The 55,496-nt window shown below is 67.2% G+C and carries 58 protein-coding genes (2 of these 58 only partly in view); 36 read left to right on the plus strand and 22 right to left on the minus strand.

Annotated elements, in window-relative coordinates:
* The 5 genes from ABZX86_RS32655 to ABZX86_RS32675 all read left to right on the plus strand — a co-directional run.
* Positions 1 to 278, plus strand: the final stretch of a protein-coding gene (locus ABZX86_RS32655) for a hexose kinase (protein ID WP_355129085.1). The gene continues 670 nt to the left of window position 1, outside the view; the window shows 278 of its 948 coding nt (coding positions 671-948); its start codon lies beyond the left edge, outside the window; the stop codon is at positions 276 to 278.
* A 98-nt stretch (positions 279 to 376) separates the two neighbouring features.
* Positions 377 to 784 (plus strand): hypothetical protein, encoded by a 408-nt coding sequence (locus tag ABZX86_RS32660; RefSeq protein WP_355129087.1) that lies wholly within the window; start codon positions 377 to 379, stop codon positions 782 to 784.
* Positions 785 to 883: 99 nt separating this feature from the next.
* Positions 884 to 1,711, plus strand: a complete 828-nt coding sequence (locus ABZX86_RS32665; protein WP_355129089.1) for an ABC transporter ATP-binding protein — start codon at positions 884 to 886, stop codon at positions 1,709 to 1,711.
* The gene (locus ABZX86_RS32670; RefSeq protein ID WP_355129091.1) at positions 1,708 to 2,520 is read left to right on the plus strand and encodes an ABC transporter permease subunit; all 813 of its coding nucleotides are present in this window, start codon (positions 1,708 to 1,710) and stop codon (positions 2,518 to 2,520) included. The genes ABZX86_RS32665 and ABZX86_RS32670 overlap by 4 nt, the downstream gene beginning before the upstream one ends.
* 14 nt (positions 2,521 to 2,534) lie before the next feature.
* A complete protein-coding gene (locus tag ABZX86_RS32675) occupies positions 2,535 to 3,347 on the plus strand; it encodes an ABC transporter permease subunit (RefSeq protein ID WP_355129093.1) in 813 nt (270 codons plus the stop codon).
* A gap of 7 nt (positions 3,348 to 3,354) precedes the next feature.
* Here the strand turns inward: ABZX86_RS32675 and ABZX86_RS32680 are convergent, their stop codons facing one another.
* Positions 3,355 to 3,720: a DUF4345 family protein gene (locus ABZX86_RS32680; protein ID WP_355129095.1), complete on the minus strand. Its 366-nt coding sequence runs from the start codon at positions 3,718 to 3,720 to the stop codon at positions 3,355 to 3,357.
* A gap of 61 nt (positions 3,721 to 3,781) precedes the next feature.
* Between ABZX86_RS32680 and ABZX86_RS32685 the strand changes: the two genes are divergently transcribed.
* A complete protein-coding gene (locus ABZX86_RS32685; protein WP_355129097.1) occupies positions 3,782 to 4,390 on the plus strand; it encodes a helix-turn-helix domain-containing protein in 609 nt (202 codons plus the stop codon).
* A gap of 43 nt (positions 4,391 to 4,433) precedes the next feature.
* Positions 4,434 to 5,534 (plus strand): ABC transporter substrate-binding protein, encoded by a 1,101-nt coding sequence (locus tag ABZX86_RS32690; protein ID WP_355129364.1) that lies wholly within the window; start codon positions 4,434 to 4,436, stop codon positions 5,532 to 5,534.
* A 1-nt stretch (position 5,535) separates the two neighbouring features.
* Here the strand turns inward: ABZX86_RS32690 and ABZX86_RS32695 are convergent, their stop codons facing one another.
* On the minus strand, positions 5,536 to 6,564 hold the full coding sequence (locus ABZX86_RS32695) for an XdhC family protein (protein WP_355129099.1): 1,029 nt from the start codon (positions 6,562 to 6,564) through the stop codon (positions 5,536 to 5,538).
* 513 nt (positions 6,565 to 7,077) lie between these two features.
* Here ABZX86_RS32695 and uraD point away from each other — a divergent pair.
* Both uraD and uraH read left to right on the plus strand, forming a co-directional pair.
* On the plus strand, positions 7,078 to 7,587 hold the full coding sequence (gene uraD, locus ABZX86_RS32700; protein ID WP_355129101.1) for a 2-oxo-4-hydroxy-4-carboxy-5-ureidoimidazoline decarboxylase: 510 nt from the start codon (positions 7,078 to 7,080) through the stop codon (positions 7,585 to 7,587).
* Positions 7,584 to 7,904 (plus strand): hydroxyisourate hydrolase, encoded by a 321-nt coding sequence (gene uraH / locus ABZX86_RS32705; RefSeq protein ID WP_355129103.1) that lies wholly within the window; start codon positions 7,584 to 7,586, stop codon positions 7,902 to 7,904. The genes uraD and uraH overlap by 4 nt, the downstream gene beginning before the upstream one ends.
* A gap of 86 nt (positions 7,905 to 7,990) precedes the next feature.
* Here uraH and ABZX86_RS32710 read toward each other — a convergent pair whose 3' ends face one another.
* Complete coding sequence (locus ABZX86_RS32710) at positions 7,991 to 8,467, minus strand: DUF1772 domain-containing protein (RefSeq protein WP_355129105.1); 477 nt, start codon at positions 8,465 to 8,467, stop codon at positions 7,991 to 7,993.
* Between the two features lie 110 nt (positions 8,468 to 8,577).
* Entirely contained in the window at positions 8,578 to 9,723 is a 1,146-nt protein-coding gene (locus tag ABZX86_RS32715; protein ID WP_355129107.1) for a lipase family protein, read from the minus strand.
* Positions 9,724 to 10,178: 455 nt separating this feature from the next.
* On the opposite strand from ABZX86_RS32715, the gene aceA reads away from it, so the two are divergent.
* The 5 genes from aceA to ABZX86_RS32740 all read left to right on the plus strand — a co-directional run bounded on the left by aceA (position 10,179) and on the right by ABZX86_RS32740 (position 15,941).
* A complete protein-coding gene (gene aceA / locus ABZX86_RS32720) occupies positions 10,179 to 11,468 on the plus strand; it encodes an isocitrate lyase (protein ID WP_327142503.1) in 1,290 nt (429 codons plus the stop codon).
* A 395-nt stretch (positions 11,469 to 11,863) separates the two neighbouring features.
* Positions 11,864 to 12,736 (plus strand): 3-hydroxybutyryl-CoA dehydrogenase, encoded by an 873-nt coding sequence (locus tag ABZX86_RS32725; RefSeq protein ID WP_327142502.1) that lies wholly within the window; start codon positions 11,864 to 11,866, stop codon positions 12,734 to 12,736.
* Positions 12,737 to 13,003: 267 nt separating this feature from the next.
* A complete protein-coding gene (metE, locus tag ABZX86_RS32730) occupies positions 13,004 to 15,322 on the plus strand; it encodes a 5-methyltetrahydropteroyltriglutamate--homocysteine S-methyltransferase (RefSeq protein ID WP_355129109.1) in 2,319 nt (772 codons plus the stop codon).
* Between the two features lie 205 nt (positions 15,323 to 15,527).
* On the plus strand, positions 15,528 to 15,656 hold the full coding sequence (locus ABZX86_RS32735; protein WP_327142500.1) for a hypothetical protein: 129 nt from the start codon (positions 15,528 to 15,530) through the stop codon (positions 15,654 to 15,656).
* Positions 15,657 to 15,728: 72 nt separating this feature from the next.
* On the plus strand, positions 15,729 to 15,941 hold the full coding sequence (locus ABZX86_RS32740; RefSeq protein ID WP_355129111.1) for an antitoxin: 213 nt from the start codon (positions 15,729 to 15,731) through the stop codon (positions 15,939 to 15,941).
* A gap of 27 nt (positions 15,942 to 15,968) precedes the next feature.
* On the opposite strand, the gene ABZX86_RS32745 is transcribed toward ABZX86_RS32740, so the two are convergent.
* Both ABZX86_RS32745 and ABZX86_RS32750 read right to left on the minus strand, forming a co-directional pair.
* A complete protein-coding gene (locus ABZX86_RS32745; RefSeq protein ID WP_355129113.1) occupies positions 15,969 to 17,066 on the minus strand; it encodes an AI-2E family transporter in 1,098 nt (365 codons plus the stop codon).
* Positions 17,067 to 17,145: 79 nt separating this feature from the next.
* On the minus strand, positions 17,146 to 18,198 hold the full coding sequence (locus ABZX86_RS32750) for an NAD(P)-dependent alcohol dehydrogenase (protein ID WP_355129115.1): 1,053 nt from the start codon (positions 18,196 to 18,198) through the stop codon (positions 17,146 to 17,148).
* 107 nt (positions 18,199 to 18,305) lie between these two features.
* Between ABZX86_RS32750 and ABZX86_RS32755 the strand changes: the two genes are divergently transcribed.
* The gene (locus ABZX86_RS32755; protein WP_355129117.1) at positions 18,306 to 19,037 is read left to right on the plus strand and encodes a ZIP family metal transporter; all 732 of its coding nucleotides are present in this window, start codon (positions 18,306 to 18,308) and stop codon (positions 19,035 to 19,037) included.
* Positions 19,038 to 19,179: 142 nt separating this feature from the next.
* Positions 19,180 to 20,298: a trypsin-like peptidase domain-containing protein gene (locus ABZX86_RS32760; RefSeq protein WP_355129119.1), complete on the plus strand. Its 1,119-nt coding sequence runs from the start codon at positions 19,180 to 19,182 to the stop codon at positions 20,296 to 20,298.
* Between the two features lie 15 nt (positions 20,299 to 20,313).
* Here ABZX86_RS32760 and ABZX86_RS32765 read toward each other — a convergent pair whose 3' ends face one another.
* The 4 genes from ABZX86_RS32765 to ABZX86_RS32780 all read right to left on the minus strand — a co-directional run bounded on the left by ABZX86_RS32765 (position 20,314) and on the right by ABZX86_RS32780 (position 23,388).
* Positions 20,314 to 20,883: a vitamin K epoxide reductase family protein gene (locus ABZX86_RS32765; protein WP_355129121.1), complete on the minus strand. Its 570-nt coding sequence runs from the start codon at positions 20,881 to 20,883 to the stop codon at positions 20,314 to 20,316.
* Entirely contained in the window at positions 20,880 to 21,659 is a 780-nt protein-coding gene (locus ABZX86_RS32770) for a thioredoxin domain-containing protein (protein ID WP_327142494.1), read from the minus strand. The genes ABZX86_RS32765 and ABZX86_RS32770 overlap by 4 nt, the downstream gene beginning before the upstream one ends.
* A 130-nt stretch (positions 21,660 to 21,789) precedes the next feature.
* Complete coding sequence (locus ABZX86_RS32775) at positions 21,790 to 22,641, minus strand: polyphosphate kinase 2 family protein (protein ID WP_327142493.1); 852 nt, start codon at positions 22,639 to 22,641, stop codon at positions 21,790 to 21,792.
* A gap of 81 nt (positions 22,642 to 22,722) precedes the next feature.
* Positions 22,723 to 23,388, minus strand: coding sequence for an ESX secretion-associated protein EspG (locus ABZX86_RS32780; protein ID WP_355129366.1), 666 nt, complete (start codon positions 23,386 to 23,388; stop codon positions 22,723 to 22,725).
* 221 nt (positions 23,389 to 23,609) lie between these two features.
* Here ABZX86_RS32780 and ABZX86_RS32785 point away from each other — a divergent pair, with 221 nt between their 5' ends.
* On the plus strand, positions 23,610 to 25,091 hold the full coding sequence (locus ABZX86_RS32785; protein WP_355129124.1) for a hypothetical protein: 1,482 nt from the start codon (positions 23,610 to 23,612) through the stop codon (positions 25,089 to 25,091).
* A gap of 238 nt (positions 25,092 to 25,329) precedes the next feature.
* On the opposite strand, the gene ABZX86_RS32790 is transcribed toward ABZX86_RS32785, so the two are convergent.
* The 3 genes from ABZX86_RS32790 to ABZX86_RS32800 all read right to left on the minus strand — a co-directional run bounded on the left by ABZX86_RS32790 (position 25,330) and on the right by ABZX86_RS32800 (position 28,832).
* Positions 25,330 to 26,571 carry a saccharopine dehydrogenase NADP-binding domain-containing protein gene (locus ABZX86_RS32790; protein WP_355129125.1) on the minus strand — a complete coding sequence of 414 codons (1,242 nt, stop codon included), beginning with the start codon at positions 26,569 to 26,571 and terminating at the stop codon, positions 25,330 to 25,332.
* Positions 26,572 to 26,592: 21 nt separating this feature from the next.
* Positions 26,593 to 28,026: an AarF/ABC1/UbiB kinase family protein gene (locus ABZX86_RS32795; RefSeq protein ID WP_355129127.1), complete on the minus strand. Its 1,434-nt coding sequence runs from the start codon at positions 28,024 to 28,026 to the stop codon at positions 26,593 to 26,595.
* 140 nt (positions 28,027 to 28,166) lie between these two features.
* A complete protein-coding gene (locus ABZX86_RS32800; protein ID WP_327142489.1) occupies positions 28,167 to 28,832 on the minus strand; it encodes a TetR/AcrR family transcriptional regulator in 666 nt (221 codons plus the stop codon).
* Between the two features lie 323 nt (positions 28,833 to 29,155).
* Here ABZX86_RS32800 and ABZX86_RS32805 point away from each other — a divergent pair, with 323 nt between their 5' ends.
* From ABZX86_RS32805 to ABZX86_RS32830, 6 genes are all read left to right on the plus strand, one after another.
* Positions 29,156 to 30,373 carry a DUF445 family protein gene (locus ABZX86_RS32805; RefSeq protein ID WP_355129368.1) on the plus strand — a complete coding sequence of 406 codons (1,218 nt, stop codon included), beginning with the start codon at positions 29,156 to 29,158 and terminating at the stop codon, positions 30,371 to 30,373.
* A gap of 78 nt (positions 30,374 to 30,451) precedes the next feature.
* Complete coding sequence (locus ABZX86_RS32810) at positions 30,452 to 31,003, plus strand: helix-turn-helix transcriptional regulator (protein ID WP_355129129.1); 552 nt, start codon at positions 30,452 to 30,454, stop codon at positions 31,001 to 31,003.
* Positions 31,000 to 31,656 carry a heparin-binding hemagglutinin gene (locus ABZX86_RS32815; protein ID WP_355129131.1) on the plus strand — a complete coding sequence of 219 codons (657 nt, stop codon included), beginning with the start codon at positions 31,000 to 31,002 and terminating at the stop codon, positions 31,654 to 31,656. The genes ABZX86_RS32810 and ABZX86_RS32815 overlap by 4 nt, the downstream gene beginning before the upstream one ends.
* Before the next feature lie 169 nt (positions 31,657 to 31,825).
* A complete protein-coding gene (locus ABZX86_RS32820; protein WP_327146764.1) occupies positions 31,826 to 32,110 on the plus strand; it encodes a DUF2516 family protein in 285 nt (94 codons plus the stop codon).
* A gap of 178 nt (positions 32,111 to 32,288) precedes the next feature.
* A complete protein-coding gene (locus ABZX86_RS32825; protein WP_355129133.1) occupies positions 32,289 to 33,311 on the plus strand; it encodes an alpha/beta fold hydrolase in 1,023 nt (340 codons plus the stop codon).
* A 204-nt stretch (positions 33,312 to 33,515) separates the two neighbouring features.
* Positions 33,516 to 34,514, plus strand: coding sequence for an alpha/beta hydrolase (locus ABZX86_RS32830; RefSeq protein ID WP_355129135.1), 999 nt, complete (start codon positions 33,516 to 33,518; stop codon positions 34,512 to 34,514).
* An 82-nt stretch (positions 34,515 to 34,596) separates the two neighbouring features.
* On the opposite strand, the gene purU is transcribed toward ABZX86_RS32830, so the two are convergent.
* A complete protein-coding gene (gene purU, locus ABZX86_RS32835) occupies positions 34,597 to 35,487 on the minus strand; it encodes a formyltetrahydrofolate deformylase (protein WP_355129370.1) in 891 nt (296 codons plus the stop codon).
* 51 nt (positions 35,488 to 35,538) lie between these two features.
* On the minus strand, positions 35,539 to 36,093 hold the full coding sequence (locus tag ABZX86_RS32840) for an N-acetyltransferase (RefSeq protein WP_355129137.1): 555 nt from the start codon (positions 36,091 to 36,093) through the stop codon (positions 35,539 to 35,541).
* 72 nt (positions 36,094 to 36,165) lie between these two features.
* Between ABZX86_RS32840 and deoC the strand changes: the two genes are divergently transcribed.
* Positions 36,166 to 36,825 carry a deoxyribose-phosphate aldolase gene (gene deoC / locus ABZX86_RS32845; protein WP_355129139.1) on the plus strand — a complete coding sequence of 220 codons (660 nt, stop codon included), beginning with the start codon at positions 36,166 to 36,168 and terminating at the stop codon, positions 36,823 to 36,825.
* 12 nt (positions 36,826 to 36,837) lie between these two features.
* Here deoC and ABZX86_RS32850 read toward each other — a convergent pair whose 3' ends face one another.
* Positions 36,838 to 38,070 (minus strand): LmeA family phospholipid-binding protein, encoded by a 1,233-nt coding sequence (locus ABZX86_RS32850; protein WP_355129141.1) that lies wholly within the window; start codon positions 38,068 to 38,070, stop codon positions 36,838 to 36,840.
* A 112-nt stretch (positions 38,071 to 38,182) separates the two neighbouring features.
* Here ABZX86_RS32850 and ABZX86_RS32855 point away from each other — a divergent pair, with 112 nt between their 5' ends.
* Entirely contained in the window at positions 38,183 to 38,785 is a 603-nt protein-coding gene (locus ABZX86_RS32855) for a type IV toxin-antitoxin system AbiEi family antitoxin domain-containing protein (RefSeq protein ID WP_327142480.1), read from the plus strand.
* 87 nt (positions 38,786 to 38,872) lie between these two features.
* Positions 38,873 to 40,429, plus strand: a complete 1,557-nt coding sequence (locus tag ABZX86_RS32860; protein ID WP_355129143.1) for a hypothetical protein — start codon at positions 38,873 to 38,875, stop codon at positions 40,427 to 40,429.
* Here the strand turns inward: ABZX86_RS32860 and ABZX86_RS32865 are convergent, their stop codons facing one another.
* The 3 genes from ABZX86_RS32865 to ABZX86_RS32875 are packed head-to-tail and all read right to left on the minus strand — an operon-like array spanning position 40,430 to position 42,244.
* Complete coding sequence (locus ABZX86_RS32865; RefSeq protein ID WP_355129372.1) at positions 40,430 to 41,242, minus strand: class I SAM-dependent methyltransferase; 813 nt, start codon at positions 41,240 to 41,242, stop codon at positions 40,430 to 40,432.
* A complete protein-coding gene (locus tag ABZX86_RS32870) occupies positions 41,212 to 41,727 on the minus strand; it encodes a DUF2505 domain-containing protein (protein WP_355129145.1) in 516 nt (171 codons plus the stop codon). The genes ABZX86_RS32865 and ABZX86_RS32870 overlap by 31 nt, the downstream gene beginning before the upstream one ends.
* A gap of 31 nt (positions 41,728 to 41,758) precedes the next feature.
* On the minus strand, positions 41,759 to 42,244 hold the full coding sequence (locus tag ABZX86_RS32875) for a DUF2505 domain-containing protein (protein ID WP_355129147.1): 486 nt from the start codon (positions 42,242 to 42,244) through the stop codon (positions 41,759 to 41,761).
* 92 nt (positions 42,245 to 42,336) lie between these two features.
* Here ABZX86_RS32875 and ABZX86_RS32880 point away from each other — a divergent pair, with 92 nt between their 5' ends.
* From ABZX86_RS32880 to ABZX86_RS32890, 3 genes are all read left to right on the plus strand, one after another.
* Complete coding sequence (locus ABZX86_RS32880; RefSeq protein ID WP_355129374.1) at positions 42,337 to 43,380, plus strand: UDP-N-acetylmuramate dehydrogenase; 1,044 nt, start codon at positions 42,337 to 42,339, stop codon at positions 43,378 to 43,380.
* A 105-nt stretch (positions 43,381 to 43,485) separates the two neighbouring features.
* Positions 43,486 to 44,709: an Ig-like domain-containing protein gene (locus ABZX86_RS32885; protein WP_355129376.1), complete on the plus strand. Its 1,224-nt coding sequence runs from the start codon at positions 43,486 to 43,488 to the stop codon at positions 44,707 to 44,709.
* A 224-nt stretch (positions 44,710 to 44,933) separates the two neighbouring features.
* Positions 44,934 to 46,460, plus strand: coding sequence for a hypothetical protein (locus ABZX86_RS32890; protein WP_355129149.1), 1,527 nt, complete (start codon positions 44,934 to 44,936; stop codon positions 46,458 to 46,460).
* Here the strand turns inward: ABZX86_RS32890 and ABZX86_RS32895 are convergent.
* Both ABZX86_RS32895 and ABZX86_RS32900 read right to left on the minus strand, forming a co-directional pair.
* Complete coding sequence (locus tag ABZX86_RS32895; protein ID WP_355129151.1) at positions 46,453 to 47,985, minus strand: class I adenylate-forming enzyme family protein; 1,533 nt, start codon at positions 47,983 to 47,985, stop codon at positions 46,453 to 46,455. The two genes, ABZX86_RS32890 and ABZX86_RS32895, sit on opposite strands and share 8 nt — an antisense overlap.
* Positions 47,982 to 48,734, minus strand: a complete 753-nt coding sequence (locus ABZX86_RS32900; protein WP_355129153.1) for a glycosyltransferase family 2 protein — start codon at positions 48,732 to 48,734, stop codon at positions 47,982 to 47,984. The genes ABZX86_RS32895 and ABZX86_RS32900 overlap by 4 nt, the downstream gene beginning before the upstream one ends.
* 117 nt (positions 48,735 to 48,851) lie before the next feature.
* Between ABZX86_RS32900 and ABZX86_RS32905 the strand changes: the two genes are divergently transcribed.
* On the plus strand, positions 48,852 to 50,072 hold the full coding sequence (locus ABZX86_RS32905) for a cytochrome P450 (protein WP_355129155.1): 1,221 nt from the start codon (positions 48,852 to 48,854) through the stop codon (positions 50,070 to 50,072).
* Between the two features lie 111 nt (positions 50,073 to 50,183).
* Here ABZX86_RS32905 and ABZX86_RS32910 read toward each other — a convergent pair whose 3' ends face one another.
* Positions 50,184 to 50,918, minus strand: a complete 735-nt coding sequence (locus ABZX86_RS32910) for an SDR family NAD(P)-dependent oxidoreductase (protein ID WP_355129157.1) — start codon at positions 50,916 to 50,918, stop codon at positions 50,184 to 50,186.
* A 127-nt stretch (positions 50,919 to 51,045) separates the two neighbouring features.
* Here ABZX86_RS32910 and ABZX86_RS32915 point away from each other — a divergent pair, with 127 nt between their 5' ends.
* From ABZX86_RS32915 to ABZX86_RS32940, 6 genes are all read left to right on the plus strand, one after another.
* Positions 51,046 to 51,870 (plus strand): alpha/beta hydrolase, encoded by an 825-nt coding sequence (locus ABZX86_RS32915; RefSeq protein WP_355129159.1) that lies wholly within the window; start codon positions 51,046 to 51,048, stop codon positions 51,868 to 51,870.
* Positions 51,871 to 51,951: 81 nt separating this feature from the next.
* Positions 51,952 to 53,322 carry a D-inositol-3-phosphate glycosyltransferase gene (mshA, locus tag ABZX86_RS32920; RefSeq protein ID WP_355129161.1) on the plus strand — a complete coding sequence of 457 codons (1,371 nt, stop codon included), beginning with the start codon at positions 51,952 to 51,954 and terminating at the stop codon, positions 53,320 to 53,322.
* Positions 53,319 to 53,849: a YbjN domain-containing protein gene (locus ABZX86_RS32925; protein WP_355129163.1), complete on the plus strand. Its 531-nt coding sequence runs from the start codon at positions 53,319 to 53,321 to the stop codon at positions 53,847 to 53,849. The genes mshA and ABZX86_RS32925 overlap by 4 nt, the downstream gene beginning before the upstream one ends.
* A 77-nt stretch (positions 53,850 to 53,926) precedes the next feature.
* The gene (locus ABZX86_RS32930) at positions 53,927 to 54,811 is read left to right on the plus strand and encodes an ROK family protein (RefSeq protein WP_355129165.1); all 885 of its coding nucleotides are present in this window, start codon (positions 53,927 to 53,929) and stop codon (positions 54,809 to 54,811) included.
* A gap of 61 nt (positions 54,812 to 54,872) precedes the next feature.
* On the plus strand, positions 54,873 to 55,052 hold the full coding sequence (locus ABZX86_RS32935; RefSeq protein ID WP_355129167.1) for a hypothetical protein: 180 nt from the start codon (positions 54,873 to 54,875) through the stop codon (positions 55,050 to 55,052).
* Positions 55,053 to 55,107: 55 nt separating this feature from the next.
* On the plus strand, positions 55,108 to 55,496 hold the 5' portion of the coding sequence (locus ABZX86_RS32940; protein WP_355129169.1) for a phosphoglyceromutase. It continues 349 nt past the right edge of the window; the window shows 389 of its 738 coding nt (coding positions 1-389); the start codon lies at positions 55,108 to 55,110; the stop codon falls past the right edge of the window.

Here is a 55,496-nt window from a genome sequence, read left to right on the forward strand (position 1 = left end):
TGATCGCCGTGACCGCCGGCCGGGCGTGGTCCGCCGCGCTACCGAAAGCGCTTGCGGGCAATCCCACCGGCGCGGGGGATGCCGCTGTCGCGGCGGTCATCTCCGGCCTGTCCGCCAATCCGGCTCCGCACTGGCCGACCCTTCTCATCGATGCGGTCGCCACCTCCGCGGCGGCCGTTGTCATTCCGGTCGCGGGTGAGATCGACCGTGTGCTCCGGGATCGCCTGACTCCAACTGTCCGGGTGACCGAACTCGAACCCGTTGCCGCCCGGCCGTAGTGACGCCCGCGTAGCCGCCCGTTTTGTCGGAAATGACTGACCTGTAGCGGCGGCGTGGTTTCGGGGGAGGCGGCGGATGACGGGGTAAATTCGGTGGGATGTCGGACCTCCGAATGCCGCCCGATCAGGGGCCGGACCTGGATGAGACATACCGAATGCCGCGGGCGGTGCGCGCGGCACAGGTGATCGCGGTCGGGATGGCCGTGGTGGGGATTCTGTGTGCCGCATCGTCCGGATGGTTGCTGGGCGCCCGGTCCGCGATGGAGACGGCCGTACCGTTCCTGCCCAGCTGGCTGCTCGGGCTGGTGGCCTTGACCTTCCAGTCCGTCGGGCAGTCGGTGCGGATCGGGGCGATTCTGCTGGCCGTGCTGGAAATGTTCTGGACGGTGCCGTCCATTACCGAGGGACATCCGCCGGGGCCGCTCGGGCCGATCAGTGCGCTCGCGGTGATCGTGCTGCTCTTTCGCCGGGAAGCCCGGGACTGGTTCGAACCCGCCGCCTGGTGAAGGTTCGGTAATCGAGTTCGGCCATCGGCCGTAACAGGTTGGTCATCTCGTCGCCCGATTCGCAATGTCTGCGCAATTCCCGGCCTTTACCGTGGCCCTATGAGTTCGGAAGCCGGCCCAGTGAGTTCGGACGTTGCCGCCGGAGGAACAGGCATTCATATCAGCGGTCTGAGCAAGACCTTCCGGTCCGGGCGGCGCAGCGTCGCCGCGCTGGACGCGGTGGATCTGCATACCGCGCAGGGGGCGTTCCTGTCGCTGCTCGGCCCGTCCGGATGCGGGAAATCCACCATCCTGCGCATTCTGGCCGGACTCGACACCCCGAGCGCCGGCACCGCCCGCATCAATGGCGAGACCCCGGCCGAGCTGCGGCGGCGGCACGAATTCGGTATCGCCTTCCAGGATTCGGCGCTCCTGCCCTGGCGCAGTGTGGAATCCAATATCAAGCTGCCGCTGCAGGTCGCGGGGCTGCCCGCGGATCCGGAGCTGATCGCGGACCTGGTCGCGCTGGTCGGCCTCGAAGGCTTCGAGAAGGCCAAGCCCGCACAGCTGTCCGGCGGTATGCGGCAACGGGTTTCGATCGCGCGCGCCCTGGTGGTGAAGCCCAGCATCCTGCTGCTGGATGAACCCTTCGGCGCACTCGACGATATGACGCGCCAGCGGCTGAACCTGGAACTGCTGCGCATCTGGACCGAAAAGCCCGCCACCACACTGATGGTCACGCACGGCATTGCCGAGGCTGTCTTCCTTTCCGATGTGGTGGCGGTGATGAGCCCGCGACCCGGCCGCGTGGTCGAGATGGTCGATATCGACCTCCCGCGCCCGCGCACGCCCGAGATGATGCGCACCCCCGAATTCCACAAGCTCTGCGATTACCTCTCCGAACTGCTGTTCGGTCGCACCGGGCACGGCGGGGTGGTGGCGGAATGACCGGCGTGGCAACGGAAGTCGAGACGGCGCGCGACTGGGCCGCGCTTCGCGCCCGCATACCCTCGACCGGACTCGGAGGCTTGGCGGGGATCGTCGCGCTGCTTGCGGTCTGGGCGCTGCTGGCGGCCATGAAGGTGGCGAACGGCACGATCCCGGGACCGTGGCTGGTGCTGCACACCATGTACAGCGACGGCTGGGCGCTGTACGGGCCCAACTTCCGGGTCACGGCACAGGGTGCGCTGCAGGGGTTCGTGTGGGGCAATGCGCTCGCGATCGTGCTGGCGCTGCTGGTCGTGCTGATTCCGCCGATCGAAATGCTGGTCACCCAGCTGGCCATCCTCAGCTACTGCACGCCTCTGCTGGCGCTCGGGCCGATCATTCTCGTGGTTTTCGGCGGGCGCACCCCGACGGTGTTCCTGGCCGCCATGTACTGCTTCTTCCCCACCATGGTCGGTGCGGTGACCGGGCTGCGCTCGGCCGACAGCACCAGTCTCGATCTGGTGCGCGCGTACGGCGGCGGGCGCTGGCAGCGCATGCGGCAGGTGCAGCTCATCTCGGCGCTGCCGAATACCCTGGCGGCCTTGAAGATCGCCGCGCCGTCCGCGGTGCTCGGCGCGATCATCGGCGAATATCTGGGCGGGGTGGACAGCGGGATCGGGGTGGCCCTGACCGCCGCGCAGACCTCCTACAATGTGCCGCGCACCTGGGGTATGGCCCTGGCCGCCGCCGCACTCGCCGGACTCGGCTACGCCGTGGTGGCCCTGGTGGCGCGGCTGGCGCTGCCGTGGACCCGAGCCGAGGCGCAATGAGAAACGAGCAGGCCATGAAGACACTGAAGGCCCTGCAGGTACTGCGGCCCATCGGGAAATTCCTGCTGCCACTGGTGGTTTCGCTGATCCTGCTGGTGGTGCTCTGGTACGGGTTCCTGGCGCTGTACCCGCAGGTCGGCCTGGTCGGCAAGAGTCCGGGTGATGTCTGGACCTATCTGGTGACAGGTCCGAACTCGGATACGGCCCGCCAGGCGCTCTTCGCCGAAATGCGAATCACCCTGCGCGACGCCACCGTCGGCTTCGGCCTCGGCATGGGCGGTGCGCTGCTGGTGGCCGCGCTCTTCGTCGGCGTACCCGCCATAGCGCAGGCCTTCATGCCGGTCGCCATGCTGCTGCGCTCGGTGCCGCTGGTGGCGCTGACCCCGATCATCGTGCTGGTATTCGGCCGCGGACTGCTCGGTGTCACCGTGCTGACGGCCGTCGTGGTGTTCTTCCCGGCCCTGGTCATGATCATGACCGGTTTGCGCGGCGCACCCCGCCAAGCCATGGAACTTGTTGCCGCATACGGTGGCTCACCCTGGACGGCCATGCGGATGGTGTCGGTTCCCGCCGCCCTGCCCTCGGTTTTCGCGGCCGCCCGAGTCTCGGTGCCGGGCGCCCTGATCGGCGCGCTGCTCGGCGAATGGCTCGGCAGCGGAACCGGATTGGGAGCGGGCCTGATCCGCGCCATCCCGACCTTCCAGTACAACCGCCTCTGGGCCTCGATCGCCTTGGTCACGGTCGTCTCGGTCTGCGCCTACGCGGTGGTCGGCGTCCTGGAGAATCTGGTCCTCGCCCGCTTCGCCCCCCAGCGCGGCCACGACTGAGCCCGGATCACGCAGCGGCACAGAGCAACCCGGCTGCGATCAGCTCCACACCGCAGTAGAACCACACCGGATAGAACCCGACGGAGCGGTCGAGCACGCGGGAAACAATGCGCCCGGCGGCCATGCCGCCCAGTGCGGCCGCCACCGCCAGGACCGCTCCCGTGCGAATACCACCCACATTCGCCGCTGCCACACCCAGCAGTGCGGCCACGGCAATGCCGAATCCGCCGTACACGGCCCGGATCTCCGACCGTGCCACCGCCGTCTCGATCCGAAAACCGAAGGGCCGCACCACGGCCGCCGGTGCGGCCAGGGCATAGACGCCCATCAGCAGAAAGAACACCGCGACGACGGCGATCAAAACGGCACTCACAGGCCCTCCCGGAGGCATTGCACTGGGCCGCGACCTGCGACCCTATGCGATGATCGCCGACGTGCAGGATATTCCGCTTCCGGAATCGTGCTGTCCCGCCACGGTGTGGCTGGGGCCGGGCTACGCGGTCTATCTGGGCCCGTCACTGCAGCTGGACGCGCACTCCGGAGCGGTGCACTGCCTGGCGGTGGGGGTTGATGCGCCGTTCACGCTGCGGACCGCCGACGGGGCGGAACGGGTGGTGCGCAGTGCGCTCATTCCGCCGCGCACCACACATCAGGTCATTGCCGGTGGGGAGCGGATGCTCTTCTTCTACATCGATCCGGTGGCCATGGATCCGCGGATCGATGCCGCGCTGAAAACTATTCGCAGCGATTTTGCCGCCACCCCCACGGCGGCCGAACTCGCCGCGGCGGCGAATCTCTCGGTCTCCCGATTCCTGCATTTGTTCTCGGCGGAGACCGGGACCAGCTTCCGCCGGTACCGGCTCTGGGCGCGGATGGCGCACGTCGCGCGGGCCGTGGGGGAGGGCGCGGATTTCACCACGGCGGCAATCGAAGCCGGATTCGCGTCGCCTAGTCATTTCAGCGATACGTTCCACGCCATGTTCGGATTGACTGCCAGTGCGTTGCTGCCGGGTACCCGGGTGGTAGTGGAAATGCGAAAGTAAAACGATGGAAACTGACACACCCTAGATTCGGTCTATGAGTCGTATGTCCCGGCCGGTTCCGGCCTCCCCGCTGTCCCTGGATCGGCGATCCTTCTTCCGCTTCGCCGGGCTCACCGCCGGCGTGGTCGCCGGCGGCGGAGTCCTCGCCGCCTGCGGCAAGGATTCGTCCGGGTCGAACAATGGCACCACCAGTGACGGTTCGAAATACGGGACGGTGGCCGTACAGCTGTCCTGGTTGAAGAACATCGAATTCGCGGGTGAATACTTCGCCGATTCGAAGGGCTACTTCAAGGACGCCGGGTTCGGATCGGTGAATCTGGTCGCGGGCGGCGCGGCCAGCACCTCGGTGGAAGCCGGTCTGACCACCGGCAAGATCTGGATCGGCATGTCCGCGCCGCAGACCACCGCGCCCGCGGTGCTGGAGGGCCTGAACGCCAAGATCGTGGGCGCCACCTATCAGAAGAACCCGTTCTGCATCGTGAGCTCGGCCGCGAAACCCATTCACTCGCCGCAGGATATGAAGGGCCGCAAGATCGGTGTGCAGGACACCAATCAGCTCATCTTCAACGCGCTGTTGACCGCGAACGGCATGTCGCCGAGTGACGTCACCATCGTGCCCGCGCAGTTCGATCCGTCACCGCTCGCCAACGGTGAGGTCGACGGCTGGGTCAGCTATGTCACCAATGAGCCGATCACCCTGGCCGCCAAGGGCTTCGCCAATGCCAATTTCCTCTTCGCGGACTTCGGGCTACCGCTCGTCGCCGAATCGCTGACCGTGAATCAGCGGACGATCGACAATGAGCGCGAGAAGCTGAAGGCCTGGCTGGCCGCCGATATCAAGGGCTGGCGGGACGCGGTCGCCAATTCCGCCGAGGCGGCGCGACTGGCCGTGGAGGTGTACGGCAAGGATCAGCGGCTCGAACTCGGCGAGCAGACCAAGGAGGTCACGGCGCAGAACGGTCTGGTCGTCTCGCCGGAGTCGCAGGCCAATGGGCTGTTCACCATGTCGGACGATCTCATCGCGAAAAACATTGCGGCGCTGGGCAAGGCCAAGATCAGCATTACCGCCGACAAGCTCTTCGATATGTCGATTCTCAAAGAGGTCTACGCGGAGCATCCCGAATTGAAGGCGCCGATCGCCTGAATCAGGACACCAGCGACGACGAATGCTGACTGATCGAGCCGCCCAGACTGGACAGCGGCTCGGCGGTCGTTTCATTGCGGACCGCCAGCAATTCCGCGGCAATGGACACGGCCGTCTCGGCGGGGGTGCGAGCACCCAGATCCAGCCCCGCCGGGGCGTGCAGGCGCGAGAGGGTTTCGTCGTCGAAGCCGCCGGCCTGCAGCGCCTCCATGCGATGGGCGTTCGCGGCGGTCGAACCCAGGGCGGCCAGGAAGCCCAGCTCGGGTAGTCGCAGCGCGATGGTGAGCAGCGGGATCTCGAATTTGGCGTCGTGCGAGAGCACCACCACCGCTGTGCTGGAGGTGATCTCACCCGCCGCCGCCAGGGTGTTCAGATAGCGGTGCGGCCAGTCGACGACCACTTCGCAGCCGGGATAGGCATCGGCATTGGCGAAGGTGGCGCGGGCATCGCAGACCGTCACCCGATAGCCGAGCAGTTTGGCCTGGATCGCGAGCGCACCGGCAATCGCATTGGCGCCCACGATGATCAGGCGCGGCGGGCGGGTGAAGGAGGAGACGAACACATCCGAATCCGGCAGCGATACCAGCTCGGTGCCGTGCTTGCGATCGGTGATCAGATGCTGCCCGATCACATCGGGATCGTTGTGCCACACCACCGTGAACACGGTGACCTGACGCTGCGCCACCATATCGGCGGCCACATCCGGGAATTCGGGAAAATGCCTGCGTGAGAACGGTTCCGTGAAGACATCGAGGGTGCCACCGCAATCCATACCGGCATCCAGGCCGCTGCCGGGCGCGAAGCGGTGCAGCCCGCGGCGGCCGGTGTGGGCGGCCTCCAGGGCCGCCTCGTAGGCCGCGGCCTCCGCGCATCCCGCCGAGACCGAACCGAAGGCCCGGCCCTCCGCATCCACGACCATTGCCGCACCGATCGGCAGGGGTGTCGGGCCGACCGTCCGCACCAGGGTGGCCAGGCCGCCCGTCCGCCCGCTGTGCCATACGCGAAGTAGGTCGTCGACGATATCCCGCATTTACTTGCTCCCGATCACCGTGTGCCGCACGGGTAGTCCCATTCGATCCCCGTCGCAAGGTCATCACACGTGACGCACACCATATCCGCTCTTCCGCGCAAATAAGTCCTGGCCCCAGAATTTCCCGTGGCATTCACACAAGCGCCCGCTCGGTGCTTCGAACCGAGCACAATCAAGGATGCGGTATCGCCACCGGTGGCAATCCCGAGCGCAGTAATCCTCATGTAAGTAATCCCCACGGGGGTTATCCCCGCCGCAACTTTGTGGCGCGGGCGGACATCTCCCGTTCGCGACCTGTTCTGCAGCGGTCCGAGAGCAATGCGAGGGGTTTGCGAGACCTGGTGGATTCCCGCGCGGGCCAGTGCTTTCGGCATACCGCGCCGGTCTCCGGCGCCGGTCGGCGGCACCCTCTGATCGCAGCATTCCGAGCTCATGCCCGCGAGGGTAGCGCCGCGCGCCGATATTCGCTGCTCGAGTGGCGAAGGCCGTAACCATGACCGATCCTGGAGAGCGATGACGGAGAACAGGATCGGCCTGGACGAATTCGCCGCACTGCCCGAGACGGCCGCGGCGGACATGTTGCTGACATGCTGCTCGTCGCCCGCCTGGGCGCAGGCGGTGGCGGCACGACGGCCCTACGCGACCATCGACGAGGTGCTGCGCGCCGCCGATACGGAGCTGGGGGAGATCAGCGAAGCCGAGATCGACCGGGCGCTCGCCGGACATCCCCGCATCGGGGAGCGGCCGGACAGCGCGAACTCGGCGCGCGAACAAGCCGACATGGCCACTGCCGACACCGCCGTGCGCACCGCCATCACCGCCGGAAACCGTGAGTACGAGGCAAAATTCGGGCATGTGTACCTGGTGTGCGCCACCGGGCGGACACCGGAGGAACTGCTGGAGGTGCTCACCGCTCGTCTCGGAAACGAACCCGCTACCGAAAGGCGCATCGTGCGAGAGGAATTGGCGAAGATCAACCGGATCCGGCTGCGACGCCTGCTGACTACGGGGGTGACGGTATGAGCTCGCTCAGTACCCATGTGCTCGACGCCGTGCGGGGCACACCCGCCGCCGGGGTCGAGGTGACGCTGTTCGCTTGGGGCGGTGACGAATTGGGGTCGGGGTTCACCGATGCCGACGGGCGCATCGCCGGACTGGGCGGCGAACTCGCGGCCGGTGACTACCGGCTGCTCTTCGCGACCGGAGCGTATTTCGAGGCGCAGGCCGTCGACGCCTTCTATCCCGAGGTGAGTATCGCCTTCTCGGTCATCGAGGAACGCCACTATCACGTCCCCCTGCTGCTCTCGCCCTTCGCCTTCTCGACCTACCGGGGCAGCTGACCGATCGATTGAATCGGCCCACGCCTGATCGATCGAATCGGCCCCACACCTATTGGTGCGGGGCCGATTTCGGTATGGCGGCCGACTCAGAAGAGGGCGATCGAGGCGGCGAGGCCGGCGAGGGCGATGGCCTGCAGGCCGACGCGGTAGGGGAGGATGCTGTCCCACTTGTCCTGCAGGGCACGGGCATTCGGCGGAATGATGCCGGACTGCGCGGCCGCGGTCTGGGCGGTGTTGATCGGCTTGGCGACGCGGACGTAGAAGCCCAGCCAGGTCAGCAGGGCGATGACGGCGATACCGGCGGCGACGGCCGCGCCGATCTGGCCGGCGACGGCGGCGACGATGGTGGTGAGTACCGCGGTGACGACGCCGCCCGCACCGAAGGCCGGCATGCGCTTGTCGCCGTAGAAGTGGCCCCAGCCGGCGGCGATGGTCACCTGTGCGTCGTCGAGGTGCTTGTTGACCGAGCGGGTGATGACCGATGCGCAGATATCGGTGCCGTAGACGGCGCCATTGGCGAGTACGGCGGCGATGGCGATGATCTGGCCGGTGGTGGTGAGCATCTGATGCCTCTTCCTCTGAAATCTAGCAGCGCTAGGAACTGAAGCAACCATAACAGTGGCACAGTTAGTTTGTCTAGCGTTGCTAGATTCAGTGTGGAAGAGGGTCCTGATCAGGAGAGGAGATTGCGCACGAACGGAACCGAGTCCGGCAGTGAGGCGTTCACGGTGCCGTCGTGCGTGGTCGGATAGGTGTGCAGGGTGACCGGCTGACCATTCGCCTGCAGCTTGGCCGCGAACGCCAGCGTCGCCGGCGTGATCACATCGGTGTCGAGCAGACCCTGGCCCATGAAAAGCGGCTTGTCATAACCCGATTCGGGCAGGCCCATGACCCGTGACAGCATGCCCTGCAGATCCGGGATCTGCGACAGCGGCCGCGAGAAGAGATTGCCGACCACCACATTGTTCGCGGTCAGCTCCTCGCCCAGCGACTCCAGGCAGGAGCCGTTGGCGCGATCGAGCCAGTAGCGGCCCGAATCATTGAGGTAGGACTCGATATTCAGCTCGGGGTAGGTGGCCCGCAGGCCGTTGAGGATGTACAGCACATAACCGGTGCTGTGCGCGGGCAGCTTGACCGGCGGCACGCCCGGCCCCAGCGGCAGCAGAATGTCCTCGATATAGGCCGGTACGCCGGTGCCGACTCCACCGCGGTAGTCCAGGCCGGGTCCGCCGAATTCGGTCGCGTAGCGCGCGGTGACGACCGCCGCACCGCCGCCCTGCGACTGGCCGACCACCACCCACTTCTTCGCCAGCGAGGAATAGTGGCTGGTCGCGGCCTTGACCGCATCCACCACATTGTGTGCCTCGACCGTGCCGTTGAGGTAGGGATGATCGCCCGGCGTGCCCAGTCCCGCGTAGTCGGCGGCGACGATGGCGTAGCCCTGGTTCAGCCAGGTGCCCAGATAGGCCCAATCGCGGTCCACCGCGGCCGGTCCGGCAATGGAGTACGCGCACTGATCGCCGAGCCCGACCGTGCCGTGCGCCCAGGCGATGACCGGCCAGCCGCCGGCGGGCGCTTCGCCGGGCGGGAAGTAGACGGCGGCGCTCGTGGTTGTCGGCTGGTCGTTCGCGGTGGTGCTGCCGTAGAGGATGCGTTCGGAATGCGCCGAGCCGGGCAGCACCGCGGCGGGTGCGAGCGGCTCGACGGAAGTCACCGCGCCGATCTCGCCGGCCGGGTCCGCGGTCGCGCCCGGCGCGCCTGCCAGCACCGCGATCGAAGTGGCGGCCAGGGCCGTCGTGGACATCCATCGTTTCCGCATCGGTGTCTCCTTTGGTTCGCTGACGTCGCACCTAGCCTGGACGCTTGCCCAGATTAGGGCCTTATCGGTACCCCGGGTGGTCGCCCCCACACCTATCAAGATCACAATCGAATGTGAAGGTGCTCACAGCTCGCCGGACATCGGCGCGTCGCGTGCCGGTGGCCCTCGTCACCCAAACAGTACGGGCGTTATGCAAAACTGCACGTCAGGGCTACTCGCAAGTAGATTCCACGGCTGCTATTAGCAAGCAAATTTCGCAGGCTTAGCAAAAGCCTCGTGAAAGCTAGCGTGGATTCACACTTGCAACAGGTAGACGGACATTTTTTGTTGTGCCATCGTGTGGAAGTACACCCCGCGGGCATAGCAAGCCTGCAAATTGCTGCTCCAGCAGTGTTCGAACATCGCGAGAGTACGACCACTGGGGCCAACCGACCGAACAGGAAGTGGAGTCAGAGATGTCGACCACCGGCACCCCGAAGACCACCGCGGAAATCCAGCAGGATTGGGACACCAACCCGCGCTGGAAGGGCCTCACCCGCACCTACACCGCCGAGCAGGTTTCGAAGCTGCAGGGCACCGTCGTCGAAGAGGCCACCCTGGCCCGTCGCGGCTCGGAGATCCTGTGGGACCTCGTCAACAACGAGGACTACATCAACTCTCTCGGCGCCCTCACCGGCAACCAGGCGGTCCAGCAGGTCCGTGCCGGTCTGAAGGCCATCTACCTGTCCGGCTGGCAGGTCGCCGGTGATGCCAACCTCTCCGGCCACACCTACCCGGACCAGTCGCTGTACCCGGCCAACTCGGTTCCGACCGTGGTCCGTCGTATCAACAACGCGCTCAAGCGCGCCGACGAGATCTCCAAGGTCGAGGGTGACACCTCCGTCGCCAACTGGCTCGCCCCGATCGTCGCCGACGCCGAGGCCGGCTTCGGTGGCGCGCTGAACGCCTACGAGCTGCAGAAGGCCATGATCGTGGCCGGCGCCGCCGGTGTGCACTGGGAAGACCAGCTCGCCTCGGAGAAGAAGTGCGGCCACCTCGGTGGCAAGGTGCTGATCCCCACCCAGCAGCACATCCGCACCCTGACCTCCGCGCGTCTGGCCGCCGACGTCGCCGACGTGCCGTCGGTGATCATCGCCCGCACCGACGCCGAGGCCGCCACCCTCATCACCTCCGATGTGGACGAGCGCGACCGCGAGTTCCTCGATGGCACCCGTACCGCCGAGGGCTTCTTCGGTGTGAAGAACGGCATCGAGCCCTGCATCGCGCGTGCCAAGGCCTACGCCCCCTACGCCGACCTCATCTGGATGGAAACCGGCGTGCCGGACCTCGAGGTCGCCCGTAAGTTCGCCGAGTCCGTCCGCAGCGAGTTCCCGGACCAGCTGCTGGCCTACAACTGCTCGCCTTCGTTCAACTGGAAGGCGCACCTGGACGACGCGACCATCGCGAAGTTCCAGCGTGAGCTCGGCGCCATGGGCTTCAAGTTCCAGTTCATCACCCTGGCCGGCTTCCACTCGCTCAACTACGGCATGTTCGACCTGGCGTACGGCTACGCCCGTGAGGGCATGACCGCCTTCGTCGACCTGCAGGAGCGCGAGTTCAAGGCCGCTTCCGAGCGTGGCTTCACCGCCATCAAGCACCAGCGTGAGGTCGGCGCCGGCTACTTCGACACCATCGCCACCACCGTTGACCCGAACACCTCGACGGCCGCCCTCAAGGGCAGCACCGAAGAGGGCCAGTTCCACTGAGAACTGCCCCGCCTCTCCGCAACTTCGGCGCACGGCTGAAAGCCGTTGACCGCTGAGGACGCGTAGGAGCGGTTGGGTACGGACACAATTTTGGACGTACCCCAGGAGTTACCCGGATCTCACGAGATCAGTTGTTACGTTCCGTAACAACGGTTTTCGAGGGCTTCCACTCAGGGCGGTAGTCGCATCACAACCTCCGCCGCCCTGGGTCCACGGAACCCGCCGAGGGGGACGCAAGTTTCCCTCGGCGGTGTTCACCCACCCTTCCCGTCGACAGCCCCGGCGGGGAGGGTTTTTTCCTATAGCTTTGATTTTGAGACGTACCTGAGGGCGCTCGGCAACACCCGAGCCGGACACCTTCATCCACAGCCCCCAAGAGACAGCAGGAGCGGGACGTGAGCAGCAGCGAAAAGATTCAGCGCGTTGGCATTATTGGCGCCGGACAAATGGGCGCGGGTATCGCAGAGGTCTGCGCCCGGGCACACGTCGATGTGCTTGTGTTCGAACAGACCCGGGAACTGGCCGCCGCAGGCCGGGCCCGCATCCTGCGGTCGCTGGACCGCGCGGTGTCCAGCGGCAAGATCTCCGAGCGGGAGCGCGAGCAGACCGCCTGGCGGCTGCGCTTCACCTCGGACCTCGCCGATTTCGCCGACCGTCAGCTGGTCGTCGAGGCCGTGCTGGAGAACGAAGATGTGAAGACCGCCATCTTCTCCGAGCTGGACAAGGTCGTCACCGACCCGAACGCGGTGCTGGCCTCCAACACCTCCTCCATCCCGATCATGAAGATCGCCGTGGCCACCAACAACCCCGAGCGGGTTGTCGGCATGCACTTCTTCAACCCGGTGCCGGTGCTGCCGCTGGTCGAGCTGGTCACCACGCTCAAGACCACCGAGGCGGTCTCCCAGCGCGCCGAGCAGTTCGCCTCCGAGGTGCTCGGCAAGCAGGTCGTGCGCTCCGCCGACCGCTCCGGCTTCGTGGTCAACGCGCTGCTGGTGCCGTACTTGCTCTCGGCCATCCGCATGGTCGAATCCGGCTTCGCCACCAAGGAAGACGTCGACAAGGCCATGGTGCTGGGCTGCGCCCACCCGATGGGCCCGCTGGCGCTCACCGACCTGGTCGGCCTCGACACCGTGAAGTCCATCGCCGACTCCATGTACTCGGAGTTCAAGGAGCCGCTGTACTCCGCGCCGCCGCTGCTCATGCGCATGGTCGAAGCGGGTCTGCTGGGCAAGAAGGCGGGCACCGGCTTCTACCAGTACAACCGGTAGAGACTGGCACTCGGGTACAGGTCTGCGGACTCCGTGCGGGCCTAAGCTGCAATGAGAAGGGCCGGTGTCACCGGCCGGCCCGGGCCGGCGGGTCCGCCTGGTTTCGAACGGGACAACGGATCTCGTGAGGGCCGGGTAACTCGTCGGGTACGTCCAGAATTGGTGTCGCACCTAACCGCAGGCACGCGTGCAGAAGCGGCAACGGCTCTCAGCCGGGCGCTGAAGTTGCGGGGAGGCGGGACAGACTTAAGGAGGAGTGGCGCGCTCATGGCCAACGTCACCGATGGTTTCGGATCCAGCATCCTGGGCTATCCCCGCATCGGACTGCACCGCGAACTCAAGCGTGCTCTCGAGTCCTATTGGCACGGCACGCTCGAGCGCGAGGAGCTGCTCGCGGTCGGGCGGGAGATCCAGGAGAGCCAGTACCTCGAGCTGGCGGCCACCGGGCTGACCCAGGTGCCCGGCAATACCTTCTCCTTCTACGACCACGTCCTCGACAACGCCCTACTGTTCGGCGCGGTGCCGAAGCGGTTCGAGCCGTATCGAGAAGGCTTGCACCCCTTGGATTTCTACTTCCTGATGGCGCGCGGGCGGCCCGATCTGCCGCCGCTGGAGCTGGTGCGCTTCTTCAATACGCCGTACCACTACCGGCAGCCCGAACTCGACTCCGATACCGAATTCTCTTTGCACCCCGAGGCTTTGCTCGACGAGTTCGATCGGGCCAAGGCGGCGGGCATCGAACTGCGGCCGGTCATTCTGGGCCCGCTGTCGCTGCTGCTGCTGTCGAAGACCGGACATGTGCCGGGCGAGACCGAATTCGACAAGCTGGTGCTGCTGGACAAGCTGCTACCGGTCTACGAGGAGCTACTCGAGGCGCTCGCCAAGCGCGGCGCCACCTGTGTGCAGCTGGACGAGCCCTGCTTCACCAGCGACCGCTCGCCCTCCACCATCGAGGTGTTCGAGCAGGCGTACCAACGACTTTCGACCGCGCCGCTGCGCCCGCGACTGCTGGTCACCGGGCAGTACGGCGATTTCGGCGAGGCGCTGGAAGCCTTGGCGCGCACCAAGGTCGAGGCCATCGGGCTCGACCTGGCCAACCACCGCATCACCCCCGACGAGCTGGCCAAGATCCCCGGCATCGGCCGAAAGCGCCTGTACGCGGGCGTCATCAGCGGCACCAATGTGTGGCGCGCCGATCGGGTGGTGGCGCTGGAATACCTGAACGCGCTGTCCAAGGTCTGCCCGGACCTGGTCGTCTCCACCGGTGCGACCCTGCTGCACGTGCCCTACGACCTGCTTGTCGAATACGAGCTCGAGGAGAATGTCGCCGACCGCCTGGCCTTCGCGAAACAGAAGGTCCTGGAGGTGGTTTCGCTGGCCAAGGCGCTCACCGAGGGTCCCTCGGAGAAGTGGCGCAAGCGGCCGACGTCGGTGCACTTCAAGCAGAAGCACGCGGTGCGACAGCGGGTGTACAACGTCACCCAGCAGATGCGCGAGCGCGAACCGTACGAGGTGCGGCGCGTCGCACAGCAGGCCAAGCTGAATCTGCCGCTGGTGCCCGCCACCACGCTCGGCTCGTTCCCGCAGACCACCGCGATCCGCCAGGCCCGCTACGACCTGGGCCAGGGCAAGCTGTCCTACGAGGACTACCGCAAGCGCATCGAAGCCGAGATCGAGGCCACCATCCGGCTGCAGGAGGACATCGGCCTCGATGTGTTCGTGCACGGTGAGCACGAGCGCAACGATATGATCCAGTACTTCGCCGAGCAGCTGGACGGCTTCGCCACCACGCACTTCGGCTGGGTGCAGGTGTACGGATCCCGTTGTGTCCGACCGCCTGTCCTCTACGGCGATGTGTCGCGCCCGGCCGCCATGTCGGTCGAATGGGCCACCTATGCGCAGTCGCTCACCGATAAGCCGGTCAAGGGCATGGTCACCGGGCCGGTCACCATGCTGGCGCGCTCCTTCGTGCGCCAGGACCAGCCGCTGTTCGACACCGCAGACCAAGTGGCGCTTGCCATTCGGGACGAGGTTGTGGATCTGGAGAAGGCGGGCATCGCCATCATCCAGGTGGACGAGCCGTCCATTCGCGAACTGCTGCCGCTGCGGGCCAAGGGCCGCGCCGAATACCTGCGCTGGGCCGTCGGCGCCTTCCGCCTGGCCACCTCCGGTGTGCAGGCGGCGACCCAGATCCATACGCACATCGGGTATTCCAGCCGCGGTGATGTCGTGCAGGCCATCGAGGAACTGGATGCGGACGTGACGGCCATCGTCGCCACCCGCTCCATCGAATGGGTGCTCAAATCGCTGCAGGAGGACAATGCCGAAGGCCGCGGGCTCACCCACGGCGTCGGCCCGGGTGTGTACGAGAGCCGCTCGGCGCGCATCCCGGATATCGACGAACTCGACGAGGCCCTGACGGCCGCCGCCGCGGCTGTCACACCGGAACGCCTGTGGGCCAACCCGGATGGCGGTCTGAAGACCCGCCACCACTGGCAGTTGGACCCGTCGCTGCGCAATATGGTCGCGGCCGCCCGCCGCGTCCGCCGCCGCGCGGAAGCCACTCGCGCGCAGTCGGAGGGCTGACCGGCACGAAGCACCTGAACATCACGGCGGCACGGGCGAAAACCCGTGCCGCCGTTGTGGTTGGCGGGGTGGATCCTGGCCACAAGCGTGCCGGGATGACGGGGTGGGTATGCCGGGTGCGTTTCACGCTGCGCCGGTATTCACGATCCGGTCACGAAACAGCGCCTAGCCTGTGGCGCAGGAAGTTTCGAGACAGGAGGCGGATATGGATCCGACGGGGAAGGGCGATCAGCCGGATACACCGGAGGACGGCAAGGAGTTCAACGACACCTATCAGAACAAGGGTGATCAGGTGTCGCCGCCGGAACCGTGGAAGTCCGGGCCCCCGCAGTAGCGGTGCAGCACACAGTCGTCGCTCGGCGTTTCCGCCGCGTCCGCCGGTTAGCCTGTGGGCGAGGTTGATTCGATGACAGGAGTGACGACTGTGGGTCTGTTCGACAATTTGAAGGATGTCGCGGGCAAGGCCGCCGATCTGGCGAGTGAGCATGCGGACAAGCTGGATCCGCTGGTGGACAAGGTCGGTGATCTGGTCGACGAGCGCACCGAGGGCAAGTTCGCCGGTCAGGTCGACAAGGTGCAGGAAGCCGCGAAGAAGGCGCTGCACGAACAGGGCAAATAAGGCGCTGCGCGAACAGGGTACGTAGGGTCAGCTCTGCGCGACGTCGTAGCGGCGGATATACGCGCCGATGAAGGCCTGCGCGGTGGCGGTGACCGGAATGGCGAGGAGTGCGCCCGTCGCCCCGAAGAGCGCCGCCCCCGCGAGCACCGCGCCGAAGGCCACCGCCGGATGCATATCCAGGGTGGTGGCGGTGATGCGCGGTTGCAGCACATAGTTCTCGAACTGCTGATAGACGACGATGAAACCGAGAATCCACAGTGCGGTGCTCGAACTCTGACTCAGCGCGACCAGCACCGGCAGCGCACCGGCGAGATAGGTGCCGACGGTCGGAATGAACTGCGAGACAACGCCCACCCACAGCGCCAGCGCGAACGCCGACGGAATACCCAGTATCCGCATGGCCGCGTAGTGCGCGACGGCCGAGCAGAGTGCCAGCAGCGCACGGGAATACAGATAGCCGCCGGTCTTCTCGACGGCGATATCCCAGGCGCGCAGCACATGTCGCTGCCGCTTGGGCGGCAGCACCGAGCAGACCGCATTGCGGAAACGCGGCCCGTCGGCGGCGAAGTAGTAGGTGAACAGCAGTACCCCGAGCCCCTGGAACAGCACGCCGAGCGCGGTGGTGCCGATGCCCCACACATCACCGGCCAGGCCGACCACCCACTTCTCCAGTGAGGAACTCAGTTCCGAGGCCCGCTCGGTGATATCGGCGCCGGACAGATCGGTGTGGAACGTCGAATTGATCCAGGCCACAGCGTCTTCGGTATTGTGCGGCGCGTTCCGGATGAGCGAGGTGACCTGGTCGACGATCAAACCGCCCATGGTCCAGAGGAATCCGACGATCACCACCAGCACGATGACGAAGACCGCACCGGTGGCGAGCCCGCGCTTCCAGCCGCGCGCGGCCAGCCAGTTCACCGCCGGTTCGATGGCGAAGGCCAGGAACAGCGAGATCACCAGCACGGTGAGCAGGCCCTGCAATTTGGCCAGCGACCAGAAGGTGATGACGATGCCGGCGACCGTCACCGCCGCCATCAGATAGGCGCGTGGCAGCCATGCCGGAATGATCGACTGGACGGTTATTCTGCGCGGTACATCGACTGTTTCGTCTGCTTCCTCGGGCACTCCGCAAACGTAGCCGCGGCGTCGCCCGCTCCGTGGGAGCGGACGACGCCGCGTGTTGCTGAATCAGCCGGAGCGAGAGCTACATGGTCGCGGTGTCGATGACGAAGCGGTAGCGCACATCGCTGGCGACCACCCGGTCGTATGCCTCGTCGATGCGATCCGCGGAGATGACCTCGATCTCCGCGCCGATGCCGTGCTCGGCGCAGAAGTTCAGCATCTCCTGCGTCTGCGCGATGCCGCCGATCATGGATCCGGCCAGCGAGCGCCGATAGCCGGCGATGGTGAAAGGCTTTACCTGAAGCGGCTTTTCGGGCAGGCCGAGGATCACCAGCGTGCCGTCGAGGGCCAGCAGTCGCAGATAGTCGTCGATCGGCAGATCCGCCGACACCGTATTGAGGATGAGGTCGAACTTGCCGCGCAGCTCGCGGAAGGTCTGCTTATCGCTGGTCGCGTAGTAGTGGTGCGCGCCGAAACGCTTACCGTCCTCCTGCTTGCTCAGCGAATGGCTCAGCACGGTGACCTCCGCGCCCATCGCGGCGGCGATCTTCACGCCGACATGTCCGAGCCCGCCCATGCCGATGATGGCCACCTTCTTGCCGGGTCCGGCATTCCAGTGCCGCAGCGGCGAGAACAGCGTCACGCCCGCGCACAGCAGCGGTGCGGCCACATCCAGGCCGATGCCCTCCGGAATGCCGACCACGAAGCCCTCGGTCACCACGACCTGCGTGGAGTAACCGCCCATGGTGTAGCCATTGGACTGCAGCTCCGGCGCCACGGCGGTGTTGTAGGTCATGGTCGCGCCGGGGATGCAGTACTGCTCCTCACCGGCCAGACAGGGTTCGCATTTGCCACAGGAATCGACCATGCAGCCGACGCCGACGCGGTCGCCCACGGCGTGCTTGGTGACGGCCGAGCCGACCGCGGCGACCAGGCCCGCGATCTCGTGGCCGGGCACACAGGGGTAGCGGGCGCCACCCCATTCGTCGCGGGCGGTGTGTATGTCGGAGTGGCAGATGCCGGCGTACTTCACATCGATCAGCACATCGTTGGGTCCGAGGTCGCGGCGTTCGATGGCGAGCTTCTCGAAATGGCCGTCGGGTGCGGACACGGCGTATGCGGCAGCAGTGCTCATGAATACATGCCTACCTGCGCACCCATCCATTTTCCAAGGATTCGTTCGAAATCTCACCCTCGGCGTGGCGGGCCGATCACCGGGCATCCGGTCGGCATGCTGGGCCGATGGCGATTCTGCTGGCCTTGGTGTCGATGTGCTCCACCTTCATCGGCGGGCTGGTGGCCGACCGCATCGGCGAGCGCAAGCGGCTGGTGCTCGGCCTGGCCGCCGGTGTGATGCTCGGCGTGGTGGCCTTCGATCTGCTGCCCGAGGCGCTGGAGGCGGACCCCCGCAGTGCGCTGGGCGTGCCCGTGCCGCTGCTGGCCGCGGTCGTCGGCTTCTTCACCGTGCACATTCTGGAGCGGACGGTGGCGCTGCACACCGGGCACGAGGACGAATTCGGTGCGCACCACCACGATTTCGCCTCGGTCGGGCTGGTGGCCGCGTCCGGGCTGGTATTCCACAGCTTCCTGGACGGATTCAGTATCGGCATCAGCTTCCAGGTCGGCGCGGCCGCCGGTGCGGCCGTCGCCATCGCGGTGATCAGTCACGATTTCGCCGACGGGTTCAATACCTTCACCCTCACCACGCTGTACGGGAATGCGCGCCGGCGCGGTCTGGCCATGCTGTCGGCCGATGCCATCGCACCCGTCATCGGCGCGATCGTCGGCACGTTCGTGCAGGTGCCGACCACTTTCGTGGGCATGTACCTGGGCTATTTCGCCGGATTCCTGCTGTATCTCGCGACCGCGGACATCCTGCCGGAGGCGCATGCCGGAAAGCCGTCGACGGCCCCGTTGTTCTTCACCCTGCTCGGGCTGGGATTCATGCTGCTGGTCGCCGCGGCGAGCCACTGACGGCCGGATTCGAGCCAATGCTCAGCGAACTGGGCGGTACATATGTGTTACCTCGAAGACCCGCGGAGGGCTCTGTCGCCTGGTACACCAGAGGGTACAGATGCTCGGAAGCCGATCAGCGCACAGCAGTCGGAGGGGATCGATGCACGACGACACGCGTCGCATGACCGGAGGCGACCCCTCTCATACCGGCGGCGGGCGACTGCTCGTTCTGCTCTTCGTCGCGGTCCTGGCCGTCACGGCATTCCTCGGATATCACGGCGACCTGGCGCGCCTGTCGTTCCACCATGACCCACCCACCGCGACCCTGCTCGGACCACCGCTGCCGCCCCTGGACACCAAGCTCGTCTCCACTGTCGTCGAACCCGCACTGGTGAACATCACCGCGGGCATCCAGCCGTTCGGGCTGGGCGCGGCGGGCACGGGCATCGTGCTCACCGCGGACGGGGAGGTGCTCACCAGTCATCACGTGATCAAAGGCGCTGACACCGTGAAGGTTACGGATGTCGGCACCGGTGCGGTCTATCCCGCGACCGTGCTCGGCTACGACTCCGGCGCCGATATCGCGCTCATCGAACTCACCGGGGCACATGGACTTCCGATCGCGCGGGTCGGTGATTCCGCCGCCCTGCGGCTCGGTGACCAACTGCTGGCCATCGGCAATGCGGGCGGCACCGGTTCGCCCACCGCGGTCGGGGGACCGGTCACCAATCTGGACAGCACCATCGTGGCGCGGAACGAAGTCGATATGTCGCGGAAAGCGTTGCACGGCTTGATCGAAGTCGCCGCGGCCGTCGCCGCCGGGCAATCCGGTGGGGCACTGGCGGATCGCTACGGCGCGGTGGTCGGCGTGGTCGCCGCGGCGTCCGGGGATCTGCAGAAGGCGCTGGGCCACGGCCCCGAGGGGTATGCGGTGCCCATCGATTCCGCGATGACGGTGGTGCGCCAAATCCGTTCCGGCACACCGACGGACACCGTGCACATCGGCCCGACCGCGACCCTCGGCATTCTCACCTCGGATGCCCAGCCCGCGGGCGCGCGCATCGATGTGGCCGTGTACGGGCAGCCCGCCTTCGCGGCGGGGCTCAGCGAGGGGGAGGTGATCACCGGCGTGGACGGCCGCGCGATCAGCACCACCCAAATGCTGAAAGCCGCACTCAACCTCCATAAACCGGAGGATGTGGTGCGGCTCGACCTGAACGAGCCCGGCGGCGGGCAGCGCACGGTGAGCGTCACGCTCATCGCCGGCCCGCCGAACTAGGCCCGCAGGTTCACTTCAGAGGTGATCGCGCCAGTAATCCTGGAACTGGATGTACACGATCAGAATGACCACCGCGTAGTAGATGGCGACCACGGTCCACCGCCACTCCACCACGATCTGCAGCACGCCCCGCGAATTACCCCACAGCTGCCCGGTCACCACGGCCAGCAGCAGCGGCGTCACCGCCCACACCACCATGCACCACGGGCACAGCGCGTGAATCAGGAAGACCGCCTGGTAGATCAGCCAGCCGATGAAGCCCATGCCCGCGGCCAGGCCGACCCACAGGCCGCCCCAGACCCAGCGCGGCAGACCGACATTCGCGATGGCCAGCACGCCGAGCGTCACCACCACCGAATACCCGACGACGCCGATGATCGGATTCGGGAAGCCGAAGGCCGCCGCCTGATCCGAATCCATCACCGTCGTACAGGAAATGGTCTGATCGATGCTGCACAGCGGTTTGAAGCCGGGTTCGGTGTAGAGCTTGAACTTGTCGACGAGCAGCGTCACCGACGCCGCCCAGCCGATCAGTCCGCCGAGTAGTAGCGGCCACGCGGATTTGGGTGCAGCCGCGATGATCACTTCGCCGCGGCCTCGATGACCGACTGCATGCCGTTCGGGCTCATCAGCGTCTGGCCGTCTGTGACGGCCTTGCCGTTGACGTACACCGACGGCGTGGACTTGAGGCCGGTGGCGAACACGCCCTTGGTCTCATCGCCCACCCAGGCGACATACTTCTGCGACGTAATGTCCTGTGCCACAGACGGTTCGGTGTAACCGGCGGCAGTCGCGATGGCGATGATCTGGTCATCGGTCATACCGTTGCCGTTTTCCTTGGGCTGCTGGCTGTACATGGACGCCAGCCAGTCCTGGAACTTCGACGGATCGGCGGCCGCCACCGCATAGGCCGCATTCGCCGCACGCGTCGAATACTGGTTGCCGTTGGAGGCGCGGTCCAGGAACGAGATGATGTTGTACTCGACGACCGCCGAGCCGTTCTTCACCGCGGCCTCGAGCGCACTGGAGTTGTTCTGCTCGAACATCTGGCAGGCCGGGCACTGCAGGTCGGCGACCACCTGCACCTTCACCTTGGCATCCGGATTGCCGATGCGAATGGCGCCGGTGGAGGTGATATTCGCCGGCACCGCACCCGCGCCCTGATCGTGGGTGACGACCGGGGCGAACGAGGCCGCCGTGCTCTTGTCATCGCTCTTGCGCATGGCCAGCCCGATGCCGATCGCCGCGACCAGACCCACCAGCACTACGGCGACGCCGGCCTGGATAGCGATCTTGCGATTGCGATCGGCTCGCTGAGCCTTCGCCAGAGGATTCTTGCGATCACCCGGTTTGCTGCTCACGTGTGCGCACCACGCCTTCCATTGTCACGACTCATACGGGCCCATCCTGGCCCGAGAACCTGAGAGATTCCTGGTGAAACCGTCGCGGAGCCCGGTGAATCGTGCATGGACTTCTCGTGAGCGGTGGACCTCACGCCTGAGCGAGGAGCTGCTTTTGTTCTTCCACATCGAAAGTCGCCGGCGGCCAGTCCAGCTTCAATCCTTGCAGAGCGTCGATCAGCAGTTCCGTGACGGCCAGCCGGGCGTACCACTTGTGGTCGCAGGGCAGCACGTGCCAGGGGGCGTGCTCGGTATTGGTGCGGTCCAGAACTGCCTGGTAGGCGTCCTGATAGTCGGGCCAGTAGGCGCGCTCGTGCAGATCGTTGGTGCTGAACTTCCAGTACTTGTCCGGGCGGTCCAGCCGCTGCCCGAGCCGCTTCTTCTGCTCGTCGAGGGAGACGAACATGGCCACCTTCACAATGGTGGTGCCGTCGTCGACCAGCTTGCGCTCGAACTTGTTGATCTCGTCGTAGCGCTTCTCCCAGACCTCCGGCGGCACCAGATCGTGCACCCGCACCACCAGCACGTCCTCGTAGTGCGAGCGGTCGAAGACGCCGATCTGGCCGCCGCGCGGCAGCTGCTTGCGAATGCGCCACAGGTAGTGGTGCTTCTTCTCCTCCGCCGTGGGCACGCCGAACGACGCGTGATCCACACCCTGTGGATCGACCGAGCCGATCACATGCCGGACGATGCCGCCCTTGCCGGCGGTGTCCATGCCCTGCAGCACCAGCAGCACGCTGCGATTGTCGCCGTGCCTGCCGTTCGCATAGAGCTTCTCCTGCAGATCCGACAGCACAGCGGCCCGCTCGGCGAGCAATTTCTCGCCGTCGCGCTTGTCGCCCTTGAATCCGGGAGTTCCGGAGGTGTTCAGTTCGCTGACCTGTACACCATCGGCCCGCAGGACCTTGGTGACGGGTTTCGACCAGGTTGTCGCCTTCGCCATCCCCCATGCGTAACACGCTGCGGCGGTTCCTGTGGGCAAGCACGCCGAAATCGGGCCGTCGAACCCCGGTCGGGGCTGCGGTCACACCCGGGCCAATCGCACGAGATGCTCGGCCAGTTCGGCATCGGTGACCGGAGTCAGCGTCAGGTCCGTCGCGGTGGTGAGCAGATAGCGGCCGTCGCCGGTGAAGTCCATCCAGGTGCGGTGCCGGGTGGGCGGGGAGAGCGGATTCGCCGGTTCCACCGTGACGGTGATGAAGCCGCGGCCGTCCACCGGTTCGCGGAGTTTGCGGCGGAAATTATCGCCCTGGGTGACTGAATCATCCGGGTGCAGTACCGCGTTCTGCGGCTCCTGCATGGTCTCGTGACTGCCGGGCGGGGCCGATCCGATGATTTCCACCAGTTCCTGCCCGAGTTGTTCGGCAGGGCACAGCAATACGCTCACCGCATCGGGGCGGGCGACCAGAATGCCGGCGCGCTGCTGCGCCACGGCGGCGAAGGCGAGAATGCGGCGGGGCTCGGGTGTGCTGCTCTCCCCGTACAGCGAGACCGTGGTGGTATCGGTGCGGGCGCACAGCATGAGCGCGGCGGTCAGCTCCGGATCGGTGCGGCGCAGGAAGCGGTGCCCCAATCGGGGTGCGGCGCCGGGGTTTTCCTGCGCCCGGGGGAGTGTGTCCAGGGGATAGGGGCGGCGATCCAGCTGCGTTTCGCGGGACCAGACCATGGCGAATTCGTCCGGGGTCAGCATCCATTTCACTACGGTCGTCCCCCCTTTCTGCGGTACGACCCTCCGTCCCGATCGCGACCCTACCGGAGGGTTTCTGCGGGCGCGTCCCGTCGTGCAAGGGGGCTTACTGTGACGAACCGCACGGTAGGGTTCGGGGCCGAGATGTGCGATCATGCCGAAGCTGGTCGCGTGACCAGAGCTGTGTGTGCCGTTGCGCCGCAAGCGAATAGCCGGAGGTAGAGATGAAAACCGGTGCCCGGCTGCTGGCCGCGGCCGCCCTAGCGACCGTGCTCGCCACCGGATCCGCGGGCGCCGCGCCGATTCCTGCGCTGCCCGGACCAGGGGCGGACTTCCTCGGCGCGGCCGCGACCGCGCAGCCCGTCACCGGCGTACCCGCCGTGCCGGGGCAGCCCTGGCTGGCCGCCAACGGCGACTCCGGAATCCACGGCGACGGCTGGATGAGCGATACCTACACCCGGCCCGGACCGCTCGGCCACGACACCCGGGTGGATTCGCTGCTGCTCGGCAGCGAGTGCGGATCCATCGCCTTCGACCATGCCGGGCGCATCATCTCCAACTGCCCGGGGCTGAATCCCGGCCTCTACCTGATCGATCCGGCCGGACTGAAGGTGCTCGGCCACTATCCGCTGCCCGGTCGCGGGGCCGGTGAATTCCTGAAGCCCGGCGCCTTCTCGAACTTCGGCGGCGGCGCCTACTTCTATCTCGACAATCAAGATCGCGCGGTGGTCGGCTCCAGCAGCGGGCACGTCCAGGTGTTCGCCGAAACTCCGAATGCCGACGGCTTCACCCTCGAACACGACTACGACCTGAGCGCCTCGCTGCGCCCCGGCGAAACCCTCAACTCGGTGCTGCCGGACTCGCACGGGCTGCTCTGGTTCGTCACCAAAACCGACGGCGCCGTCGGCACGCTGGACCCGGAAACCGGTGCGGTGCAGGTGATCCGGCTCGGCAACGGCGAAGACGGTGAAATCGAGAACTCCTTCGCGGTCGGCGCCGACGGTGAGGTGTACATCGCCACCAATCGCGAAATGCTGCGCTTCGACGCCGGGCCCGGCGGCAGCCCCGACATCACCTGGCGGGTCACCTACGCCAACAGCGGTCAGCACAAGCCCGGCCAGGTCGACGACGGCACCGGCACCACGCCCACGGTGCTGCCCGGCGGCTACGTCGCGATCACCGACAATGCCGATCCGATGAATGTGGTCGTCTACCGCACCGCCGCGAATGCCGCGCAGCGCGAGGTGTGCAGCGTGCCGGTCTTCGCGAAAGGCGCGGGGGATACCGAGAATTCGCTCATCGGCGCGGGCAATTCCCTGATCGTCGAGAACAACTACGGCTACGCGAGCCCGCAGGCCACCCTGGCCGGCGGCACCACCACCCCCGGCTTCGCCCGTGTCGATATCGATGCCGACGGCAATGGCTGCCACCTGGTCTGGACCAACAATACGATCGCCGCCCCCAGCGTCGTCGCCAAACTGTCCCTGGCCAACGGCCTCATCTACACCTACACCAAGGGCTCCGACCTCACCGACCCCTGGTACTGGACCACTCTCGACTTCCGCACCGGAAACCTGGTGTGGCAGCGCCGATCCGGCTCCGGGCCGCTCTACAACAACAACTACGCGGGCATCGCCCTCGGCCCCGACGGCACCGCCTACCTCGGCGTCCTCGGCGGCCTGATCTCGCTGCGCGACGGGCAGTAGCGGCCACTCGGCAAAGGCCGGGAGCACGCTCCGCCCATCGCGGCATGTTCTCCACACCGTCATCCCGGCATGTTTCTGGCCCGGATCCACACCGTCGTCAGTGATCGCCCTCATCGAGCGCATCCCGCTGGGCCGCTTGCCCATTGCCGCTCGTTCGGCCGGAATCCTGTGTGGATCCCGGCCAAAAGCGCGCCGGGATGACGGGGAAAAGCGCGCCGGGATGATGGCGGGGCGAACGTCAGGCGATGTCGACGTCGATCGTCATGCCCGCCTTGCGGAGGCGGTCGGTGAGGGCGTCGCCCATGGCGGCGGCGGGGGTGAGGATGCCCGCCAGTTCGGAGAGCTGGTCGAAGGCCAGGGTGAGGCCGGATTCGCCGAGCATGACGGCGGTGGCGGCGTAGCCCGGATCGCCCTTGCCGGCGAAGGTGCACACGTACTTCGCGCCGGAGGTGGTGCGGGCGAAGGTGCGCATGGTGAACCAGCCGCTCTTGCGGGCCTTTTCGCTCGGGCCGGTGCCGGGCTTGGGGACCAGCCGGTCCAGCAGCCGGCGGCCGACGGCCACGCGGGAGAGCACCGCGCCCGCCGCCATGGTGGCGACGATGCCGCCGGCCATGCCCGCCGCGACCAGCGGTGCGGTGGCCGACTTACCCGCGCTCATGACCTCGCGGTAGCGGAAGTTCTTGCCGTACGGCCAGCCCAGCAGGCCATTGCTGCGGCGCACGATCTTGGTGTTGTGCGCGCCCATGATGAAGGTCGCCACCCAGCCGTCCAGGCTCGGATCGATATTCGACGCGCGCTCCAGGGCCTGATCGCTCTGGCGGCCGACATCGGGCTCCATGGCCTTGTCGGGGCTCAGCGAATACGGGTGCGACATGATCGCGCCCTTCTTCGGGTCCGCCGCAATGGCTTCCATCATGGCGCGGCCGGAATCGACGGTGCCGCCGCTCACGCCGCCCTTGAGCCAGGCCACCAGGGTGACATCGGTGAGCTCGCCGGTGTTGTCCTCGACGGTGCGCTTGTACAGCTGGTACACACTCAGATCCGACGGAATCGAGTCGTAGCCAGCGGAATTCACGATCTTCGCGCCGGTCTCGGCGGCCCGCTCGCCGAAACGGTCGATGCATTCGCGAATGAACAGCGGCTCACCGGTGAGATCGGCGTAGTGCGTACCGTTTTCGGCGCACGCCTCCACCAGCGGCAGCCCGTAGCGCAGGTACGGCCCCACCGTCGAGACGACGACCCTGGTCCGCGCGGCGAGCGCGTTCAGGCTCGCCTGATCGGTCGAATCGGCCTGTACCAGCGGCCAATTCCCGGCGCCCGGGCCGAGTTCGGCCCGCACCGCGGTGAGCTTCTCCAGCGACCGCCCGGCGAGGGCGATGCGCGCCCCGGCAGGGGCGGCCTCCGCCAGATACTCCGCCGTCAGCTTGCCGACGAAGCCTGTCGCGCCGAATAGCGCTAGGTCGAATTCCCTGTCAGCCATAGTGTTTCCCGTCCGGTGGGGTTACGCCTTTGCGGCGCGTTTACGAGTGGTCTTCTTCTTGGGGCCGGTGGTCGGCACGGGTGCGGGCCGGGTGGAGAGCCATTCCCGGTGTGCGCGACCGAGTTCGGTGACCGGATCGTCGCCGTACAGCCATTCGCGGGCGATGCGATGCCAATTGGCCGTCGCCTCCAGCTGACCCAGCACCCCGAAGGTGAGGAATTCCGCGCGGCGTGAGAACAGGTGCTCCGGCGGCAGGTTCTGCTGCTTCATGCCAGCGAACTCGCTGCCCCGCGGATCGACCGCCAGGATGAACGCGCCCGACGCCAATTCCGGTGTGATGGTGAGGTCTTCGTCCACCAGCGCCCATTCGCAGGCGGACAGCACGTACTCGAGGCACTCCTCGGGAGTGATCTCGTCGGGGGAGTCGATGACGCCGCGCTGCACCATCAGATCGCGCAATTCCTCCGCCCGATCCTCGGCCGCGGCGCGAATACAGGTGGCCTCGAATTCCACATGCTCCGGATCCATCCGGTTGTAGAGCCCGAAGTCCAGGAACGCCACCTTGCCGTCCGCACCGAGCAGCAGATTGCCCGGATGCGGGTCACCGCAGAACTCGTTGAAGGTGAACAGCGAACCGACATAGAAGCGGTAGATGATCTCGCCGATCCGATTGCGCTCCTCGGCGGGCAGCGCCCGGATGTCCCCGAAACTGCGGCCCGGGAAGTATTCGCTCACCAGCACCCGCTGCGAGGACAGCTCCGGCATGGTGTCCGGCACCACGATGAACGGATGCCCGCTGTACAGCGCCGCGATCTGCGACTGGGTGTTCGCCTCGGCGACGTAGTCGAGTTCGCTCTCCAGATTCAGCCGCAATTCGTCCAGCACGGCCGGGGTCACCCACGGCATGGCCGATTGCAGAATGCGCCGGAACATGGCCAGGTTCTTCAGGTCCGCGCGCACCGCGGCATCGATGCCCGGGTACTGCACCTTCACGGCAACGGTCCGGCCGTCGTGCAGTTTCGCCCGGTACACCTGGCCGATGGAGGCGGCCGCAATGGGTTCGGGTTCGAATTCGGCGAACACCTGCTCGAGGGTGCGGCCGTAGTCCTCCTCGATGACCGCGCGCATCACCTCGAAGGACACCGAGGGCGCGCTGTCGCGCAGTACGGCCAGCCGCCGCTGAAACCGTTCGCGATGCTCGGGCGGCACCAGATCGAAGTCGAGCACCGACAGCATCTGCCCGAGCTTCATGGCGACGCCCTTCATGGTGCCCAGCACCATGACCATCTGCTCGGTGGCTCGGATCATCGACTCCTCGGCCATCCGCTCGCGCACCGCCTCGGAGCGCCCGCGCATCGAGCGACGGGTCTTCTGCGCACGAATGGCATTACCGGCGACGGCCATTCCCAGCTTCGTCCCCCGCGTAAGCCTGGATGTGGGCAGCTCTTTCGCCATCAGTGATCCTCCATTGGAACCGGCGCCCCCATTGGTGCCGAAGCTGACGGGCACGCCGATGTGCCCGCCGGTGTCAGCCTAACCACATCTCGATCGTCCAGCCCAGGGCCCAAGCGGCCAGGAATTCATGCTGCGCTGGGTCAGGGCTTGTTTTCTGGGTCTGGCAACTGGTGCGGCCGGGAGTTGAACCAGGTGCGATCGCCGCCCGCGCGGACCATGCCCTCGATGGCGCTCCACGCCATCATGGTCAGGTAGTCGAGCATTTCCTCGCTGGACATGGTGCGGTTGGTGATCCACCAGTCCGTCGCCAGCTGCACGCCGCCGACCAGCACGTAGGCCCACAGCATGGCGCCCTCGGTCTGGACGTCCCGGCTGAAGGCCTTGTCGATGATGACCGCGGACACCACCTGCGCGAACAACTTCTCGAAGTCGGCCAGCGTGGAGGTGTCGGTCGACGCCCCGTTGCCCATGATGAACCGGTAGACGTCGGTATCGGCATCGACCGTGTGCACATACGCGGCGAGCGTATTGCGCACCAGCTGGTACTCGTCGAGATCGTCGCTGATGGCCTCGTAGATACGCGGCATGAGCGTGGTCTCGATGAACCGCTCCATGGTGGCCCGGGTCAGATCCTGCTTATCCGAGAAATACCGGTACAGCACGGTTTTGGAGACGCCGATCTCGGCGGCGATCTCATCCATGCCGGCATCGCCGCCGCGGGTGCGGATCGCGGCGAGGGTGCCGTCGACCAGCTCCTCCCGGCGATCGATCTTGTGCTGCTGCCAGCGCTTCTTGCGGCCGTCCACCCGTCCCGGTCGAGGGGGTGCGGCGTCGGCTCGCGCGCCGGCGTCGACGGCTCTTTGGGTGGACAGGGTGAACTCCCTACATGGCGTGTTGTGCTGGGCCTATTCAGCTTAAGCCTCGCACGGTCCCGATCGCGGACGTTCGGGACCGGCCCGGTGGCCGGGAGTAGGTTCGGGGAAGCAGCAGAATGGAACATATGGAGCAACCGACCGGCAGTGCCGGGGTCCTCGAATCGAGCGGGCGGTCGGCACAACCGGCCGCTTCACCAGGTGGAGCCTTCGCCGACCTGCTGGGTGATGAAGGCAAGGCCAAAGATCTCTGGCGGATGAAGGCCATTGCCACGGCCTTCCTCGCGGCCGCGACCCTGATCTATCTGATCTGCGCGTGGGCGCAATCACGTGGTCACGGTGGCGGCTGGGTCGGCTATGTGCGAGCCGCGTCCGAGGCGGGCATGGTCGGCGCCCTCGCCGACTGGTTCGCGGTGACGGCGCTGTTCCGGCATCCGCTGGGCCTGCCGATCCCGCACACCGCCATCATTCGCAAGAAGAAGGATCAGCTGGGCGCGGGGCTCGGCGATTTCGTGCGCACGAATTTCCTCTCACCCGATGTGGTTGTGGCGAAACTCAATTCCACCCAGATCTCGCTGCGCGTGGGCCGCTGGATGGCGGACCGCGAGCATGCCGAGCGGGTGGCGGAGGAGAGTTCCACCATCCTGCGGGCGGTGATCGGCGCCCTGCGTGACGAGGACGTCGAGCAGATCATCGACCAGACCATCGTCAAACGCATTGCCGAACCGCTCTGGGGTCCGCCGCTGGGCAAGGTCCTCAAGGAGCTGCTGGCCGACAACCGGCAGGCTCCGCTGCTGGATCTGCTGGCCGAGCGCGCCCATCAGTGGGCCCTCGATTCGCAGGAGACCATCGATCGCATCGTGAATCGAGACTCCCCGTCCTGGGCTCCGAAATTCGTGAATTCGCTACTGGCCGAACGTATTTACCGGGAGCTGGTGGAATTCACCTGGAAGGTTCGCACGCAGCCCGATCATGAGGTGCGGATGGCGGCCAATCGTTTTCTCGAGGATTTCGCGAACGATCTGCAATTCGACGATGCCATGATCAAGAAGGCGGAGCGGGTGAAGTCCGAGTTGATGGGCCGCGAGGAGATCACCGGACTGGCGCACGCGACCTGGCGCGCTGCCAAGCGGCTTATTCTGGAATCGGCGGACGATCCGAATTCGACGCTGCGCCGCAAGGTTGCGGAGAATGTGCAGCAATTGGGTGAACGGCTCTCGGCGGACCAGGGCATGCGCGACAAAGTGGACGGCTGGCTGGAGCGTGGCGTCCGCTATCTGGTCGCCAACTACGGCAGTGAGATCGCCACCCTGGTCAGCGATACCGTTGCCCGGTGGGATGCGGACGAGGCCAGTCGCAAGATCGAATTGGCCGCGGGTCGCGATCTGCAGTTCATCCGCATCAACGGCACGGTTGTCGGTTCGCTGGCCGGGCTTGTGATCTATGCCGTTTCAAATTTGCTGTTCCATGGCTGACGGGTTGCGCTAGCAGAGCGCTTGCAAGAGTTAGCACCCCCCTTTAGAATTGACCGCACAACCGCCGGAAGGTCAGTGATGACACACGATCCCGAGGTTCCCGAAAAGCTCGACGGCACGCAGACGGAGACGCCCGCTACCGACGAACGACCGGGCCGCGTAGCCAACGCGGCGCACGATATCGGGGGCTTCATCCGGGCGCAGCGCGAGATCGCACAGGTCTCCCTGCGTCAGTTGGCTCAACTGGCGGGGGTGAGCAATCCGTATCTCAGCCAGATCGAGCGCGGACTGCGGAACCCGTCCGCCGAGGTATTGGCGCAGATCGCAAAGGGTCTGCGGCTGTCCTCGGAGGTCTTGTACATGCGGGCCGGGTACCTCGAGCAGAGGGCACACGGACCGGTCCGGGATGCACTGCTCGCCGATACGGAAATCACCGAGCGGCAGAAGCAGGTCCTCCTGGACATCTATGAATCGTTCCGCCGGGAAAACGCGGTGAACGAGGACAGAGGGGACGCGACGGACCCGATGGGGGGCGTTCCGGGGGGAAATGAGGGCACCGCCCTTGGGGACAACGAGGTTCCGCACCGACCAACCGAAGTTCCGCCACGCCAGGAGAACGAACAGATATGACCGAAACGAACTTGACCACCACCGTCACCAAGCCGCTCTACGCGACCGTCGGTGCAGGTGACGCCATCTACGCGTCGGTTCTCGACACCGTCGAGAAGGTCCGCACCCGGGCCGCCGCCGTGGACGTCTCCGGCCGCGTCGAAGAGGCCCGCGAGCGCTTCGCCAACCTGCCCGCCGACCTGCAGGAGCAGGTCGAGGTCGTGCGCCAGCGCATCTCCGCGCTGCCGTCCGAACTGCCGGAGGACCTGGCCGAGCTGCGTGAGAAGGCCACCCCCGAAGAGCTGCGCAAGCTTGTCGATCAGTACTACCACCAGCTGATCGACCTGTACGCCGACCTGGCCGCCCGCGGCGAGGAGACCGTCGAGAAGCTGAAGGCCAACCCGACCTTCGAAGAGCGTTTCGAGCAGGTCGAGACCCTGTACACCGATCTGGTGACCCAGGCGCAGGATGTCTTCGGCAAGGTCTCCGACCAGGTCGCCCCGCTGCTGGGTGTCGCCAAGGATGCGGCCGCCGAGGTCGAAGAGGCCGTTGATGCCGAGGTCGTCGCCGTGACCACCGAGGCCGAGCCCGTCGTCGCTCCGGCTCCGGCCAAGAAGGCGCCCGCGAAGAAGGCTCCGGCCAAGAAGGCCGCCGCGCCTGCTGCCAAGAAGTAACGTCGCGCGTTCCCTCCGAACGTGAAACACCCTGTGGCTCCCGCACATTCACCGTGCGGGAGCCACGGTCGTCTGCGCGTCGGCAGGTGCCGGAATTGCGAGGTGACCGGCGGTTCCGGCGTCGCGAATCCATCGGAGCGCCGCCGGGCCAATTAGACTGTCAGGGGTGATGGGAATTCCCGGATTCATTTTGTCGGCCTTGTTGCTGTGCGAGCTCGGAATGGTGGTGTTCGCGCTGGTTCATGCGATACGCCAGCGCTCGGATGCCTTCCCTGCCGTGGACAAGCTGACCAAGCCGGTGTGGCTGGCGATTCTGGTCGCCTCGCTCGGCGGACTGCTGCTGACGCGGAACCCGGTGAACATCTTGAGCATTGCCGCGATCGTCGCCACGGGTGTCTATCTGGCCGATGTGCGGCCCAAAGTGGACGAGGTCCAGCGCGGCCCGCGCTGGTAGCGCAGACGTTGTATCAAGGCCGTCATTCCCGCTGGTCGGGGGTGGCGGCCGATTTTTTTCCGGTGTTGGACGTGCCCGTTCCGAGATCCACCGGTCTCCGAAATCAATGGGTGCTTGCACTAGCTAGCACGCTCCGGCAGGAGTTACTGTATCTAGCAGTAACACAAAGGAGTGTCCTATGCGGGCAACGCTGCCTACCAGAGCGGGCCTCACCCAGTGGGTCCAGAACCGGGTGCGAGCCCACCGTGCCGACCTGCGGACTCGGACCTACGCGAATGCGGATCTGAATCCGCCGGCCGGTCCGTACGAGGTTGTTCCGGTCACCACCGCCGACGGTGCGCACCTGCGGGTGCACGCCTACGGCCCCGCCGATGGCGATGTCCTCGTGCTGGTGCACGGCTGGACCTGCTGCCTCGAGTACTGGAACCCCCAGATCAATGCCTTCGCCGGTGACTACCGCGTCATCGCCTACGACGTGCGCGGGCACGGTGAGAGCGATCTGGGCACGGCCCCGCTCACCACCGATCTGCTCGCCGACGATCTCGAAGCCGTGCTCGATGCCGCCCTGCCGCCCGGCCGGCGCGCGGTCATCGTGGGCCACAGCCTCGGCGGCATGACCCTGCAGGCCTGGGCCGGGCGGTATCCGGAGCAGGTGCGGCGGCGCGCCCTCGCGGTACTGCTCACCAATAGTTCTGCGGGACAGCTCATTGCCGAGACCACGGTGCTGCCGTTCTACAACCGCGGCAAGTTGCGGCTGCCGTTCCTGGTGGGGCTGCTCGGTCTGAGCCTGCCCATTGCGTTCCCGCCGATCGCGCCGGTGAAGTGGATATTCCGCCGGCAGGTCATGAGTCTGGATTCGACCGGCGATATCGCCGAATTCGCGCAGAACATCGTGCGGTCCTGCCCGGCGCTGGTGCGCGCGCGGTTCGGCACGCTGCTGTCGCATCTGGATGTGGGGCGCGGTGCGGCGAATCTGACCGTGCCGACCTCCGTCATCGCGGGTTCCGCCGATTTCATGACGCCGGTGGTGCACGCGGAGCGGATCGCCGAATTGCTCACCGAGGCGGGCAGTCTGGACGGTTTTCACATTCTGCCGACCGGTCATCTCGGCAATGTCGAGGCCTACCGGGAATTCAACGACGAACTCGCGCGGGTGGCCGGCACTGCGTTCGGAACGGCGCAGCGGGTCGTCGGCGCCTGAACCGGGCGGGTGTTTCTCACCGCAGGATGTGTCGTAGAACACAGCTATAACCCGACTTCCGTGCGGTGAACGTGAATGCCGTTGCGACGGAACGGGTATCCCGGAAGAAGGGCCGCAGGCGGCGGATCGAAAAATATCTGCCGCTTGCACTAGCAAGCACTACAGCTAGCGCGGTAGTGTGCCCTGGAACACAAAGGAGTGCTCATGCTGGTGAAGCTGCCCGAGGCGGGCGCAGACATGGTGACCGCCCCCTTCCGCGCCGGACTCCGGTCCCGCATCTACGAGACCGCGTCGCTGAATACTCCGCGACCGGCCGACATCATCCCGGTCACCACCCGTGACGGCGCTCGCCTGCGGGTGCACGCCTACGGACCCGCCGAGGGTGAGGTCATCGTGCTGGCGCACGGCTGGTCCTGTGCCATCGAATACTGGAACCCGCAGATCAACGCGTTCGCCGGGGAATACCGGGTGTACGCCTACGATCAGCGCGGCCACGGCGAAAGCGAAAGCGGCCGCAGGGCTTTCGGCGCCGACCAGCTCGCCGACGACTTCTCCGATGTCCTGGACGCGGTGCTGCGCCCGGGTCAGCGCGCGACGCTGGTCGGGCACAGCATGGGCGGCATGACCATTCAGGCATGGGCGCAGCGGTACCCGCATCAGGTCGCGCAGCGGGCCGCCGCGGTACTGCTGGCCACCACCGCGGCGCGGCGAATCCCCAACCGCGCCACCGTGCTTCCGGTCTTCAATGATCTGATTCCGGCGCCGGACTGGCTGTCGCTGGCGCTGTTCGGCACCCCGCTGCCGCTGCCCGGTGGCCGTGCCGTGCGACTGATCGCCAAGCACCGGCTGTGCAATGCCGCCGCCACCGCCGATGAGGTCGATTTCGGTATGTCGATCGTCCGGTCCTGCCGTCCGTCGACCCGCGCCGCGGTCGCCCGCAGCCTGCTGCACCTCGACTTGCACGGCGCCGCAGCTCATTTGACGGTGCCGACCAGTGTGGTCGCCGGTTCCTACGACAAGCTGCTGCCGGAGGAGCACTCCCGCGAAATCGCCGATACCCTGGCCGATTCCGGATATCTCGACCGCTACCTCATCCTGCCCACCGGTCACCTGGTGAACATCGAGGCCGCGGATGCCTTCAATGCCGAACTCGCCCGGGTCATCCGGGCGGGCCGCCGCGGGATGGTCGCCGCCGCGGGCTGATACCTATTTCCAGAAGAAACCGAAGCGCCCCCTTCCCCAATGACGTGGAAGGGGCGCTTCGGCTTTGGCAGGGGTCGTCGGCTCAGGAGAAGACGACGGTGCGGCGGCCGTGCACCAGAATGCGGCCCTCGAGATGCCAGCGCAGGCCACGAGCCAGCACCACGCGTTCGATATCGCGGCCCTGACGCACCATGTCGTGCACGGTGTCGGCGTGGTCGATGCGGGTGACGTCCTGTTCGAGAATCGGTCCCGCGTCGAGCTCCGGGGTCACGTAGTGGCAGGTCGCGCCGATCAGCTTCACACCGCGGGCGAAGGCCTGGTGGTACGGGCGCGCGCCCACGAAGGACGGCAGGAAACTGTGGTGGATATTGAGCGCCTTGCCCGCCCAGTGCTCGCACAGCTCCCGGGGCAGCACCTGCATGAACCGGGCCAGCACCACCGCGTGCGGATCGTGCGCGTCGACCAGTTCGCGCACCTGCTCGAAGGCGGGCCCGCGTTCGGCCGGGTCCTTCGGGAACGGCACGTAGTGAAACTTGACGCCGTGTGCCTCGGTCATGCCCGCGAGGTCGGGGTGGTTGCCGATGACGGCCTCGATGGTGGCGGGCAGTTCCCCGCTGCTCGCGCGGCCCAGCAGATCGTGCAGGCAGTGCCCGTCCTTGCTGACCAGCAGCACCGCGCGGCGGCGCTCACCCGAATCGTGCACCTGCCATTCGGTTTCCGGGCCCAGTTCGGCGGCGACGGCGGTGAACCGCTCGCGCAGTTCGTCGAGTCCGAACGGAACGGTGCCGGCCTTGATGGCCTGCCGGGTGAAGAACCAGCCGATATCCGGATCGGAGTGGTAGCCGGCCTCCACGATCGACCCGCCGAAATCGGCGATGAACGAGGTGATGCGGGCGATGATGCCGGGACGGTCCGGGCAGCCCAGGGTCAGCACGTAACGACGATCATCGAGGTCGCCAGGGGTGGAGCTCATGGCATTGATGATCTCAGCAGCCACGATGCCGCCTGAGGCAGGGGCACGAGCTCAGAGTTCATAGAACGGATCGGCGTAGCGGAATTCGCCCTTGATCTCGGTGTCGAACGCGGTGAGCGGGCGGATCTGGAAGTGCGAGGTCCAATCGGACTGATCGGGCACGATGCCGAGGCGCGGGCCGGGGGCGAAGCCGAAGCGGGGGTAGTAGTCGAGGTGGCCGACGAGGCCGACCAGCGGCTCGTCCAGGGCATCGGCGGCGCCGAGGACGGCGTGCATGAGGGCGGAACCGACGCCGCCGGCCTGTGCGTCGGCGCGGACGCCGATCGGCCCGAGCGCGAGCACCGGGAACGGGCCGACCGCGGCCCGGGTGAGGCAGACGTGACCGACGATGTCGTCGTGCAGTTCGGCCACCATGGACAGGGTCGGCATCCAGCCGGAGTGATCACGCAGCCGCCGGACCAGATCGACCTCGGGTGGTTCGGGGCGGGTGGTGGCATGGTCGAATCGATGCCCGCTGCCCGCGTTCGCGTAGTGGTCGGCGAAGGCGCTGCGATGCACCGCATCGATCGCGGCGAGGTCGCTGGTTCGTTCACGACGGATCAGCACAGGTACGAGTGTGCGCGACAGCGGTGGCGGCCCGCAATGGAATTCGCCACCTGTATGCCAAACTCACCGCTCATGACAGAGATTTCTCGTCGAGACGTGGCCGCGATGATCGACCACACCCTGCTGGCGCCGGAAGCGACCGGTCAGGACGTCGACGCGCTGATCGAAGAGGCGCGTGAGCTGGGCGTGCTGGCGATCTGCGTCTCGCCGTCCATGCTGCCGGTGCGGGCGCCCGGCCTGGTGGTGGCGACCGTCGCGGGTTTTCCGTCCGGCAAACATCATTCGCTGGTGAAGGGCGCGGAGGCCCGGCTCGCGGTCGATCAGGGCGCGAACGAGGTGGATATGGTGATCGATATCGCCGCCGCCCGCACCGGCGACTACAACGCGGTGCTCGCCGACATCATCACCGTGCGCGAGTCCATGGGGGACCGGGCCGTGCTCAAGGTGATCATCGAATCGGCGACGCTCAGCGATGAGCAGATCGTGGGCGTGTGCCGGGTCGCCGAACAGGCGGGCGCGAATTTCGTGAAGACCTCCACCGGTTTCCATCCGGCGGGCGGTGCCAGTGCGCACGCGGTGCGGCTGATGGCGGAGACGGTCGGCGGGCGGCTCGGGGTCAAGGCCAGCGGCGGTATCCGCACCGCGGCGGCGGCGGCGGAGATGATCGCCGCCGGCGCCACGCGGTTGGGACTGTCGCGTTCTCGTGAAGTGCTGCAGGGGTTTCCGGCCTGAGCCGCTCGACGCTCAGCAGGTGATGTTCTGCGTCTTGCCGTTGTTGTCGGGGGCCTGCAGGGTGGTGGGGCCGCCCTGCAGGCTGACCTTCAGCCCGTCCTGGGTGACCGCCACACCGGTGGGCTTCAACCCCATCGGGTAGGTCTGCAGGCTCTGCGTCATGAGATCCACGATGCCCGAGACCAGATCGGTGGGCAGGCCGATGCCGAGGAACGACGCCGACATGGTCTCGACCTCGACCTTGTCGCCGACAACCTTCGGCTTGACCTGCAATTGGGCCAGCCCGCCCAGCACGGTGAAGCTCAGCGTGCCTGCCGAGGGATCGGAGGCGGCCGCGGATACCAAGCCGCCCAACGTCTTCACGATGCCGTCATTGCTCCAGGTGACCTGGGCCTCGGAGCTGCCGATGGTGCCGCCGGCCTTACCACCGTCCTGCAGTTCGATGTCGTGGAAGGTGGCGTGCACGGTCATGCCGACCGCCGGGCCGAACTTGGTGTCGTCGCTGTCCACCGTCACCGAGCCGACCTTGTTGTCGATCATGGTGAGCAGCATGGGTTTCGCGCCGAACGATACGTCGATCTTGGAACCCATCTGCTGTTCGAACTGCGAACTGATGCAGTTGCCCACCTTGTTTCGGGCATACGCCTCACCACCGGCCAGTGCGCCGACCACGACCAGCACCAGCACCAGGCCGATCACGACGAACAGGGTCCGGCGACTGCGGCGGTTACCGGGCGAACCACCTTGTCCGCCTCCCGTATTCGCGGTGGGCGGCGGTGTGAACGGCGGCTGCTGCCCGCCGCCGGGGATCGATCCGGCGCCCGCCGCATAGGCGGCGGCCTCGCCCGGGCTGAGCGCCTCCGTGTCGTGGTTGCCGAGCACCGCGGTCGGCTGAGGGCCGGTGTTCTGGGCTCCGACCTGCGCGGTTTCGCCCTGCCACCATTCGGCGGGCGGTGGCCCCTGGGCCGCGCCTCGGTCGTGGATTACCTGGGTGGCGTCGTCGTGCAGCACCTGGGTGGCGTCGGACGACCCGCCCGCACCCGCCGGATAGGGCGCACCGCCGATGACCTCGGTCGGCGGTTCACCGGCCGGAGGTGTGCCGGGCTGTTTGCCGAGTTCGGCTGCGCCGCCGGGGATCCCGTAATTGGCAGCGCCGGGGTGTTCGGCCGCGGTGCCGTCCGCGCGCACCGCGTCGGTTTCCGGGGGGACGTTCTTGGCGTCGTCCGAGGTGGGGTTCGAACTCATGGCCGCGATTCTTCCCGAGCTTTCTGTGTGAGTTCTGTGCTTCTCATGAGGTGTCGGCACACACCCGGCGGAATGTGACATAACACACAGATGGTCGGCGTAGCCTGAGTGCATGGCTGGGATTCCCGCAGCGGAGCCGGACCCGGAACACGGCTGGCAGGCGCTACAAGAGTTGGCCGGTCGGCACGCCGGGTATTTCACCACCCGTCAGGTGCTGCACACCGGCTGTGAGTCCCATATCCGAGACGGGTTGCGGGACGGTTCGGTGGTCCGGGCCGGTGTCGGTTTGCTGCGCCTCGGGCGCTGGCCGGACGGGCCGCTCGACGAGTACGCCATGTGGTCGGCCTGGTTCGACGGTGCGGCCGCCGTATCCCATCACAGTGCCGCTGAACTGCACGGACTCGGACGGCTGCGGCCGCGCTTCGTTCATATGTCGGCGCGGATCGGCCGCTTCCCGCTCTCACCCCGCCTGGTGGTACTGCGGCGGAGTTTCGCCCGCAAGGATGTGGAGTCGGCGGGCACCTTCCTGGTGACGACGCCGCTGCGCACCGTGCTGGATCTGGCCGAGGCCGGGATCGGGCAGACGGCGCTCGACGAGGTCGTCGCCGATGCGGTGGCCATTCATCGCTGTGCGCGCGCCGAAATCCGTTCCGCCAGTACGGCACTCCCGCCCGTGACCGCCGCCCGGCTGCACCGCGCGCTCACTCGTGTCTGAATTCCGCCGATGTGCCCCGCGGATTATGCGCCCGTTCTGCGACGTTCGAGTTTTGCGCGGCCCTGTTTCGTGGCAGGGTGACTGATCATGGGGATGGTCCGCGATGGCATGTGGGATCTGGCTTTTCCACCCGGACCGCCCGAAAGAATGGCGGAGATGGTGTCGGCGGCGGTGGTCGCGGACGCCGTGCGGCGCTATGACGCCGATCTCGCGCAATCGGTGGAGACCAGCCGGGATTGGCGGCACGGGCATCGCCGCGTCTTCCGGGGGATCACCGCGCTGGCGGTGAGCTCGCCCCGGGTATCGCTCGGAATCGCCACCGACGGGCTGCATTCGGTGCGCACCGTGCTGCGCTTCGCCGCCGGGCGCACCGTCACCTCGCTGGAGGACGCCGATATGTCGGCGCCCGGCAAGGGGGCGGGGCTCGACACCGAGACGGTCACCGGAACCGGCACGCCGACAGCACGATTGGAAGTGCCCTGGCGCGGGCGAGTGCTGGCCGCGGACGAATTGCGGCGGCAACTGGCCGAATGGGAAGACCGCGGCATCTTCGAACCGGGTTTCGTGGCCGCGGTACAGCGCGTGATCGACCATCCGGAGTGGTTGCGGCTGCCCGGATTCCGGCTGACGGTGATCGGGGCGGCGGCGGAGCTGAGCCCGCTGCGACCGCTGCTGGCTTGGGGCGCGGAGGTGCTCGCGGTCGATCGGCCCGGACGGGCGCGCTGGGATCGGCTGCGCGCCCAGGCTCGCGCCGGCGCCGGGGCCATGTCCTTTCCCACGGCGGCTGCCGGTCCGGGTGTGGATATCACCAGATACCTTCCGGCGCTGACGCACTGGATCGCCGCGCACACCGATGCCCGTCCGGCGCTCGGCCTGTACGCGGGCCTGCCCGGTGCGGCCGGTCTGCGCATTGCCGCCGCCTCCGATGTACTCGCCGAATCCCTGCTGCGCGAGCATCCGGACGCCGCGCTGGCACTACTCGGCTCGCCGACCGACTGCTACGCCGTCCCGGAATCGATCGTGCTCGCCGCCCGGGAACAGCTGGACCGCCGCGGAATTCGCGGCACCACCCAGGATGTGCTGCACCGACTGGCCCCGAACTCGCTGTACCGCTTGAACTATCTGCGCCCCGTCCTGGACGCGGAGGGATCGCGCTGGGGCCTGTTCGACAACCTGCCCTACCTGAGCGGCCCGGATTACGCCCTCGCCCAGCGCCTCCCACGCTGGCGCGCCGTCCTGGCCCACTCCACCGGCCACACCGTCTCCTACACGGTGGCCCCGCCCACCTGGAACTCCGCGGTCCACGAAAACCCCTGGCGCGCCGCCGCATACCGGGCCGCCACCCACTTCGGCATCGAGGTCTTCGAAGCCGCGACCGCCCGTGTCCTATTGGCCGCCAAGCTGGTCGCCGACCTGATGACACCGGTGGACTCACCCGCAGGCACGCCGGAGACCGCCGACGGCTCGAGCGAAACTGCCGATGGCCCAAGAAATCCGGAGACGCTGTTCACCGACGGTGCAGCCCACGGCGGTCTCTGGCGCCAGCCCTTCACCCCCCGCTCCCTCCTGGCCCCCGCAGCGGTATCCGGTTCCCTGCAAGCACTTCGGGACCGAGTCGGCTCCGCCCTCGACCTCGACGACTGATCAGCCCCCCTGGTGGGGGAGGGGTGCGACAGCTGACCAGGGGATGGTGAGTTGGTTGTCGCGGAGGCGGCGGCGCTGGGGGTGGAGGGGGAAACCCTGCTGGCGCAAGAGGTCTGCGGCGTGGCGCCAGCGGGCGCGGGGGCCGTAGGGGGCGAGGGGGGCGGCGTGGGACCAGGCGCGGTCGGCGGCGGTGAGGAGGGTGTGGATGGGTTCGCCGGGGATATTGCGGTGGATGAGGGCTTTGGGGAGGCGTTCGGCGAGGTCCGAGGGTTCCTCGACGGTGAAGGGGTCCCAGGCCAGGGTGAGGGTGCGGGGGCCGGTGCGGTCCAGCAGGATCCAGGCGCAGCGGCGGCCGAGTTCATCGCAGGTGCCGTCGAGCAGCAGGCCGCCGGGGGCGAGGCCGGACAGGATGGTCGACCAGGCTTCGGGGACAGCCGATTCCGGATACTGGCGCAGCACATTGAAGGCGCGCACCAGGATCGGCCGCAGTCCCGCCAGTTCGAATCCGCCGCGGGCGAAGGTGACCCCGTCCTGTCCGGGGACAACCCGCTCCGGATCGATTTCCAGGCCGACCACGCGCAGATCCGCGCGCACGGTCCGTAGTCGTGCCGCCATTTCCAGGGTGGTGACCGGACTCGCGCCGTAGCCGAGGTCGACTACGAGCGGATCGTCCGCATTCAGCAATCGTTCGGCGACCGTCGCATCGTGCGCGAGCCATCGATCCCCGCGGCGCAGCCGGTTGATGCCGGTGGTGCCGCGGGTGATGGTGCCGATCGGTTTGATCAGCCGACGGGGTGCTGCTGATCCAGCCAGAGCTTCGTCACCTCGGCCTCGGCTCGGAACAGGTCGATCAGGTTCACCAGCATGAGCTGTTCGAGCTTGCGTCCGAGGAACGGGAGCTGCACATGCGCCTCCGAGGAGGTGCGCAGGGTGCAGCCGGTATCGGTGGGGAACAGCCGCATGGTGCCGTTCAGGGTGCCCGGCCCGCCGGGCATGAAAGTGGTGTATTCGCCGGTCACCTCGGGTCTGAAGGCCCCGTACTTCTCGGTGCGGGTGATCACCATGTCCTTGCGCATGACGGCCTGTGCGAGGTCTGGCAGGCTCTCTCGCGGCAGCACGTGGCGGGTTTCGACCTCTATCCCGGAATCACCGGATTCGAGGCGGACGAGGTCGTTGGGGGAGTGTTTCCGCATCTCCTCGATCCGCGCGTCCCAGTGGTCGCGGTTCATGAGCGCCGCGTACACCTCTTTGGTGGTGTGCAGCGGATAGCGCGCGGAATAGTCGAGTCGGCGGGGCACGATCGGTCAGGTTACTGCCGTGCGGGCCGTGTCAGTGCGAACTCAGCCAATTGTCGGTGAACTCGGCCTCGCGTGCGAGCAGTTCGGTCAGGTGTTCCTGGATGGCGGCTTCGATCTTGCGGCCGAAGAGCGGGATCTTCACCTCGATCACGGCGTCCACCACGTAGGCGGAGCCGGTGCCCGAATCGCTGACGGTCAGGGTGCCGTTCACGCTGGCCGGTACGCCGTCCACGCGCGCTTCGACGGTGCCGCCGCTGCCGTTCCAGGTCTCGATGCGCGGGATCACCAGATCGCCCGGGCGCACCGCGGTGACCTGAGCGGGCAGTTCGGAGGCCGGAATCGCCTGGATCATCTCCACCCGGACCTGGTCGCCGGAGATGGACAGCGATTCGATGCGGGCGTTGGGCCCGCCGACGGCCTCGATCCGGTCCTTCCAGTACTGCTCGTTCGAGAAGGCAGCGCGCACGGCGGCGGTGGAATGGGTCGATTGCCCAGTGAAGGCCAGAGGTGTCGCCATGGTCGGACAGGCTACCGTCTGTGCCTGTGCGTACAACTGGGGTGGTGTCCTTCGACGACGTGCGGGACCGGCTCGCCGGGACCGGCGCGAGCCTGCGGGCCGCGGTGCCGCTGGCGGAGCTGACGACGCTGCGGGTGGGCGGTCCCGCGATCGTCGCGGAGTGTGCGAGCACCGAATCGCTGGTGGCGACCGTGCGAGAGCTGGACGCGGCCGGAATTCCGGTGCTGCTCATCGCCGGTGGCTCCAATCTGCTGATCGCCGACGACGGTTTCCCGGGCGTGGTCGTCCGCATCGCCACGACCGCCGTCGAGATCGGCGACGGCTTCGTGACCGCGGCGGCGGGTGCGAATTGGGATGCGGTGGTGGCGACTTCGGTCGAGGCGGGCTACGGCGGTCTCGAATGCCTGTCCGGCATACCGGGTTCCGCCGGCGCCACGCCGGTGCAGAACGTCGGCGCCTACGGTGTGGAGGTCGCCTCGCTGCTGCGCCGGGTGCGGCTGCTGGATCGTGCGAGCGGTGAGATTCGCTGGGCTGAACCGGGCGAGCTCGGATTCGGTTATCGCACTTCGGTGTTGAAGCACAGTTCGGCAGCGGTGGTACTGGCGGTCGAATTCGCGCTGCGCGGCGATGGTTCCAGCGCACCGCTGGGCTATCGGGAGCTGGCGGCCGCGCTGGGTGCGCAGGAGGGGGAATCCCGTCCGGCCGCGCCGGTGCGGGCCGAGGTGCTGCGGCTGCGGGCGAGCAAGGGCATGGTGCTCGATCCGGGCGACCACGACACCTGGAGTGCCGGATCGTTCTTCACGAACCCGGTGGTTCCGGACAGCGACGCGGCGGCGGTGCGTGAGGCGATCGCCACACATGTCGGTCCCGATGTGGCGGTGCCCACCTGGCCGGTCGAGGGCGGGGTGAAGTTCTCCGCGGGTTGGCTCATCGAGCGCGCCGGGTTCGCCAAGGGCTATCCGGATGCGGCGGCTCCGGCACGGCTGTCCACCAAACACACTTTGGCACTGACCAATCGGGGCGCGGCCTCCGCGGAAGACCTGGCGGTATTGGCGCGGACCGTTCGCCAGGGAGTTGCTGAACGGTTCCGAATCCACCTGGAACCGGAACCTGTCACAGTGGGAGTCACGCTGTAGGGGTGGCGGGGACCACGGTTTCGGCGGCTGGAGGTGTCGGTTTGCCCAGGTAACCTCGAGCGGGTGAGCAATCGAGGATTCCCGGTCCGGCGGGCAGCCGCTGTCATGGCCGCGCTGCTGGCGGTGGTGGCGCTGGTGGCCGGATGCACGTCCGACAAGGGCGGCGGCACCCCCGACAAGCCGGCCGTTCCCGCCGCCAAGGTGACCACAACCCCTGGTGACGGCACACAGAACGTCAACCCCACCGCCCCGGTCTCGGTCTCGGTGACCCAGGGCCGCATCGATCAGGTGGCGCTGACCAATCCGAACGGTAAGCAGGTCACCGGCGAGCTCGCCCCCGACCACAGCAAGTTCACCGTCACCGAACCGCTCGGGTACGGCGTCACCTACAGCTGGTCCGGTACCGCCACCGGCACCGACGGCAAGCCGGTGCCGATCGAATCCAAGTTCACCACCGTCACCCCCAAGAACCAGGTGTCGGCGACGATCAATATCGCCGACAACCAGGAGGTCGGCATTGCCGCGCCGATCATCCTGCAGTTCAACTCGCATATCGACAACAAGGCGGCCGTCGAGAAGGCGCTGACCGTCACCACCACCCCCGCGGCCGAGGGTTCGTGGGCCTGGCTGCCCGATTCCAACGGCGGCTCCCGCGCGCACTGGCGGCCCCGCGAGTACTGGCAGCCCGGCACCACCGTGCATGTGGGCGCCAAGCTCTACGGTCTCGATATGGGTGAGGGCGCCTTCGGCACCGCCGATATCACCTCCGACTTCAAGATCGGCCGTTCGCAGATCGTGCGGGCCGTGGCCACCAGCCACCGCATGCAGGTCATCCGCGACGGGCAGACCGTGGTCGATATTCCGGTCAGCTACGGCGAGGGCAATGAGGATCGCAATGTGACTCGCTCCGGCGTCCACGTGGTGACCGAGAAGTACGAGGATTTCGTCATGTCGAATCCGCCGTTCTACACGAATGCGCGCGAGCGCTGGGCGGTGCGCATCTCCAATAACGGCGAGTTCATCCACGCGAACCCGGAATCGATTTCCGCACAGGGCAATTCCAACGTCACCAACGGCTGCATCAATCTCAGCCCGAGTGATGCCCAGGCCTTCTTCCCGACCGCGCTCTACGGTGATCCGGTGGAGGTGACCGGCACCCGCATCAATCTCTCCGCGGCGGACGGCGACCTCTACGACTGGACCATCGACTGGGATACCTGGAAGAGCATGTCGGCGCTGCAGGCCGATCCGGCCACCGTGGTCTCCGCGGCTCCGGTCGCCCCGCAGGCGCCGGGCGGCGCCGCCCCGACCACACCGGGCGCTCGCTGACCTTCCGATAGTCACAGCACGTCCGGATAGTCACAGCACGTCCGGATAGTCACCGAACGGCGCAGGCACTCCACCGGGAGCGCCTGCGCCGCTTCCGTCTGCGCACGTGTTGTCGCGATGTGTGCACCGGGATATCCCGAGCTGCGCACAGGGTTATCGCGAGATGCGAAGCCTGGGGAATGGCACTAATCTGCGTCGCAGGGAGCAGTGCGGAAGGTTGGACGGTGGTTGCGAGTACGTCGGCACCAACGGCAACGGCTTTCGGGCGGCCGCTGAGCCCTTCGGAACGCTGGTTCTGGATCATCGACCGGATTTCCCCGTCGAATTGCACCGCGCGGGTACGCGTGCGCGGGCAGCTCACCGTCGAGCAACTCGAGTGCGCGGCAGCGGCATTGACCGCCGAATACCCGCTCCTGCGGGTGGGTGTGGCGGACGCGGGCAGTGGCGACCCCCGGTTGCTGCCGTTGCAGGACCCGCGAATTCCGGTGCGGCGACTGCTGTCCGATGATCCGCTGGCGTGGCAGTGCGCGATCGACGCCGAATTGATAGACCCGTTCGACACCCGCACCGGATTGGCGCGCATTGTCGATATCGCGCAGTGGCCGGGCACCGCGGCCGAGCAGCACGATCTGATCCTCACCGTCTCGCACATCGTCCTCGACGGCAGATCCTTGATGACCGTGCTGCGCAAGCTGATCCGCTATGCCTCCCACGAGAGCTCTGACGGCTGTGCCGGAGACGCCGGTCCCAGCCATCTGCGCCGCGCCGCGGTGCGCTCGGACGATGCCCACGGCATCCGACGCCGACCAGTACCCCCGGGCGGAGCGGCACTCGCGGTCGAGGACGGAGATCGGCGAGCAGCGCTCGCGGACGCGGAGCGGCCGGGTGGCGTGGGGAGCCCCGCCGGTATTCGGAGCCGGGCGGCGTTCCCGCCCGCCGATGACCTGATTCCCGCTGGGGCGCGGGGGTTTTGGCGCTACGTGTATTCGACGCTGTTCGATCAGGCGGCGGCGCTGGTGCTGCGGCCGCTGCGCGTGGGCGGCGCCACTCCGGTCGGGATGCTGGAGCGGCGGACGCGGGTCGTGTATCGGACGATTGCGGCAGAGCCGCTGGCCGCCCTGGTGGGCGACTGCCGCCGGGCCGGGGTCACGGTGCACGGGGCGCTGGCCGCGGCGGTGGCGCGGGCGACCGGGGACAGTGTGCGGCCGAAGGGGAGCGGGGTGGCCGGGATCGGCTCACCGGTGGACTTCCGGCCGCTGCTGCGGCCGCGACCGGATGCCGAGGAATTGGGTGTGTACGCCCCCGTGCTTGCCGGATTCGTGCGGTTCGGTCCGGGTGAATCACTGTGGGCGGCAGCGCGATCGGTGAATCGGCAATTGGAGCGGGGCATCCGGCAGCGGCGGCATCTCTCGACGGTGGCGGGTATGCGATTCGGGACGCCGCGCACCGTGGAATCCGGTCGGCGCATTGTCGATATGGTGGATCGGCGCGCACCGTGGAATGTGTCGGTCACCAATCTGGGGCGCATCGATTTTCCGGAACAGGTTGGCGCCTGGCAGGTTTCGGGTCTCACGCTGACGGCGTCGAACTCCTGCGTCAGCGCGGTCACGGTGGCGATCGTAACGGCGCACGAGAAAATGCGTATCGGATTCTGCTATGTCGGCGGAATGCTGTCGGAGCCGGAGAAATTCGCCGATCAGGTTCTCGCGGAACTGATTTCCCGTCCCGGCCCGGAGTTCCGAATCAGCTGAGCCGTTTTTCGAGCAGGGTGCGCAGGGCGGCGCGATCGGGTTTGCTGGTGCGGCCGCTCACGGGAATCTCGTCGACTACGACGATATCGTCGGGTAGCGCGGAAATATCGATGAGCGCGGGCAATTCGCGCCGCAATCGGGCCGCGATATCGCCGTTTCCGGGATCGGCGACCACGGCGAGCACAATGCGCTCATCGCCGATCTCGTCCGGAATGCCGACCATAATGGCCTGGCGCACGCCCGCCACGGCGGTGATCGCCGGTTCGTAGAGTCCCGGATAGATATTGGTCTTACCGCGCAGCATCATGTCCTTCTTGCGGCCCATGAGTACCAGGGTGTCGCCGTCGAAGCGGGCGAGATCGCCGGTGTGGATCTCCGGCAGCGGCGGCTCACCGAGGTAGCCGCGGCACAGATTGGGGCCGGAGAGGATGAGTTCGCCGTCCTCGGCGATTGTCGCGGTGACACCGTGGACCGGCGCACCCAGCGGGTCGCCCGCGCCGTCGAATTCCAGTTTGGCGCTACCGGAAGTGACTGCCACCGGCAGGATTTCGGTCATACCGTAGATGGCGAGGAAATGGCATTCCGGCAGTGCCCGCTGTGCCCGTCGCAGCAGCGCGGTGGTGACCGGAGCACCGCCCAGGGAGATCTCCCGCAGCCCAGCGGGTGCCTTCAACCGCCCCGATTCGATGGCGCTGAGCACGATCGCGAGATCGGCGGGCGTGAAGAACGCGTCGGTCGCGCTGTCGAGCGAGCGCGCGAATGTCAGTGGGTCGATATGGGTTCCGAAGCGCGGATAGCGCGGCATGGACCACTGCGCGCCGGCGAGCAGGGCGGGCAGCCCCATCATCAGCTGTTCGGTGTGCAGCTGCCTGCCGGGGCCGAGCTGACTGCGCCCGGCCATGGCGGCCAGGCCCGCTCCTAGCGAACCACGGGTGTGCACAACGGCTTTCGGCGCGGCGGTGGTGCCGGAGGTGAAGACGATCAGCGCCTCGGCCTCCGGATCGGCGGGTGCGACGGGAGAGTGCGCCGCCACCGCCGCATCGTCGAGCAGGTGGCGCAGCGGGATCGACGCCGGCGGTGTGCCCGGCAGCCGCGGCCCGCTGTGAATGTGCCGGACCGGCAGCGTGCCGAAATCGGGGAGGGACAGACCCAGGGTGCGGCCGATTCGCCGCAGCGGTCCGCTGAGCAGGTACAGCAGCGATTCCGTTGCGGCCCAAGCGGGTTGCGCCAGATCGATGCGCCGGGCGAACAGTTCCGGCCCGACACCCGGGTCCACGAAGACGATGGTCCCGCCCGCCGCCATGGTCCCGAAAATGAGCACCACGGCGTCCACGCACGGGCGAATGGAGAACAGCATGCGGTCGCCCGGCTGGAATCCACTGTGCCGCAGCCGTTCCGCGACCGCGGTAATGCGGTCGTCGAGCTCCGCGAAGGTCAGCGGCCGGGCGCCGATCATGCCCAGTGCGGCCGCATCGGGCTTGCGCCGCACCTGCTCCCGGAACAGGTGCAGGAAGTCGGTGCTCACCGAATATCCACCAGCTCCGGTTTGTAGCGGTGGTCGGCGTACCAGGCCAGGGTTTTGCGCACGCCCCAGGCGCGGACGCGGCGATTGGAGCCGTACACCCGGACGTCCCGGCGCAGACCGTATTCGGTGGTGAGCATGCGCACGGCATTCACCAGGGCGCGGTCCTCGTGCAGATCCTCGATGGCGGTGCGCGGGAATCCGCCTGCGGCTTCGTACAATTCGGCGGTAATGGCCATATTGCAGCCGGGCGTCATCACATACGGTCCCATATAGCGAGGGTCCCGATTTCCGGGCCGGAATTTGCCGAAGGTGGAGGCGACCTCCAGGACCACCCGGATGATGGTGCGGTCGCGCCAGCTCACGCCCTCGTCGGTGCGGGGGATGAGCTGACCGCTGATCAGCTGTAGCCCTGAGTCGAAAGCGGCATGGATGCGCGCGGTCCAATCGGGAAACGGCAGGCAGTCGGCGTCCGTGCGCGCCAGCCGGAGGGCTCCGGCCGCTATGGCGTAGCGCATACCGGTGTCGGCGGCGGCGCCCGTCCCCTTGCGGCTTTCGCTGACGAGTTCGATGCGCAGCTCGGGGTGCATGCGGGCGAAATCGCGCACCACCGATGCGGTGCCGTCGGTGGAATCATTGTCCACCACGACCAGGATGAAGTCCCGGTCCTGCTGTGCGGCAAGAGCTTCCAGCGTTCTGGTAATACCGTGAACTTCATTGTATGCGGGCACGATCACCCAGAGTTCGCTCATCGAAATTCCCTCCGGGACCCGATTATGCCGCAGCTTGCCCGCGGTTGCCGGGGACGGTAGCAGCGCGCACAATCCCGGTATGAAATTTCACCGATTCACATCCTGTGAGGTGAAGTGATGTTCGATGCCGCGACCCGTCACGAGCTCACCCTGCTCGCCGCGGGCCAGCCCTGGCTGCCCGCCGTCCTGCTCGCGGGCCGCGCCGCCAAACCCATTCGCAAGGTCCCGAAACTCGGCTGGTTCGTGGCCGATCCGCTGGTGGCGCGGCAGATCTACAACGACAGCACGCACTTCAGCATTGTCTCCGAGGGTGCGGCCGGGCACTGGTGGGCGCAGGTCATCGGCGACTGGGTGGAGCCGCTTTTCGAAGGTGCGGGACATACCGAACTGCGCACCAGAACTCGCGATCTCTTCACCGCCGCGCATACGGATGCGCTGGTGGACGGCGTCCTCGGTGCGGCGCTCAAACAGCTCACCGAGGATCTGGCCGCCGGTCTGACCGTGGATATCGCCGAGCGGGCCCGGGTGCTGGTCGGCCGCAGCGTCTCCGATCTGGTCGGCATGGCGCCGGAGGACATTTCCGCGACCTTCGCCGGTGACGGCCGGACCTCCGGCGATGATCCGGACGAGCCGTTCCGGATTCTGTTCGAGCACGTCGAAGAGCTGGTGAACCTGGCCATGGGCACCATGGCCTCCACCACGCTCGACCCGGTGGCGGTGGACCGCGCCCGCACGCTTGTCGGCAAGCTCTCCAGCTCCGTCCCCGCCGCCTATGCCCGCGCCGATGGCTCGACCACCCTCGGCCGCTGCCGCGAACTCGGCTTGGCCCAGGATCATGCGTCCGGTCTGGCCATGCTCATGGCGGTCGCGGGCACCGACACCCTCGCCAGCGCCATGAGCCGCATGGTCGCCCTGCTGCACGACAGCGGCGATCAGCGCGCGCTGCTGGCCGCGCCGGAGCGGACGCCCGACGCCGTCCGCGAAACGCTGCGGGTCACCAGCCCGGCCTATCTGGTGGGCCGCTCGGTCACCGCCGATGTGGAAATCGCGGGCCGCCAACTGAGCGCGGGTGAACACGTCAAAATCCTGACCTGGTCCATCAACAATGCGGCCGGCGGTTTCAGCATCCACCGCGACTACAACCCGGAAACGCGGCAACTCTGGTTCGGTGGCGGCCGCCACCTCTGCCTGGGCGCACAACTAGTCCATTCGGAGTTGACGGCGCTGCTCGGTGCGCTGACCGCCACCGGCCGCCCGTGGGAAATCGTCGAACGGCGTTACCGCAGAAACGTTTTCATTCCCACATACGAGACACTGCGGATTCGTCTGACCGATTAGTGTTCGGCCGCAGCTGATCCCGGCCAAAGGCATGCCGGGATGACGGCGGGGCTGCGGCCGGGATGACGGCGGGCTGTGGCCGCGATGACGGAGACTGCCGGCCGGCCCGGGTCAGCCGCGGCGGGCGAAGCGGCCGGCTTCGGCCTGGTCGCGGGGCTTCACGACGATGGTGTCGAGGTTGACGTGCGGTGGGCGGGAGGCGACGAAGCCGACGATCTCGGCGATATCGGTGGCCAGCAGCGGGTCGATGCCCTCGTAGACCTTGGCGGCGCGCTCGGCGTCGCCGTCGAAGCGGACCAGGGAGAATTCGGTTTCGACTGCGCCGGGGGCGATTTCGGTGAGGCGCACCGGCTGTCCGAGGAGTTCGCCGCGCAGGGTGCGGTGCAGCACCGCCTGGGCGTGCTTGGCGGAGGTGTAGCCGGAACCGTTGTCGTAGTGGACGAATGCCGCCACCGAGGTGATGGTGACAATGAGGCCGTCGCCGGACGCGATGAGTTTCGGCAGCAGCGCCTTGGTCAGGCGCAGCGTGCCGAGCACATTGGTCTCCCACATCCAGCGCCAGTCGTCCAGATCGGCCTCGGCGACCGGCGCCAAACCCTTTGCGCCACCGGCATTGTTGACCAGCACGTGCACCTCGCCGATCGCCTCGGTGAAGGCCCGCACCGACTCGTCGTCGGTCACGTCCAGCGGCAGCGCCGTCCCGCCGATCTCCGCGGCCAGCTGCTCCAGCCGATCGATCCGACGCGCCCCCACCACCACGTGGTACCCCTGCTTCGCGAGTTCCCGGGCAGTAGCCTCCCCGATCCCCGAACTGGCCCCGGTCACGACAGCGGTACGAATGCTCATGCCGAAAGCCTAAACACGGCGTGTCCGCCCCGCCCCGCCGAGGCTGCACCCACGCCCCCCAGGGCAGCGCGATCCCCCTGTCGGCGGCGCGAGAGTCCGGCACCTCCTGCCGGTTAGCCTGGCGGGTATGGCGATTCGGGAAGTAGTCAGCGCGGACGGCACCACCATCGTTTACCGGGTCACCGGTCCGGAGGGTGCGCGGCCGCTGGTGCTGCTGCACGGCTGGTCCGGAAACCTGCGGTGCTGGGGTCGCGCCGCGGACGATCTGGCCGGGCGATTCCGGGTGATCGCGCTGGATCTGCGCGGCCACGGCTACTCCGACGCCCCCGAGGCCGGATACGACGACCCGAAGAACTGGGCCGCCGACGTGGCCGCCGTGCTGGCCGCCGAGGGCATCGCCGACGGCGCGGTCCTACTGGGCTGGTCCTACGGCGGCATCGTGCTCAGCGACTACCTCACCGCCTACGGCACCGGCGCGGTCGCGGGCGTCGTCTACACCGGATCGCAGGCGGGCATCGGCAGGGGAGTCCCGGGTGCGCAGCCCGGCCCGGCCATGCAGAAGGCCATTCCCGATGTCTTCGAGGAGAGCGCCGGTCGCGCCATGCGCGGTTTCGGGGCGTTCGGCAGCGCCAATACCGGGCCCGGCCGGGACAAGGGCGGCGACGCCCAGCGGTTGTTCGGTGGCAGCCTCGCCACCCTGCCGCGGGTGCGCAAGGCGCTGTTCTACCGCACTGTCGACAACACCGAAACCCTGCGCACGCTGGATGTTCCGGTCTTCGTCATGCACGGCACCGCCGATCCGGTGGTCGAGGTCGCGAACGGCCGCTACATCGCCGAGACCGTCCCGAACGCGAGCACGTCCTACTGGGAGGGCGCGCAGCACGGCCTGTTCGTCGAGGACCCCGAACGCTTTGTCGCGGAACTCACGGCCTTCGTGGAATCCCTGGGCTGACCGGGTGCTTTCCTGTGAGCAGGGTCACTTCGTAGGGTAACCCACGTTTCTCCGGCTACCCGAGGCGTGCACACTGGTGTAGTGAGTCAACGTTCCGACCTACGGCCCCATCGGATTGCCGTGCTGTCGGTACATACCTCCCCCCTCGCCCAACCGGGCACCGGCGATGCCGGCGGTATGAATGTGTACGTCCTGCAGACGGCCATCGAACTGGCCCGCCGCGGCACCCAGGTGGAGATCTTCACCCGCGCCACTTCCTCCAATGACGAACCCCTGGTCGAGGCCGCCCCCGGCGTGCTGGTCCGGAATGTGGTCGCCGGCCCGTTCGAGGGCCTGGACAAACACGATCTGCCCACCCAGCTGTGCCCGTTCGCGGCCGAGGTGCTGCGGCAGGAGGCCCGGCACCTGCCCGGCCACTATGACCTCATCCACTCCAACTACTGGCTCTCCGGCCAGGTCGGCTGGCTGGCGCGGGATCGCTGGCGGGTGCCCATGGTGCACACCGCGCACACGCTTGCCGCGGTGAAGAACCTCTACCTCGCCGAGGGCGATACCCCGGAACCGGCCGCCCGGGTGATCGGTGAGAAGCAGATCGTCGCGGAGTCCGATCGCCTGGTCGCCAATACCGCCGAGGAAGCGCGGCAGCTGGTCGAGCTGTACGGCGCGGACCCCGAGCACATCGATGTGGTGCTGCCCGGCGCGGACCTCACCCGCTACCGCCCCGGCGACCGCGCGGCCGCCCGTGCGGAACTGGGCCTGCCCGACAATGAGCGGATCGTGGCCTTCGTCGGCCGCATCCAGCCGCTCAAGGCGCCGGATGTGCTCGTGCGCGCCGCCGCGCAGATGCTGGCCGATGAGGACGCGCGCACCGGAATGGACGCCACGCGCCCGCTGCGCGTGCTGATCGTCGGCGGCCCGTCCGGCACCGGCCTGGAGCGCCCCGACGCGCTGATCGAATTGGCTTCCGCGCTCGGCATTTCCGATCGTGTCACCTTCCTGCCGCCGCAGCCGCCGCACCGCCTGGTGCAGGTGTATCGCGCGGCCGATCTGGTGGCCGTGCCCAGCTACAACGAATCTTTCGGCCTCGTCGCCATCGAGGCGCAGGCCAGTGGCACTCCGGTGCTGGCCGCCGATGTGGGCGGGCTCGGCACCGCGGTGCAGGACGGCGCCACGGGGCTGCTGGTCCCCGGCCATCAGACCGCCGATTGGGCTGCGGCACTGCGACTTCTGCTCGACGACCCCGCCCGGCTGGAGCAGATGGGCACGGCGGCTGTCGAGCACGCCTCGAACTTCTCCTGGGCGCATACCGCCGACGGTCTGCTGGACAGCTATTCCGCCGCGCTCGCCCAGTCCCGCACGGGCCGGGTGCGCACCGGTAGCGTGCACGCCGACAACAATCACGCCAGATCGCTCGCGCTCTGGCGGCGCCGGATGGGAGTTGTACGCCGATGAGCGAAGCCGCACAGGGTGATACCGCCGATGCCACCGCGCAGCTGATCGACGACACCCTGCGGGATCGCGAGATCGAATACACCCGTGAGGCCGACGGTACGTTCGTCGTCATCCTGCCGGGGGAGCGGAAACTCAAGACCGCGCTCGGCGTCACCGTCGGCAAGCACGGCATTCGAATGGAGTCCTTCGTCTGCCGCAAGCCGGACGAGAACTTCGAGGGCGTCTACAAATTCCTGCTGCGCCGTAATCGCCGCCTCTACGGGGTGGCATACACGCTGGACAATGTCGGTGACATCTACCTGGTCGGCCGCATGTCCACGCACGCCGTCACGCCCGATGAACTCGACCGCTGGTTCGGTCAGGTGCTCGAGGCCGTGGACGCCGATTTCAATACCCTGCTCGAGCTCGGTTTCGCGGAATCCATTCGCAAGGAATGGAAGTGGCGGGTCTCGCGCGGCGAATCGCTGAAGAATCTGCGCGCGTTCGAACATCTCGTGGACGCCGACGACAAGGCAGAAAAGGTTTAGCCTCCGGACGGCGGAATCGTCTGTGCGGCCGCCGTACTCGTCTGTGCAGCACCCGGATCGAAGGAGACCGACGGCCCATGGTGGCGTTGGCATTGGATATCGGCGCGACGAAATTCGCTGCGGGCCTTGTGGATTCGCAGGGCACCGTGCCGTCGTCCGAGCGCATTCAAGTTCCCGCGGCCGGGGTCTGGCCCGCCTGCTGTGAGCTGCTGCTGCGCGTAGCGGGAACCGAGCGGGTGACCGCGGTCGGCATCGGCGCGGCGGGACCGGTGGACGTGCGCGCCGGTTCGACCGGCCCGCTCAATATTCCGGAGTGGGCAGGCGGTTTCGGCATTGTGGCGGCGGTCCGGGAGTTGTTCCCGGACGCCACTGTTCGCTTCGCCATCGACGGCGTCTGCCTGGCTTTGGCCGAACAGCGCTGGGGTGCGGCCCGCGGTATCGCGGACGTGCTCGCGCTGACGGTGTCTTCCGGAATCGGCGGCGGCATCATCTCCGAGGGCCGAGTCCTCATGGGGCGCACCGGAAATGCCGGGCACATCGGTCATATCGTGGTCCCCGGCAGTGCGGAACCCTGCGCCTGCGGCGGCTTCGGCTGTGTGGAGGCGGTGGCCAGCGGGCCGTCGTCCGTGCGCTGGGCGCGGCGGCAGGGGTGGACCGGCAGCACCGGCATCGAATTATCGGAATCCGCCCGGGCCGGTGACGGTCTCGCCCGCGCCGCGCTGGAGCGTGCGGGTACCGCGCTGGGCACCGCCATCGCCTCCGCCGCCGCGCTGCTGGATACCGATCTGGTGGTGGTCGGCGGGGGCTTCGCGCAATCGGGCGACCTGCTGTGGCGGCCGCTGCTCGACTCGGCTGCGGCGCATGCCCGCCTGATTTTCCTGCGTGAACTGCGGGTGGTTCCCTCGGAGCTCACCGATCAGGCGACCCTCGCCGGCGCCGCCCTGCTCGCACTCCGGTCCTGACTTCGCGTGTCGGGAAAACAGGTTCGGTGTGTCGCGTGACGCTGCCACTACGGTGGCGGACGTGGGGCTAATCGAATTCGAGCCGGGTGACGTCGTCTACGTTCCGGAGGGACCGTTCAGTGGCGTCTGCGCCGTGGTGCAGGAGGTCGACTCCGCCCGTTCGGAACTACGGGTCGAAGTGGCGGTGGGGGAGCAGCGGCACGGACTGACCATGACCTTCGACGAGGTGGAGTGGGCCTGACCGGGCCCGCAGGGCCGGAGCCGACAGCGAACCGGCGCGTGGAAAGATGACCCCCATGACGTACACCCTCGTGCTGCTGCGCCACGGCGAGAGCGAATGGAATGCCCTCAACCTGTTCACCGGCTGGGTGGATGTCCGGCTCACGGAAAAGGGTGTCGCCGAAGGCAAGCGTGCCGGTGAATTGCTGGCCGAGGCCGGAATTCTCCCCGATATCGTCTATACCTCGCTGCTGCGGCGTGCGATCAGCACCGCGAACAATGCGCTGGATGCCTGTGACCGCCATTGGATTCCGGTCGTCCGGGATTGGCGGCTCAACGAGCGTCACTACGGTGCGCTGCAGGGTAAGGACAAGGCCCAGACCAAGGCCGAGTACGGCGACGAGCAGTTCATGCTGTGGCGCCGCAGCTACGACACCCCGCCGCCGCCCATCGAGACCGGCAGCGA

It is taken from the genome of Nocardia sp. NPDC006630, assembly GCF_040611495.1.
Lineage (GTDB): Bacteria > Actinomycetota > Actinomycetes > Mycobacteriales > Mycobacteriaceae > Nocardia.

Excerpts from the sequence above, each read along its gene's own strand:
- ABZX86_RS32660 (WP_355129087.1), top strand. The coding sequence starts at position 377 with ATGTCGGACCTCCGAATGCCGCCCGATCAGGGGCCGGACCTGGATGAG.
- ABZX86_RS32665 (WP_355129089.1), top strand. The coding sequence starts at position 884 with ATGAGTTCGGAAGCCGGCCCAGTGAGTTCGGACGTTGCCGCCGGAGGA.
- ABZX86_RS32670 (WP_355129091.1), top strand. The coding sequence starts at position 1,708 with ATGACCGGCGTGGCAACGGAAGTCGAGACGGCGCGCGACTGGGCCGCG.
- ABZX86_RS32675 (WP_355129093.1), top strand. The coding sequence starts at position 2,535 with ATGAAGACACTGAAGGCCCTGCAGGTACTGCGGCCCATCGGGAAATTC.
- ABZX86_RS32690 (WP_355129364.1), top strand. The coding sequence starts at position 4,434 with ATGTCCCGGCCGGTTCCGGCCTCCCCGCTGTCCCTGGATCGGCGATCC.
- ABZX86_RS32695 (WP_355129099.1), bottom strand. The coding sequence starts at position 6,564 with ATGCGGGATATCGTCGACGACCTACTTCGCGTATGGCACAGCGGGCGG.
- uraD (WP_355129101.1), top strand. The coding sequence starts at position 7,078 with ATGACGGAGAACAGGATCGGCCTGGACGAATTCGCCGCACTGCCCGAG.
- uraH (WP_355129103.1), top strand. The coding sequence starts at position 7,584 with ATGAGCTCGCTCAGTACCCATGTGCTCGACGCCGTGCGGGGCACACCC.
- ABZX86_RS32710 (WP_355129105.1), bottom strand. The coding sequence starts at position 8,467 with ATGCTCACCACCACCGGCCAGATCATCGCCATCGCCGCCGTACTCGCC.
- ABZX86_RS32715 (WP_355129107.1), bottom strand. The coding sequence starts at position 9,723 with ATGCGGAAACGATGGATGTCCACGACGGCCCTGGCCGCCACTTCGATC.
- aceA (WP_327142503.1), top strand. The coding sequence starts at position 10,179 with ATGTCGACCACCGGCACCCCGAAGACCACCGCGGAAATCCAGCAGGAT.
- metE (WP_355129109.1), top strand. The coding sequence starts at position 13,004 with ATGGCCAACGTCACCGATGGTTTCGGATCCAGCATCCTGGGCTATCCC.
- ABZX86_RS32735 (WP_327142500.1), top strand. The coding sequence starts at position 15,528 with ATGGATCCGACGGGGAAGGGCGATCAGCCGGATACACCGGAGGACGGC.
- ABZX86_RS32740 (WP_355129111.1), top strand. The coding sequence starts at position 15,729 with ATGACAGGAGTGACGACTGTGGGTCTGTTCGACAATTTGAAGGATGTC.
- ABZX86_RS32750 (WP_355129115.1), bottom strand. The coding sequence starts at position 18,198 with ATGAGCACTGCTGCCGCATACGCCGTGTCCGCACCCGACGGCCATTTC.
- ABZX86_RS32755 (WP_355129117.1), top strand. The coding sequence starts at position 18,306 with ATGGCGATTCTGCTGGCCTTGGTGTCGATGTGCTCCACCTTCATCGGC.
- ABZX86_RS32760 (WP_355129119.1), top strand. The coding sequence starts at position 19,180 with ATGCACGACGACACGCGTCGCATGACCGGAGGCGACCCCTCTCATACC.
- ABZX86_RS32775 (WP_327142493.1), bottom strand. The coding sequence starts at position 22,641 with ATGGCGAAGGCGACAACCTGGTCGAAACCCGTCACCAAGGTCCTGCGG.
- ABZX86_RS32780 (WP_355129366.1), bottom strand. The coding sequence starts at position 23,388 with ATGCTGACCCCGGACGAATTCGCCATGGTCTGGTCCCGCGAAACGCAG.
- ABZX86_RS32785 (WP_355129124.1), top strand. The coding sequence starts at position 23,610 with ATGAAAACCGGTGCCCGGCTGCTGGCCGCGGCCGCCCTAGCGACCGTG.
- ABZX86_RS32790 (WP_355129125.1), bottom strand. The coding sequence starts at position 26,571 with ATGGCTGACAGGGAATTCGACCTAGCGCTATTCGGCGCGACAGGCTTC.
- ABZX86_RS32795 (WP_355129127.1), bottom strand. The coding sequence starts at position 28,026 with ATGGCGAAAGAGCTGCCCACATCCAGGCTTACGCGGGGGACGAAGCTG.
- ABZX86_RS32805 (WP_355129368.1), top strand. The coding sequence starts at position 29,156 with ATGAAGGCCATTGCCACGGCCTTCCTCGCGGCCGCGACCCTGATCTAT.
- ABZX86_RS32810 (WP_355129129.1), top strand. The coding sequence starts at position 30,452 with ATGACACACGATCCCGAGGTTCCCGAAAAGCTCGACGGCACGCAGACG.
- ABZX86_RS32815 (WP_355129131.1), top strand. The coding sequence starts at position 31,000 with ATGACCGAAACGAACTTGACCACCACCGTCACCAAGCCGCTCTACGCG.
- ABZX86_RS32820 (WP_327146764.1), top strand. The coding sequence starts at position 31,826 with ATGGGAATTCCCGGATTCATTTTGTCGGCCTTGTTGCTGTGCGAGCTC.
- ABZX86_RS32825 (WP_355129133.1), top strand. The coding sequence starts at position 32,289 with ATGCGGGCAACGCTGCCTACCAGAGCGGGCCTCACCCAGTGGGTCCAG.
- ABZX86_RS32830 (WP_355129135.1), top strand. The coding sequence starts at position 33,516 with ATGCTGGTGAAGCTGCCCGAGGCGGGCGCAGACATGGTGACCGCCCCC.
- purU (WP_355129370.1), bottom strand. The coding sequence starts at position 35,487 with ATGAGCTCCACCCCTGGCGACCTCGATGATCGTCGTTACGTGCTGACC.
- deoC (WP_355129139.1), top strand. The coding sequence starts at position 36,166 with ATGACAGAGATTTCTCGTCGAGACGTGGCCGCGATGATCGACCACACC.
- ABZX86_RS32850 (WP_355129141.1), bottom strand. The coding sequence starts at position 38,070 with ATGAGTTCGAACCCCACCTCGGACGACGCCAAGAACGTCCCCCCGGAA.
- ABZX86_RS32855 (WP_327142480.1), top strand. The coding sequence starts at position 38,183 with ATGGCTGGGATTCCCGCAGCGGAGCCGGACCCGGAACACGGCTGGCAG.
- ABZX86_RS32860 (WP_355129143.1), top strand. The coding sequence starts at position 38,873 with ATGGGGATGGTCCGCGATGGCATGTGGGATCTGGCTTTTCCACCCGGA.
- ABZX86_RS32875 (WP_355129147.1), bottom strand. The coding sequence starts at position 42,244 with ATGGCGACACCTCTGGCCTTCACTGGGCAATCGACCCATTCCACCGCC.
- ABZX86_RS32885 (WP_355129376.1), top strand. The coding sequence starts at position 43,486 with ATGGCCGCGCTGCTGGCGGTGGTGGCGCTGGTGGCCGGATGCACGTCC.
- ABZX86_RS32900 (WP_355129153.1), bottom strand. The coding sequence starts at position 48,734 with ATGAGCGAACTCTGGGTGATCGTGCCCGCATACAATGAAGTTCACGGT.
- ABZX86_RS32905 (WP_355129155.1), top strand. The coding sequence starts at position 48,852 with ATGTTCGATGCCGCGACCCGTCACGAGCTCACCCTGCTCGCCGCGGGC.
- ABZX86_RS32910 (WP_355129157.1), bottom strand. The coding sequence starts at position 50,918 with ATGAGCATTCGTACCGCTGTCGTGACCGGGGCCAGTTCGGGGATCGGG.
- ABZX86_RS32915 (WP_355129159.1), top strand. The coding sequence starts at position 51,046 with ATGGCGATTCGGGAAGTAGTCAGCGCGGACGGCACCACCATCGTTTAC.
- ABZX86_RS32925 (WP_355129163.1), top strand. The coding sequence starts at position 53,319 with ATGAGCGAAGCCGCACAGGGTGATACCGCCGATGCCACCGCGCAGCTG.
- ABZX86_RS32930 (WP_355129165.1), top strand. The coding sequence starts at position 53,927 with ATGGTGGCGTTGGCATTGGATATCGGCGCGACGAAATTCGCTGCGGGC.